The sequence below is a fragment of the Streptomyces sp. NPDC004647 genome (assembly GCF_040609575.1).
Classification (GTDB): domain Bacteria; phylum Actinomycetota; class Actinomycetes; order Streptomycetales; family Streptomycetaceae; genus Streptomyces.
Window position 1 is genome coordinate 1 of sequence record NZ_JBEXKU010000058.1, and the last position, 49,610, is coordinate 49,610.

Genomic DNA, 49,610 nt, shown 5'->3' on the forward strand with positions numbered 1-49,610 from the left:
CCGCGCATCACGCACCCGGCCGGGTCCGACGAGGTACTACCTCCGGTCCTCTGCACGAGCTCACCCGAGCCCGGCGGACCGGTCCGTCAGCCGAAGAACCTGTGCAGGATCTCCTTAGCCGTCGGGGTGGAGGGGGTGGGGAGGGGCGTGCCGTCGTAGCAGGAGTCGGTTCCGTCGGCCTTCTTGGCGCACTCGCGGATCTGGCCGATGATCGTGCCGTCCGCGCTGAGGGTGAGGACCGCGGTCTGCGCCGGGTTGATGGGGTCGACCGTGCCGCTCGTCCATGTGCGGCCGGTGAACCGGGAGCCGAAGCTGCTCTTCACCGGCCGCTGGAGGCGGTGGGGGGACTCGATCCGCAGCTCGGCCGTCACGTTGGCGGGCGTCAGGCAGGAGACGTCCCAGGTGGCGGTGGTCGTCGCCGACCTTGTTGCGGCGTCCACGGCCACGTCGATGTCCGCGGAGCGCACGGTGCAGTCCGGCAGGGCGGCCCGGCCGGGAGCCTGGGCAGCCGCCGTCGGCGTGACGATCATTCCTCCGAGGAGGGCCGCGGCGAGCAGAGCGGTTCGAGAGAGGTGGGGGCGCATTGGTAATTCTCCCAACGAGTCCGATTGAACGTCCCGGTATGTCCGGAACGGTGGGAGTTTTGCCCATTCAATGGCCGCTGTGTGTGAGCCGCGCGGACGGTCACCCCGGAATTCGCCCCTTCACCCGCCGCGGGCATACCGGTTGAACGCCCCGAAGCGCTGGGGCACATCATCGGAGTGGCACGGTTCCGGCTGTGGCGCTCTGTCGTCCGGCACGGTCGGAAACCCCCGCTGAACTCGCCCTTTCCTGCCTCGAGCCAGGGAGTGCCCTCCCGGCCGGCGCGCGAACAGCACGCCCGCGCCGGACCCTTCGGGCCGGACCGCCGACTCCCGGGGCGAGCAGTCATCCTTTCGTCCCGGGGCCGGCGACGCCGCTGTGGGGCGCCGCCGGCCGGTGGGCTACGAGAGACAGCCCCTACGCGCGCGGTGCCAGGCGCAACGTCAGGATCTGGAACGGCCGCAGGGCCAGCTGCACACTCCCGTCCGCCGATACCTCGTACGCGGGTGCGTCGGCCGACGGGCGCTCCAGAAGGTCCGTCCCGGTCACGGACGCGACCGGGAATCCCGCCGTGAGCACTGCTCCGGCCCGCCCACCGCCCGACTCGTACAGCCGTACGACCAGATCGCCGCTGCGGTCCTCCGCCAGCTTGACTGCCTCCACGACCACTTGGTCGTTGTCCACCGACACCAGCGGCTCCACGGTCCCGGACCCCGGCACGGACCGCTCCGGCAGATTGATCCAGTGGCCCTCGCGGACCGCGTCGGTCACCGTGGCGCCGGGCGCGAGCGCGAAGCGCAGCCGGTGACCGCCCTGGTCGGTCTCCGGGTCCGGGTAGCGGGGCGCGCGCAGCAGGGACAGCCGCACGGTCGTGGTCTGGCCGCCGTCCTCGCGGATGTCCCGGGTGACGTCATGGCCGTATGTCGAGTCGTTGACCAGCGCCGCCCCCCAGCCCGGCTCCTCGATCCGGATCCAGCGGTGGGCACAGATCTCGAACTTCGCCGCCTCCCACGAGGTGTTGGTGTGGGTGGCACGGAAGACGTGCCCGAACTGCGTCTCCGCGGCGGACCGGTCGGCCTTCACATCCAGCGGGAACGCCGCCTTCAGGAACCTCTCCGTCTCGTGCCAGTCGATCTCGGTGTCCATGTCCAGTACCTTCGCGCCGGAGCGCAGGGTGAGGCGCTGCACCACCGAGGACGCGCCGAAGGACCGGGCCACCCGCAGCACGGCCTGCTCCTCGTCCGCCTCCTCGACGGCCAGCTCCTCCAGCTCCACCAGGTCGGTGACGTTGTGCCGGTAGAACTCGTCGATGTCCCAGGCGTCCCACATGTTGGGGAAGTCCGGGTGGATCTGCAGCAGGTTCGCGGCAAGTCCGGGGGCGACGGCCTCGCGCCGGGCGCCGAGGTCGTACGCCGAGACGACCAGCCCGCGCCCGTCGATCTCGATCCGCAGCAGGCCGTTCGCCAGCACATGGCCGCCGCCCTCGCGGTCCGTGACGGTGACCGGCTCGCCCGTACGGCCCGGTTGCACAGCCGCACCGCCGGCCGGCACCCCGCGCCGGGCGTGCGGAGACGCGTTGAAGACGAGCGTGCCGTCGCCATCCCCCGCCAGCGCCGTCTGCGCGGCCGCCGTGATGGTCTCCAGCTCCTCGCGCACGCGCGCGTACGTCTCGCGCGCCTCCCGGTGCACCCAGGCGATCGACGAGCCCGGCAGGATGTCGTGGAACTGGTGCAGCAGCACGGTCTTCCAGATCCGCTCCAGGTCCTCGTACGGGTACGAGTAGCCGGGCACCCGGACGGCGGCCGTAGCCGCCCACAGCTCGGCCTCGCGCAGCAGGGACTCGCTGCGCCGGTTCCCCTGCTTGGTCTTGGCCTGCGAGGTGTAGGTCCCGCGGTGCAGCTCCAGATACAGCTCGCCCGCCCAGACAGGGGCGTCCGGGTACTCCGCGTGCGCCCCCTCGAAGAAGGCCGACGGCTTCTCGATGGTCACCCTCGGCGAGCCCTCCAGGTCCCCCAGGCGCCGGGCCCGCGCCAGCATTTCGCGGGTGGGGCCGCCACCGCCGTCGCCCCAGCCGAACGGCGCCAGGGAGCGTGAACCGCACCCCTTCTCCTGGTAGTTGCGGGCGGCGTGCGCCATCTCCCGGCCGCTCAGATCGGAGTTGTAGGTGTCCACCGGCGGAAAGTGTGTGAAGACACGGGTCCCGTCGATGCCCTCCCACCAGAAGGTGTGGTGCGGGAACTTGTTCGTCCGGCTCCAGGAGATCTTCTGGGTCAGGAACCAGGTCGACCCCGACAGCTTCACGATCTGCGGCATCGCGGCGGTGTAGCCGAAGGAGTCCGGCAGCCACACCTCCTTGGTCTCGATCCCGAACTCGTCGAGGAAGAACTTCTTCCCGTACAGGAACTGCCGGGCCATGGCCTCCCCGCCGACCATGTTGGTGTCGGACTCCACCCACATGCCGCCGACCGGTATGAACTGCCCGTCCGCGACCTTCTTCTTGACCTTGGCGTAGACCTCCGGCCGGTGTTCCTTGATCCAGGCCAGCTGCTGCGCCTGCGACATCGCGAAGATGAACTCCGGGTGGTCCTCCATCAGGTTGACCATGTTGGAGGAGGTGCGCGCCACCTTGCGGACCGTCTCGCGCAGCGGCCACAGCCACGCCGAGTCGATGTGCGCGTGCCCGACCGCGCTGATCCGGTGAGCGGAGGCGTTGGCGGGCGAGGCCAGCGCCCCGGCCAACTGCTCACGCGCGCGTGCCGCCGTACCCGGGATGTCGGTCAGGTCCAGCGCGTCCAGCGCGCTCTCGACCGCCCGCAGCAGCTCCCAGCGGCGCGCGTCGCCCTCGGAAAGCTCCAGCATCAGCCCGCCCAGGACTTCCAGGTCCTGGACCAGTTCCCACACCTCCGGCTCGAAGACGGCGAGATCCATCCGGGCGATCCGGTAGAGCGGCTCGTCGCTCGCGGTGAGCCGGTCGCCCTCGTACGTGGGGGCGTGGTCGGCCAGGACCGGGTTCGAGGCCGCCTCGATGTACAGCAGTACCTCCTCTCCGCCCTGCACGCGGTCGCCGATACGGACCCAGTCGTTGCGCGGGTTGAGCGCCTTCACCGCTTCCCCGTCGGGTCGGTAGACCAGCCCCTCGCACTGGAAGCCGGGCATCTGCCGGTCGAATCCCAGATCGAGTACGGCCTCGACGGCGCGGCCCGCCCAAGCCTCCGGGACCCGGCCGCTGACCTTGAACCAGGTGGTGCCCCAGGCCGGGCCCCAACGGTCGCCCGCTGCCGAGGGTTCGTAGGAGGCGGACAGCCCGTCGGCGACCGATACCGGTTCGCCCGGCGCGTCCCACCGCTCGACCGCCAGGGGCTCAGGGGTGCTGTAAACGGCAGGCTGGATGCGCTCGTTGAGGACACGGTGCAGACGGTGTTCGACGATGCTGCGGTCGTCATGCATGACGGCGGCTCCGATGGTCCGAGATGTCCCGGGGGGACGGTGCGGGTGGGGGTGCCTTGTCTGCGGTCTACCACCGATGCGCGGCGGTTATCGCTGCCGAGGAGTCGAACAGTCCGCCGACACCCCGCCGGCCGGAGCCGCGGGTCAGGACTTGACCGAGCGGTAGTAGCGGCGTGCGCCCTCGTGCAGCGTCAGCGGATCGGTGAAGATCGCCGTCCGCAGGTCCACCAGCTGCGCCGCGTGCACCTGGCTGCCGATCCTGTCCCGGCTGTCGATCACCGTGCGTGTGATGCCCTCGGTGAGCCCGGGCTCCATGCGGTCCGTGGTGACCAGGAGATTGCTCACGGCGAGCGTCTTCACCGCCTTGCCGTTCTGCACCCCGGGATACGCGTCCGCAGGCATCCCGGCGGCCCGGTAGTAGCGGGTGGCGGCGCCCTGCGCGTGCAGCTTGTCGACGAGGTCACCGAGCTGTACCAGCCGGATGCCGAAGTCGTCGGCGAGATCGGTGACGGCCCCGGTCGGCAGCCCGCCGGACCAGAAGAAGGCGTCGATCTTCCCCTCGCGCAGCAGATCGGGCATCTTGTCGATGCCCACCCGGACCGGCTCGATGTCCTTCCGGGGGTCGAGCCCGGCGGCCTTGAGCAGCCGGCCCGTTATCAGGCTGACCCCGGAGCCCTGCTGACCTATGGCGACGCGCTTCCCGCGCAGCTCGGCAGCGCTGTCCACGCCCGTACCGGCGGGGACCACGAGCTGCATGTAGTCGTCGTACAAGCGGGCACAGGCGCGCAGCCGGTCCGCGTCCTTGCCGCCCCGGTCGCGGTAGGTCGCGACGGCGTCCGATGTGGCGATGGTGAAGCCCGCCTCGCCGGAGACCAGCCGCTCGATGTTCTGGACGGACCCCTCGCTGTACTGCAGCCGCATATCGACACCGGGGAGGTCCTTGGCCAGATGCCGCTTCAGCAGCTCCCCGTAGCGGGAGTAGACCCCGGTGGGCACCCCCGTCGTGAAGGACACCGTGCCCTGCGTCGGCGCGGTCTGCCCGAACGGCAGCAGCCACCACAGCAGCAGCGCCAGCGCGACGGCGGCCGCGACCGCGGCCTGCACGGCGCGGCGCCTGCCGATACGGGGGAGAGCCGGGACCATGGGCGCGATCCTGCCAGCTCACTGCCACTGAGGACCAGGGATCGCCCCTGACCGACGCGACGGCGGCGGGCCTGACGTTCAGCCGCATGGATTCTGCGACGGGGGCGGCGGAAGTGAACTGCAGCCGCTGCGCTGAGCGTAACCGTCCGCCTGTGCTGCGACCGCCGGCCGGGCGGTCGCAGCACAGCCGTACAGCGGCCCCGGGCGAGGCGGAGGACGTGGTGGCGGGGTAGCCACGGTGTTTCCCCCGCGGTATCGCGGTCAGGACCGGACGCGGTGACGCCGGAGAACCCTAGCCGTGCGGCCTCGGACCTTGGGCGGGCTGCGGCTGCGGCGGCTGGCGGCGGGCGGCGAAGCCTCGGCCCCATGCGTCCCGACCGTGCCTGTGCCCTCGACGCCGCCCCGCGCCAGCCACATCCTGTGCGTCCCGGGGGCGGATCCTGCCGAGAGACTCCGGGGGCGGGAGTCGCCCGAGGTACCGCCTACCCTTGTCGCATGGGCAGCAGCGACCGGAGTCAGGCAGTGGGCGTCAATCGAAGCTATGAGATCCGCACCTACGGGTGCCAGATGAACGTCCACGACTCCGAGCGGCTCTCCGGGCTCCTGGAGGACGCCGGCTATGTCCGGTCGCCCGAAGGCAACGCCGAGGGCGACGCCGACATCGTCGTCTTCAACACCTGCGCGGTGCGGGAGAACGCCGACAACCGGCTGTACGGCAATCTCGGCCGGCTCGCCCCGATGAAGGCGAAGCGGCCCGGGATGCAGATCGCCGTCGGCGGCTGCCTCGCCCAGAAGGACCGCGACACCATCGTGAAGCGGGCGCCGTGGGTCGATGTCGTCTTCGGCACGCACAACATCGGGAGCCTTCCGGTGCTGCTGGAGCGGGCACGCATCCAGGAGGAGGCGCAGGTCGAGATCGCCGAGTCGCTGGAGGCGTTTCCCTCGACGCTGCCGACGCGGCGCGAGTCGGCGTACGCGGCGTGGGTCTCCATTTCCGTCGGCTGCAACAACACCTGCACCTTCTGCATCGTGCCCGCGCTGCGCGGCAAGGAGAAGGACCGGCGGCCGGGCGACATCCTGGCCGAGGTGGAGACGCTGGTCGCCGAGGGAGTCACGGAGATCACGCTGCTCGGGCAGAACGTCAACGCGTACGGCTCCGACATCGGCGACCGGGAAGCGTTCTCGAAGCTGCTGCGGGCGTGCGGCGCCGTCGAGGGACTGGAACGGGTCCGCTTCACCTCGCCGCACCCCCGCGACTTCACCGATGACGTGATCGCGGCGATGGCCGAGACGCCGAACGTCATGCCGCAGCTGCACATGCCGCTGCAGTCGGGCTCGGACACGGTCCTGAAGGCGATGCGACGCTCGTACCGGCAGGACCGCTACCTGGGAATCATCGAGAAGGTGCGGGCCGCGATGCCCGACGCCGCCATCTCCACCGACATCATCGTGGGCTTCCCCGGCGAGACCGAGGAGGACTTCGAGCAGACGATGCACGTGGTGCGCGCGGCACGCTTCGCGCAGGCCTTCACCTTCCAGTACTCCAAGCGCCCCGGGACACCGGCGGCGGACATGGACGGGCAGATTCCGAAAAAGGTCGTGCAGGCGCGTTACGAGCGGCTGGTGGCCCTCCAGGAGGAGATCAGCTGGTCCGAGAACAAGAAGCAGATCGGGCGGACGCTGGAGGTGCTCGTCGCGGAGGGCGAGGGCCGTAAGGACGGGGCGACCCACCGGCTCTCGGGCCGCGCTCCCGACAACCGCCTGGTGCACTTCACCAAGCCGGAGGAGCCGGTCCGGCCGGGCGATGTGGTGGCGGTCGAGATCACTTACGCCGCCCCGCACCACCTGCTGGCCGAGGGCCCGGCGAAGGGCGTCCGGCGTACGCCCGCGGGCGACGCCTGGGAGCGCCGGAACGCGGCCCCCGAGGCGCCTTCCGGCGTGATGCTGGGCCTGCCGACCGTCGGCGTGCCCGCCCCCGTACCGGCCTCCGGGCCGGGCTGCGGCTGCGACTGACCTCGCAGGCCGGGACCGCTCCGCGCCCCAGCTCCGCGCCCCAGCCGGCGCCCGTTCATCCCCGGGTCTCCGTGTGCGGCGCAGGTGCCGGGTCCCCCAGGGCGGAGGTTCCGGACCGGCAGCGGCTCTGCCTGCCGGCGCGGACTCCCGGCCGGAGAACGGCGAGGAGCCGCATCCCGGCGCGCGTAGGGTTTCGGCATGCTTGTCGCCGCCGCCGTAGCTCCTTCCGCGCCGCTCCTCGTCCCCGATGTGGCCGCCGGTGCCGCACCGGAGCTGGACGCACTCCGCACCGCCTGCTCCGCCGCAGTCTCCGTACTCGCTGCCGCCCGCCCCGACCGCCTGGTCGTGATCGGCCCGGCCGACGAGGACGGCCGCGGCCCGCACCTCCAGGGCGCGACAGGCTCGTTCCGCGGCTTCGGAGTCGACCGGGAGGTCCGACTGGGGGCCGGTGTCGACACCCCGGGGCGGCAGCTGCCGCCCTCCTTGGCCGTCGGCGCCTGGTTGCTCGAGTGGACCGGCTGGGCGGCGGCCCCCGTCGAAGGCTTCGGGGTCGGCGAGCCGCTCGCCGCCGACCGCTGTGCCCAGGTGGGCCGTGAGCTGGCCGCAGGCCGTGAGCGGACCGCGCTCCTGGTGATGGGCGACGGCAGCGCCTGCCGGACCCTGAAGGCACCCGGCTACCTCGACGAGCGGGCCGCAGGCTTCGACGCCCAGGCGGCGCGGGCGCTGGGAGCGGCGGATACCGCGGCCCTGCTGGCGCTCGACGAGAAGCTGGCCCGCGAGCTGCAGGCCGCAGGGCGCGCGCCCTGGCAGGTCCTCGCGGGAGCAGGCGAAGGCGTCGGGCTGGGCGGCGAGCTGCTGTACGACGAAGCCCCGTACGGCGTGGGCTACTCCGTCGCCACCTGGTCCTAGACGCGCCGACGGCCGCGAAGCGCGGGGCTTCGCGGCCGTACACCGTGCCGAGGTCAGGTGCCGCTGCCTTCGTCCTTTCCGGACTGACGGCGAAGGGTGTCCTTGGCCTTGTCCGTGCCGGCGTCGATCCGGCCGCTGTGTTCGCCCTTGGTCTTCTCGTCGGCCATGGACGAGGTCTTGTCCATGCCCTGCTCGATCTTGTCCCCCTGCTCTCGCGCAGGGCCCCGGGCCTTGTCCCTGTGGAGCTTGGCCTTGATCGTGTCCATCATTCCCATGGGGCACCTTCCCTGGTCGGCGGACTACTTCCGGACGCCTTCCCCGGCCTCGCTGTCGGCGGCTTCCTCCGCGGACTGCTGCTTCGGGATCTCGACCGCATCCGCGGTCCCGGGCGACTCCGCGGCCCCGGTCTCCTCGACGGCTGCCGCTTCCGCGGATTCCGCCGTCAGAGTGGCGGGAGCCGCCGCCTCGGTTGACGCCGCGGACGAATGACGGCGAAACCTTGCAAACACGCCCATATCAACTCCATACCCTACTCGTGTGAGCGAAATCCCGCGCAGCCCGGAGCGTCCCATTGCGTCGCCCGGCTGCACCGGTCCGTAAACCGGCGCGCGGAACCTCGCAACACGAAACGAACCGGAGGGTGGGCCGTCACGTCACTCATTCGAGGAGAGGTCCCCACGTTTGCAAGACTGTGCCGGTGAGAAGCACAACTCCCGCGCCCCGGGTCATCGCCGTCGTCGGGCCCACCGCGGCCGGAAAGTCCGATCTGGGTGTTGCCCTGGCCCGGCACTTCGGCGGTGAGGTCGTCAACGCCGACTCGATGCAGCTGTACCGGGGCATGGACATCGGCACGGCCAAGCTGACCCCGGCCGAGCGCCAGGGCGTACCGCACCGGCTGCTGGACATCTGGGACGTCACGGAAGCCGCGAGCGTCGCCGAGTACCAGCGGCTCGCACGGGCGGAGATCGACCGGCTGCTGGCGGAGGGACGCACGCCGGTCCTGGTGGGCGGCTCCGGCCTGTATGTGCGGGGGGCCATCGACGCGCTGGAGTTCCCCGGTACCGATCCGGAAGTACGCGCGCGCCTGGAAGCCGAGTTGAAGGCCGATGGCTCGCCGGCACTGCACGCCCGGCTCGCCGCCGCGGACCCGGAGGCAGGGCGGGCGATCCTGTCCAGCAACGGTCGGCGGATCGTACGGGCGCTCGAGGTCATCGAGATCACCGGCCGTCCCTTCACGGCCAACCTCCCTGGTCACGATGCGGTTTACGACACCGTGCAGATCGGGGTGGACGTCGGACGGCCGGAACTGGACGCACGGATCGCCGCGCGCGTCGACGGAATGTGGAACGCAGGGCTCCTCGACGAGGTACGGGCTCTGGAAGCCGTCGGCCTCCGCGAGGGGCGTACGGCGTCGCGCGCCCTCGGCTACCAGCAGGTGCTCGCCTTTCTGGCGGGGGAGTGCACCGAGGAGGAGTCGCGCGCCGAGACGGTTCGCGCCACCAAACGCTTCGCGCGCCGTCAGGACTCGTGGTTCCGCCGCGACCCGCGGGTGCACTGGCTGAGCGGGGCGGCCGACCACCGCGCGGAACTTGTGGGGCGGTCGTTGACGTTGGTGGAACGAGCGGTCACAGCCTGATCACGTGATGGCATCGGGACGCTCCGCGCGTCTTCCGGGCCTCGAAGAGCGTGTCATCATCGACCTTCGATCGAGCCGTGAAGTCGGAGTTGGGAGGGCGCGTGGCTATGGAGGCCGGCCCTCGCGACAAACCGCATCAGCCGCAGGACGAGCAGCCGGACGAACTCACGCCGGACGGTCCGGAGAACGAGACCGCGGGCGGCGAGTCCTTCCGTGAGCTGCGTCCGCCGCGGCGGCTGCGGATCTGGCAGATCGCCCCGATCGTGGGCCTCGCGGCCGCCGGATCGCTGATGTTCGCCTTTCCGCTCGCCTTCGAATTCGGCGACGGCGGAGCGGTCGTTGCGATGCTCGGCCTGCTGATCAGCTGCTGCGCGGCGGGCTGGGGCATGATGGCCGGCCGCCGCGTCGGCCTCACCTGGCCGGGCCTCCCGCCCCGCGGCTCCGGTGCACGCACCGACTGGCGCGTCATCGCCCTCTACGTCCTGGTCCTCGGCACCCTCGCGGCCCTTGCGATCTGGCGCGTGGCCCGCCTTCGCTGACGCTCGCCACGACCGGGCTCCGCATGCGGGGGACCGGCGGTACAGGCGTGAGGCAACGTGCTTCGGGCAGAGCGGACGCCTGTCGGGGCTCCGCCCGTCCTCCCCGTCACCCCCCGCTCGCAGCCGACCCGCACCGTAAGTGAGCCGGCGGGCCGCCGCCGGCCTGGGCCGTGGAAGGGCCCGTCGACGGCTCTCCCACGCGAAGCGACCGCCCGGCGAGCGGACCCGTAGGATCGGGGTGTGAGCTCCACGTATATCCCCTTCCTCAAGGGGCACGGCACCGAGAACGACTTCGTGATCGTTCCCGACCCCGACAACGGCCTCGGCATTTCCGCCGCCGCCGTCGCAAAGCTGTGCGACCGGCGCGCCGGGATCGGCGGGGACGGGCTACTGCATGTCGTGCGGTCCGCCGCGCATCCGGAGGCCGCCGGGATGGCCGGCGAGGCCGAATGGTTCATGGACTACCGCAACAGCGACGGCAGCATCGCCGAGATGTGCGGCAACGGGGTCCGCGTCTTCGCGCGCTATCTGCAGCGCGCGGGTCTGGTGGCCGAGGGCGATCTCGCGATCGCCACCCGGGCCGGGGTGCGCCGGGTGCACATCGCCAAGGCGAGCGCGGGCGGCGGGATCACCGTCGGTATGGGGACAGCGATCCTCCCCGACGGCGAGGTCACGGTTGCCGTCGGGGAGCGCAGCTGGCCCGCGCGCCATGTCAACATGGGCAATCCGCACGCCGTCGCCTTCGTCGAGGACCTGGCGCACGCGGGCAACCTGCTCACCGCCCCGCCCGTGCAGCCCGCATCCGCCTACCCGGACGGAACGAACGTCGAGTTCGTCGTCGACCGCGGTCCCGCCCATGTCGCGATGCGCGTTCACGAGCGCGGCTCCGGTGAGACCCGTTCCTGCGGAACCGGCGCCTGCGCCGTCATGGTTGCCGCCGCGCGCCGCGACGGCGTCGACCCCGGCGTCACCGGACGTCCCGTCACGTACACCGTGGATCTCCCCGGCGGACGTCTGATGATCTCCGAACACCCCGACGGCAGCATCGAGATGACCGGTCCGGCCGTGATCGTGGCCGAAGGCGTCATCGACTCCGATTGGATGGCAAGCACCACCCGTTGAATCTTCGCTCGAATGGGTGATCCGTTTCACGCTGGGCGAGAGCTGGTCAGCCGCGCGTGGTGGGCTCGGTAGCATCAAGCACCGGCCTGGGCGTCGGGCATCGGCCCTGTAGAGACAGCCCCTGCCGGTCGACGCCGCCGGAGGTGCCCATGAGCGCAGAGGCCACCAACCCTGGTCCTCCCGTCCGCAGGCGCGGGCGCCCCCGCATCGACCTGCGCAGACTCGGCCGCGCGGCGCTGTTGGGGCCCGCTCAGCGGGACCGTCTTCCGGACGCCATCGACCATGTGGCGAAGGTGCATCGCGCCCACCATCCGGGTGCAGACCTCGACCCGTTGCGCCGGGCGTACGTCCTCGCCGAGTCCTCGCACCGCGGCCAGATGCGCAAGAGCGGTGAGCCGTACATCACCCATCCGCTCGCTGTGACGCTGATCCTCGCCGAACTGGGTGCCGAGACCACGACCCTGACGGCTTCTCTGCTGCACGACACCGTCGAGGACACCGACGTGACGCTCGACCAGGTGCGGGAGGAGTTCGGCGAGGAGGTCCGCTATCTCGTCGACGGCGTCACCAAGCTGGAGAAGGTCGACTACGGCGCCGCGGCCGAGCCCGAGACCTTCCGCAAGATGCTCGTCGCCACCGGCAACGACGTCCGGGTGATGTCCATCAAGCTCGCCGACCGGCTGCACAATATGCGCACCCTCGGCGTGATGCGCCCCGAGAAGCAGGCCAGGATCGCCAAGGTCACGAGGGATGTGCTGATCCCGCTGGCCGAGCGGCTCGGCGTACAGGCGCTGAAGTCCGAGCTCGAGGATCTGGTCTTCGCGATTCTGCACCCCGAGGAGTACGCGCTCACCCGCGACCTCGTGTCGGACCACGCGAGCCGGCCCGACCCCCTGGACGCGGTCGCCGAGCAGGTCCGTTCGGTTCTGCGGGAGGCGGACATCGGCGCCGAAGTCCTGGTCAGGCCACGGCACTTCGTCTCCGTACACCGGGTGCGACTCAAACGCGGCGAACTCGGCGACGCCGGCTTCGGCCGGATCCTGGTGCTGGTCACCGAGGACGCCGACTGCTACGCCGTCCTCGGTGAGCTGCACACCTGTCTCACCCCGGTCATCTCCGAGTTCAAGGACTTCATCGCCCGCCCGAAGTTCAATCTGTATCAGTCCCTGCACACTGCGGTGGTGGCCCGGCCGGGCGGCGAGGTCGCCGAAGTCCTCATCCGTACGCACCAGATGCACCTGGTGGCGGAGGCGGGTGTGGTCGCGCTCGGCAATCCGTACGCCCCGCCCGCGGAGGGCGCCGAGACGGGTGCGCCCGGTGAGACCGCGGACGGCGAGCGCGCCGACCCGACCCGCCCCGGCTGGCTGTCCCGGCTGCTGGCTTGGCAGCAGGCCACTCCCGACCCCGACGCTTTCTGGACCTCGCTGCGCGACGACCTCGCCCAGGACGCGGAGATCACGGTCTTCCGGGCGGACGGCGAAGGCGGCGCGGTGGGGCTTCCGCCGGGCGCCAGCTGCGTCGACGCGGCGTACGCGCTGCACGGCGAAGCCGCGCACAGCTGCATCGGTGCCCGGGTCAACGGCCGCCTCGCCACCCTCGCCACGGTCCTGGGCGACGGCGACACGCTGCAGCTCCTGATGGCACAGGACCCGGCTGCCGGACCCTCCCCCGACTGGCTCGAGTACGCCCGTACGCCCGCCGCTCGCCTGGCGATCACCCGCTGGCTGGCCGCCCACCCCGAGGCGCAGAAGGCCGCCGCCGACCCCGCGTCCCCGTCGGAACACGGCAGCGCGCCTGCCGAAGCCGGGGCCCGGGAGGCGGGACAGGCCGCACCGGTCGCCGCCGTCGCGGATCTGCCGGGGGCACCCGTACGGCTCGCGGGCTGCTGCACCCCCGTGCCGCCCGACGCGGTCACCGGCTTCGCTGTCCGGGGCGGCGCCGTGACCGTGCACCGCACCCAGTGCCCAGCCGTCGCCCGGATGACGGTGGCCGGGCGGTCCACGGTGGGGGTCCGCTGGCGTGGGCGGGGGGACGGCGGCAGCGCCGACTGCCGGGTCACGCTCACCGCGGAGGCCCTCGGCCGGCCGCATCTGCTCGCCGACCTCACCGAGGCCATCGCGCTGGAAGGCGCCGCCATCGTCTCCGCCGCGGTCGAGCCGCCCCACCAGCAGCGGGTACGCCACACCTACACACTCCAACTCCCCGACGCCGCAGGGCTTCCCGCGCTGATGCGCGCCATGCTCAAGGTGCCGGGGGTGTACGACGTCAGCCGCGCACAGCGGCCGGCCACCGCGGTGCCGCGGGTCACGACCTGAGGGCCCGACCGGAACTGTCCGTTCGGGTGGGTGCAGCGCGCGGCTCCGCCGGAGGCCTGCGGTCAGCTGATAGCAGTAGTGCATGATCCGACCCCCACAGCGCAGAGCGGTCCTCGCTGCCGTCGCCATGGCCACCCTCGTTGCGGCCGGGGTGCCGACACCCGCTCCGCTGGGGGTCGGCGACCGGCTGTTCCCGCATCTGGGAAACCCGGGGTACGACGTGCTGTCGTACGACATCGCGTTCCACTACTCCGGCGACAACCGCAAGCCTCTGCGGACGGTTTCGGCGATCGACGCCCGCGCCACGGCTTCGCTGGAGTCCTTCAATCTCGATTTCGCGCGCGGCACGGTCTCGTCCGTGGACGTCAACGGCAAGCCGGCGCGCTTCAAGACGGTCGGCGAGGACCTCGCCATCACGCCGGCCGAGCCGGTCCCGAGTGGCGCCCCGCTCCGTATCAACGTCGCCCACACCAGCCAGACCGACGCCGGGGACGTTGGCGGCTGGGTGCGGACTCGGGACGGCCTGGCGATGGCCAACCAGGCCGATGCCGCGCACCGCGTCTTCCCCAGCAACGACCACCCGTCCGACAAGGCCCGCTTCACCTTCCGGGTCACCGCGCCGAAGGACCTCACCGTCGTCGCGGGCGGGCTGCCGCTGTCCCGGCACAACGGTGCCCGGACCACCACCTGGGCCTACCGCACTGCCCATCCCATGGCGACGGAACTGGCGCAGGTCTCCATCGGCCGGTCCGCGGTGGTGAAACGCCGTGGACCGCACGGCCTGCCCGTACGGGACGTGGTGCCCGCGGCGGACCGCCGACTGCTGGCGAAGTGGCTGGCCAAGACCCCCGGACATATCTCCTGGATGGAGCGGCGGGTCGGACCGTACCCCTTTGAGACCTACGGTGTGCTGATCGCCGATGCCCAGACCGGCTTCGAGCTGGAGACACAGACGCTCTCGCTCTTCGAGCGCAAGCTGTTCACGGACATGCGGTTCATGGACTGGGCGGTCGAATCGGTCATGGTGCACGAGCTGGCCCATCAGTGGTTCGGCAACAGCGTGGCCCCGGAAAGCTGGTCGGACCTCTGGATCAACGAAGGCCACGCCACCTGGTACGAGGCGCTGTACATGGAAGAAGCTGCCAAGAAGGCCAAGGAGCCGCTGGCGGCGGACATGACGCTCGCCGAGCGGATGCGCCAGGCGTACACCTGGTCCGACCGCTGGCGCGCCGAGGGCGGACCGCCCGCCGCCCCCAAGCCGCCGACCACCGGACAGAAGATCGGCATCTTCCGGCCCGTCGTCTACGACGGCAGTGCGCTGGTGCTGTACGCGCTGCGGCAGCGGATCGGTGCGACGGCCTTCGACCGGCTGGAGCGGGCATGGGTCTCCCGGAACCGCGACGGCAACGCCTCGACCGCCGACTTCATCGCGCTCGCCTCGGAGGTCTCCGGACAGGACCAGACCGCCTTCCTGCGGTCGTGGCTGTACGACGCCCGGACTCCGGCGATGCCGGGGCATCCGGACTGGCGGGCCGCCCGGCCCAGTAAGCGGCCTGCTGAACGGCCTGCCGGCCGGCCCTCTGCGCGGCACGGGGCCGGGCCGGTACACGGGAAGTCACACGGACACGGCTAGCCCACGTCACACTCCGTGACCCCGACGGGAGCGGATCTCCGTGCGCAGGGACAACCGTGCGCAGGGACAACCGTGCGCACGGACAACCTGCGCCCACGGAACGAACCTGCGCACGGAGAGCTCACGTGACGTGACCGTGTGCCCGGAAAACCCACGTGACGGCCGAGCCGGGCCGTGCGACCATTTTGAGGTCGGCAGCGGGCCCGGCCGGCCCGGGGAATCCTGGGGGCCACGCGCACGTTGTTCCGATGAGTGTTCCCATCCGTGTTTCCCATCGACCTAAGGATCAAATGACCGACTCTTCTTCCCCTTCGCAGGACGCCCAGCGCTTCTCGGCAAGCCTTCGGGCCGGTTCTCTGATGGAAGAGGACGTCGCCTGGAGCCACGAGATCGACGGAGAGCGAGACGGCGATCAGCTGGACCGCTCCGAGCGGGCGGCGCTGCGCCGCGTCGGAGGCCTTTCCACAGAGCTCGAGGACGTCACCGAGGTCGAGTACCGCCAGCTGCGCCTGGAGCGCGTGGTGCTGGTGGGGGTCTGGACGTCAGGCACGGTGCAGGACGCGGAGAACTCTCTCGCGGAGCTGGCAGCGCTGGCCGAGACCGCGGGCGCCGTGGTGCTCGACGGGGTGATCCAGCGCCGGGACAAACCGGACCCTGCCACGTACATCGGTTCCGGCAAGGCCGAGGAGCTCCGGGAGATCGTGCTGGACACCGGGGCGGACACCGTTGTGTGCGACGGTGAGCTCACCCCGGGCCAGCTCATCCACCTCGAGGATGTCGTCAAGGTCAAGGTGGTCGACCGCACCGCCCTGATCCTCGACATCTTCGCCCAGCACGCCAAGTCCCGGGAGGGCAAGGCGCAGGTCTCGCTGGCGCAGATGCAGTACATGCTGCCGCGGCTGCGCGGCTGGGGTCAGTCGCTGTCCCGGCAGATGGGTGGCGGTGGCTCCGGGTCGTCGGGCGGCGGCATGGCAACCCGTGGCCCCGGTGAGACCAAGATCGAGACGGACCGGCGGCGGATCCGCGAGAAGATGGCGAAGATGCGCCGGGAGATCGCGGACATGAAGACCGGCCGTGACATCAAGCGGCAGGAGCGCCGGCGCAACAAGGTGCCCTCGGTCGCCATCGCCGGATACACCAACGCCGGGAAGTCCTCGCTGCTCAACCGGCTGACGGGTGCGGGCGTGCTGGTGGAGAACGCACTGTTCGCCACCCTCGATCCGACCGTGCGCCGAGCCGAGACGCCCAGCGGGCGGCTCTACACCCTCGCCGACACCGTCGGGTTCGTGCGGCATCTGCCGCACCACCTGGTCGAGGCCTTCCGCTCCACCATGGAGGAGGTCGGCGACTCCGACCTGATTCTGCATGTGGTGGACGGGTCTCACCCGGTGCCGGAGGAGCAACTGGCCGCGGTGCGTGAAGTGATCCGCGAGGTGGGCGCGGTCGAGGTGCCCGAAATCGTGGTGATCAACAAGGCGGACGCCGCCGATCCGCTCGTCCTCCAGCGGCTGCTGCGCATCGAGAAGCGGGCGATCGCGGTGTCGGCCCGTTCGGGGCAGGGCATCGAGGAATTGCTCGGGCTGATCGACGACGAGCTGCCGAGGCCGCAGGTCGAGATCGAGGCGCTGGTGCCGTATACGCAGGGACAGCTGGTCTCGCGGACGCACGCCGACGGCGAGGTGATCTCCGAGGAGCACACCCCGGAGGGCACGCTGCTCAAGGCGCGGGTCCACGCCGAGCTTGCGGCCGAGCTGCAGCCGTACGTACTGGCCGGGCTGCTCTGACCGGCTGACCGGCTGGACCGAAGCCCGCCCGTCACATTAAGAAAGCCCTTCGCAGGCAAGCCCTCAGCAGGCAGGGGGAAGGCCCGGTCCCACACGTGGGACCGGGCCTTCCCCCTTGCCCACTGCTACTGGCCGGCGAACTTCTCGCTGACCGCGGTGTACATGTTCTTCGCCTCGGTCCCCAGGTGCGGACCGGCCAGCCAGGTGGCCGTGACCGGACCGATGGACGTGTTGGAGACCAGCGCAGGCTTGCCGTCGGCGCCGTTGGCGAACCAGCCGCCTCCCGACGAACCGCCCGTCATGGTGCAGCCGATGCGGTACATCGTCGGCAGTGATTCGGTCAGCGACAGCCGTCCCGGCCTGTCCACGCAGGAGAACATCTTCGTGCCGTCGAACGGCGGTGCGGCCGGGTATCCCCAGGCGCCCATGTTGTCGATGTTCTTCACCTGAGGAGCGTTGAATTCGACCGGCAGCGCCGCGCCGACCGTCTCCTCCAGGGACTTGCCCTCGCTGCCATTCTCGGGCTTCACATGCAGCACGGCGAAGTCGTGCGGAGCGCCGTTCCCGCCCGTGGCGGAACCCTGGGAGATCCACTGCTTGGAGGTGGAGGCCCAGTCGGCCCACCACATCCCGTAGGGGGCGACCTGCTCGCGCGGCGGATTGTTCTCCAACCGGTCGGCCGGCAGCGCGCTGTTGTTGAAGGACGGGACGAAGGCGATGTTCCGGTACCAGCCGCCGTCCTTCCCCGCGTGCACGCAGTGACCGGCTGTCCAGACCATGTTGGACTTGCCCGGGTTCGCAGGGTCCTTCACGACTGTCGCGGAGCAGACCATCGAACCCTCGGGGCCGTCGAAGAAGACCTTGCCGACGGGGGCGGCGTTGTCGTGGTACGGGGTCCTGACCGCCTCGGCCTGGACGGGCGCCGGTTCCGGGTCGCTGATGCCCTGGTCACCGGAGACATCCGCGGGAACCGTCTTGTGCGGCTCCTCCGCCTCCTTCATACGCCCGGGCTTCCAGAGGTCGTCGATGACCGGGTTGATGAAGTCCCCCGCCTCGCGCAGCCAGTCGTCCTTCTGCCAGTTCTTCCACTCCCCGTTCTTCCACTTGTCCAGGTCGAGGCCCAGCTCCTTCAGACGGGATCCGAAGTCGTCGGGCAGAGCGACGTCGTCCGTGCCTTGCTGGTCCGCGGAGGCGCCGGGCCTCTCGTCCGCGCTGTCGTCCGCCGCGCCGCACGCGGTCGCGGTCACCGCGAGCACGGCGACGAGCGCGGCTGCGGCGAGAGCAGGCCGTCGTATCGATGGCATGGGTGGGACTCCCCCTGGATGTGGTCGAAAACCGGTGATGGACTTGTCATGAACCCCGACGCGAGGCACAAGGCTTCACTATGCCCGTGCCGTTGGGGACGGCCGCGGTCGGGGCTGTGGTTCCCGGTGCCCCGCGAGCGCCAATGATCTTCTCGTCCGCCCGTGATCCGCCGCTCGCGGCGTCGTTGGTATACGTACGGGGAGCAGCCGATCAGCGTTCAGCGGGAGGACCGAAAAGCCGTGGCCCTGACCGAGTCTCCGCCGATGGCGCCGTGCGCTGTGGATACAGCGGAAGCAGCGGAGTTCGCGCAGGACGGCATTCTGCGGCGGCAGTCGCTCCGGGAATCCGCAGCCCGTACCTATGCGCGCTCGCTGCCCATCGTGCCCGTCCGCGCCCGTGGGCTGACCATCGAAGGCGCCGACGGGCAGCGCTATCTCGACTGCCTTTCCGGAGCCGGGTCGTTGGCTCTGGGCCACAACCATCCGGTCGTGCTGGAGGCCATCAGGGCCGTCCTCGACTCCGGCGCCCCTCTGCAGGTCCTGGATCTGGCGACACCGGTCAAGGATGCCTTCGTCTCGGAGCTGTTCCGGACGCTGCCCAGGGAACTCGCCGACCGGGGGCGGGTGCAGTTCTGCGGGCCGGCCGGCGCGGACGCCGTGGAGGCCGCCCTCAAGCTCGTACGCACCGCGACCGGGCGCCGCGGACTGCTGTCGTTCTCCGGGGCGTATCACGGAATGACCGAAGGAGCGCTCGAGGCATCCGGAGGCGCTCAGGACGTGCGGGTGGTGCGCTTGCCGTATCCCTACAACTACCGCTGTCCGTTCGGGATCGGCGGTGAGCGGGGCGCTGAACTGTCCGCGCGATGGACCGCGTCCCTGCTCGACGATCCGAAGAGCGGGGTGCAGCCTCCCGCGGGGATGATCCTCGAACCGGTGCAGGGCGAGGGGGGCGTGATCCCGGCCCCGGACAGCTGGCTGCGCCGGATGCGCGAACTCACCGCCGTGCGCGGCATTCCGCTCATCGCTGACGAGGTTCAGACCGGTGTAGGGCGGACGGGGGCCTTCTGGGCGGTCGAGCACAGTGGGATCGTGCCCGATGTGATGGTGCTGTCGAAGGCCGTAGGGGGAAGCCTGCCACTCGCGGTCGTGGTCTACCGCGACGAGTTGGACACCTGGCAACCCGGCGCCCATGCCGGCACGTTCCGCGGCAATCAGCTGGCCATGGCCGCAGGCGCCGCCACGCTGGCGTACGTGCGGGAGAACGGGCTCGCGGAGCGGGCGGCGGCACTCGGCAACCGGATGCTGGCCCAGCTGCGGCAGCTCGCGGAGCAGCAGCCGTGCATCGGGGAGGTACGTGGCCGGGGGCTGATGATCGGTGTCGAACTCGTCGACGCCGAGGCTGACGGCGACGCGTCCGGCGGTGGGCGCCCGGCGGCGCCCGAACTCGCTGCAGCGGTACAGCGGCAGTGCCTGAGCCGCGGTCTGATCGTCGAACTCGGCGGTCGCCATGGCAGCGTGGTCAGGCTCCTTCCACCGCTGACGATCACCGACGAACAGACCGAGGTCGTACTCGACCGGCTGAGCGATGCGATCGTCACCGCGGCCCGTGCTCCCGTGCGCGAACAGGCCCGGGGCGGCGCCGACGCGCGGGTGCCAAGAGGGCCGTCGCCGAACGTCCACCGGTGACGACGGGCCGGCCGGGCATCCGGCTGCCGCGGCACCGGTCCGCCGTGTTGCCCACACCGGGCCGCGGTGACCGGATAGGTCCGCTCTGTCCGACGCAGGCACCCCACGCTCAGCCAACCGACGAAGGAGGGAGGCGCCTCCTCGGCGGCTCACCGCCCGGATCAGCGCCAACAGAACATGAACGCACGCTCGGGCCACGAGGCCACCGTCACCACCACCGACCTCACCGTGCCCCGTCAGGTCGCCTCCGCCGGGGCGATCCCGGCCACCCCGGACCCGCTCGACCAGCCCGACCCGCACACGGCGGCCGACGCGGCGGCCATCGAGAACCTGCTGCGCTGCTGGACGCGGGAGAACAGCACGCCACAGCCGAGCAGTGATGCCCTGCGCATCCCGCTGGACGCCAGCGGCACCGCGCTCCTGGTCCCCGTTCGCTACTGGTCGGCCACCGGCTGGCACCGTTTCGCAGCGCCCGTCCTGGAGAGTGCGCCGTCGCAGGCGCCCGCCCTCGACGCCGTCACGGTCGCCGCTCTGCTCGGCCGGGAGGCGGCACACGGAGTCGACGGTCCCGCAGGTAGGGAGAGTGCCGAACTCGTGGGGCGGGTCGCCGACTCCGTGCACCGCACCGCCGAGTTCATCACCGACCGGAGGGCCCATCCGGGAATCCCGCTCACCGGTGATCTGTTCCTGGACGCCGAACAGTCGCTCCTTCTCGGCCACCCGCTCCACCCCACTCCCAAGAGCCGCGAAGGGCTCTCCGACGCCGAAGCCCGCGCCTACTCGCCCGAGTTGCGCGCTTCCTTCCCCCTGCACTGGATGGCCGTCGACCGGTCCGTCCTGGCCACGGAATCCGCCTGGACCGAGCGCGGCCGTCCGGTGACCGCCGAGCAGCTCGGAACCGAGCTGGCCGGAAGCGGCCTCGTACTGCCCCGGAGCACCGTGCCGCTGCCCCTCCACCCCTGGCAGGCCCGAGAGATCCGCCACCGCCCGGCGATCGCCGAACTTCTCGACGCGGGGCTGCTGCACGACCTCGGGCCGCACGGCGAAGCCTGGCACCCCACCTCCTCCGTACGCACCGTGCACCGGCCCGGCGCGGCCGCCATGCTCAAGCTCTCGCTGGGCCTGCGCATCACCAACTCCCGTCGTGAGAACCTCCGCAAGGAACTGCAGCGCGGCGTCGAGGTGCACCGGCTGCTGCGCAGCGGGCTCGCCGAGCAGTGGCAGAGCGTTCACCCCTGCTTCGACATCGTCCGTGACCCGGCCTGGCTCGCCGTCACGGCACCGGACGGAGAGCCGCTTCCCGGCCTCGACGTGGTGATCAGGCACAACCCCTTCGCCGCCGGCGACGACGCCGTGTGCATCGCCGGACTCACCTCGCCGCGGCCCTGGCCCAGGACGGACTCCGGCGGAGTCCCGGTGATGCGCTCCCGGCTCGCCGACCTCGTCGCACGGCTCTCCGCCCGTACGGGCCGCCCCCACGGCGCGGTATCCACCGAGTGGTTCCTGCGCTACCTCGAGACCGTGGTCCGCCCCGTCCTGTGGCTCGACGGCCAAGCCGGTGTCGCGCTCGAGGCCCATCAGCAGAACACCCTCGTGCTCCTCGACGCCGACGGCTGGCCGGTGGGTGGCCGCTACCGAGACAACCAGGGGTACTACTTCCGCGAGTCCCGCCGGGCGGAACTCGACCGGCGGCTGCCCGGCATCGGGAACGAGAGCGACACCTTCGTGTCCGACGCTGTCGCCGACGAGCGCTTCGCCTATTACCTCGGTATCAACAACGTGCTCGGGCTGATCGGAGCATTCGGCGCTCAGTTGCTCGCCGACGAGCGCGTCCTCATCGCCGCGTTCCGGCGCTTCCTGGGAGAGGCCGCAGCAGCCTCGGCCAAGATCGGTTCTTCTCTCCCCGCCCTGCTTCTCGAGTCCGCCACCCTGCGCTGCAAGGCGAACCTCCTCACCCGCCTGCACGGCCTCGACGAGCTGGTCGGACCGGTCGACACCCAGTCCGTCTACGTCACCATCCCCAACCCCCTTGTCGTGTCCGCGGCATGAGATCCGAGTCCCATGGGCACCACGAGATTCACGAGGCTCACCAGAAACCCGGGAGGAGACTGTCGCCGTGCCGTCCACCGAACCGAGCACCAGCTCCAGCACCGACGACACCCTCGATCTGCGGTTGCCGGACGAATTGGCCGCGCTGATCGCCCAGGAATGTGCCGCCCTGGCCCGCGCGGCCGGCCCTCCGGGAGCCGTCCCACCTCGACGACCGACGGGTCCCGACCTTCTCGACGACATTGCCGCATGGGCTCCGGCCCCTACTCGTTCGGGACCCTTCGAGCTGGTTCCCGTCCGCATCGACCGCGACCTTCCGCTCATCACCCGCTGGATGAACGACCCCGCGGTCGCTGCGTTCTGGGAGCTCGACGGACCCGACGAGATCGCCGCCGCCCACCTACGTGCCCAACTCGGGGGCGACGGCCGTAGTGTGCCGTGCCTCGGTGTCCTGGACGGCACTCCCATGAGTTTTTGGGAGGTGTACCGTGCCGATCTCGACCTGCTTGCCCGCCACTACCCGGCGCGGCCCCATGACACCGGTCTCCATCTGCTCATCGGAGACGTCGCCGACCGCGGTCGCGGGTTCGGCACCTCGCTGCTCCGCACCGTCTCCGACCTCGTCCTCGACAACCGCCCCTCCTGCGGCCGGGTCGTGGCGGAGCCCGATCTGCGCAACACCCCCTCCGTAGCAGCATTCCTCGGTGCCGGATTCCGCTTCTCCTCCGAGATTGATCTCCCCGACAAACGGGCAGCCCTCATGATTCGCGACCGCACTCTTCGCCACCTCCAGTGATCCGTCCGTCCATGCCCGCTGTTCCGCACTGCTTTCAATACACCGCTCGGCCCGTTCCCGTTCCCGTCCGAGGAGCCCAGACCCTTGCGCCCGTCACAGCAGCGTTACGCCGCCTGGCATCGAGCAGCCCGCCGCCTGCTCGCCAAGTTGCTCGCCGAGTTCGCGTACGAAGAGGTGATCACACCTGAGTCCGACGGCGCGGACCCGCTCGCCTACCGGCTCCCCGTGACCGCGGACACCACCTACCGCTTCCGCGCCCACCGCGGCTCGTACGGACACTGGCGCGTGGACCCCGACTCGATCACCCCGTCCGGGGACCCATTGGAGTTCGTCGCCCTCGCCCACGACACCGTCCTCGGCCTGACCGGCGACACGACGGGCCACCTCGTCCGCGAGCTCACCGCCACCCTCGCCGCCGACACCCGGCTCGACAGCGCGGCGGCGAGTGTCGCGGAGCTCGCCGACCTCGAGTACGGCGACCTCGAAGGGCATCAGACCGGCCACCCGTGGATCGTCGTCAACAAGGGCCGGCTCGGCTTCTCCGCCACCGATACCGCCCGCTGGGCGCCCGAGGCCCGCTGTCCGCAGCGGCTTCCCTGGCTGGCCGTCCACCGCGATCTCTCGCAGTACCGGGGCGTCCCTGCGCTCGCCGACCCCGACCGGCTCTACCACGAGGAACTCACTCCCCGGACGCGCGCCGCCTTCGCCGCCGCCGTCGCCGACCAAGGCCGAGACCCCGCCGACTACCTCTGGCTGCCCGTCCACCCCTGGCAGTGGGACGAGAGCATCGCACCGCTCTTCGCGCCCCAGGTGGCTGACGGAACGATCATTCTGCTCCCCGAGGACGAGGATCTCCGGCTGCCCCAGCAGTCCATCCGCACCTTCCTCAACACGAGCCGCCCCCGCGGCCGCACCGTCAAACTCCCCCTGTCCATCCTGAACACCCTGGTGTGGCGCGGTCTGCCCACCGAGCGCACGGTGGCCGCGCCCGCCGTCACCGGCTGGGTGCACGCTCTCCGCGACGCCGACCCCTTCCTCCGCGACGAGACCCGGGTCGTCCTGCTCGGCGAGACCGCCTCCGTCACCGTCGAGCACCCCCTCTACGACCGGCTGCCCGGCGTCCCCTACCAGTACAAGGAACTCCTCGGCTGCATCTGGCGCGAACCCGTCACGGCCCACCTCGACGGCGGTGAACGAGCCCGCACCCTTGCCGCTCTCCTCCTCACCGATGCGGAGGGCCGGTCCTTCACCGCCGAACTCGTCCACCGCTCCGGCCTCGAGCCGACCGTCTGGCTCCGCCGACTCTTCGCCGCGCTGCTGCCTCCGCTGCTGCACTTCCTCTACCAGTACGGCACCGTCTTCTCGCCGCACGGCGAGAACGCCATCGTCGTCTTCGACGATCAGGAAGTGCCGGTCCGCCTTGCGATAAAAGACTTCGTCGACGACGTGAACATCAGCGCCGAGCCGCTTCCCGAGCACGACACGATGCCCGAGGACGTACGGGCGGTCCTGCTCACCGAGCCGCCGGCCTTCCTCACCCAGTTCATCCACTCCGGCCTCTTCGTCGGGGTCTTCCGCTATCTCGCCCCGCTGTACGAGGAGCACCTGGGGGTGGCCGAGACCGAGTTCTGGTCACTCGTACGGGCCGAGATCCTCCGGCACCAGGCACGCTTCCCCGAACTCAAGCCCCGCTTCGAGAGCTTCGATCTGCTGACGCCCCGCATCGAGCGGCTGTGCCTGAACCGCAACCGGCTGCATCTCGACGGATACCGCGACCGCTCCGACCGGCCGCACGCCGCTGTGCACGGCACCGTCCCGAACCCTCTTCATCAGCTGTGACGGCAGGCGATGTCAGTGCGGCGCCGTAGGGTGGTGACGCTATGACGAAGCCCTCCCTCCCCGACCTGCTGCACGCCGCCGTCACCGCCGTAGGCGGCACCGAGCGCCCTGGCCAGGTCACCATGGCCGAAGCTGTCGCCGAGGCAGTCGACGACGGATCTCATCTGCTGGTCCAGGCGGGCACCGGCACCGGCAAGTCCCTCGGCTATCTGGTGCCCGCGCTCGCCCACGGCGAGCGGGTGGTCGTCGCGACCGCGACGCTCGCGTTGCAGCGGCAGCTCGTCGAGCGCGACCTGCCGCGTACGGTCGAGGCGCTCTACCCCCTGCTGCGCCGCCGCCCCGAGTTCGCCATGCTCAAGGGACGGTCCAACTATCTGTGCCTGCACCGTCTGCACGAGGGGGTGCCGCAGGACGAGGAGGACGGGCTCTTCGACCCCTTCGAAGCGGCGACGCCGACCAGCAAGCTCGGCAAGGACCTGCTGCGGATGCGCGACTGGGCCGATGAGACGGAGACGGGGGACCGGGACGATCTCACACCGGGTGTCTCCGACCGGGCCTGGTCGCAGATCTCCGTCTCCTCGCGCGAGTGCCTGGGCGCGTCGAAGTGCGCCTACGGCGCTGAGTGCTTCGCCGAGGCCGCGCGGGAGCGGGCCAAGCTCGCCGACGTGGTGGTCACCAACCACGCTCTGCTCGCGATCGACGCCATCGAGGGCGCTCCAGTGCTGCCCAGCCATGAGGTGCTGGTCATCGACGAGGCTCATGAGCTGGTCTCCCGGGTCACCGGCGCCGCCACCGGCGAGCTCACCCCGGGGTCCGTCAACCGTGCCGTACGGCGCGCCGCCAAGCTGGTCAACGAGAAGGCTGCGGATGCCCTGCAGACCGCGTCCGAGACCTTTGAGCGGCTGATGGAGCTTGCTCTGCCCGGACGCCTGGAGGAGATCCCCGAGGACCTCGGATACGCGCTGGCGGCCCTACGTGACGCGGCCCGTACGGTGATCACGGCGCTCGGGAACACCCGGGACAAGTCGGTGCAGGACGAGGACGTGGTGCGTAAGCAGGCCCTCGCCTCGATCGAGAACGTCCACGCGGTCGCGGAACGCATCGCGTCCGCCTCGGAGTACGACGTCGTCTGGTACGAGCGGCACGACCGCTTCGGTGCCTCACTGCGCGTCGCCCCGCTGTCGGTGTCCGGGTTGCTCCGCGAGAAGCTCTTCGCCGACCGCTCGGTGGTGCTCACCTCGGCGACGCTCAAGCTGGGCGGCGACTTCAACGGCGTGGCCGCCTCGCTCGGCCTGTCACCGGAGGGGGCGGCCGGCGAGGCCCGGGACGGAGCCGCTGACGCCGAGAGCCCGCAGTGGAAGGGCCTCGACGCCGGCTCGCCCTTCGACTACCCGAAGCAGGGGATTCTCTACGTCGCCAAGCACCTGGCCCAGCCGGGCCGCGAGGGAAGCCGTACCGACATGCTAGATGAGCTGGCCGAGCTCGTGGAGGCAGCGGGGGGCCGCACGCTCGGTCTCTTCTCGTCGATGCGAGCCGCTCAGGGGGCGGCGGAGGCTCTTCGGGAACGGCTCGGCATGCCCATCCTGCTGCAGGGCGAGGAGACGCTGGGCGAGCTGATCCGTACCTTCGCGGCAGACGCCCGTACATGTCTGTTCGGCACGCTGTCGCTGTGGCAGGGCGTCGACGTGCCGGGCGCGAACTGCCAGCTGGTGGTCATGGACCGGATCCCGTTCCCGCGGCCGGACGACCCCCTGATGAGCGCGCGGCAGAAGGCCGTGGAGGAGGGCGGCGGGAACGGCTTCATGGCCGTTGCGGCGACGCATGCTGCGCTGTTGATGGCGCAGGGCGCCGGCCGGCTGGTACGGGCTTCGGGAGACCGCGGAGTGGTGGCCGTACTCGACCCCCGGCTGGCCACCGCCCGCTACGGCAGCTTCCTACGCGCCTCCATGCCGGACTTCTGGTACACGACGGACCGCAACCAGGCGCGCCGCTCCCTGGCCGCGATCGACACCGCTGCCCGCACGGCCGAGCCCTAGCCCTGGCCCGGTGATCGGCCGCCACGCGCGGGAACGCAGCAGGGCCCCGGAACCGGCGCAGTGGTCCCGGGGCCCGGTCGTGAGGGGTGTGTCAGACCCGCCGGAGCACCGCCACCACCTTGCCGAGGATCGTCGCCTCGTCGCCGGGGATCGGCTGGTACGAGGAGTTGTGCGGCAGCAGCCACACATGGCCGTCCTCGCGCTTGAAGCGCTTCACCGTGGCCTCGCCGTCGAGCATGGCGGCCACGATGTCGCCGTTCTCGGCAACGGGCTGGCGGCGCACCGTCACCCAGTCGCCGTCGCAGATCGCGGCTTCGATCATCGAGTCGCCGACGACCTTCAGAACGAACAGCTCACCGTCACCGACCAGTTGGCGGGGGAGCGGGAAAACGTCCTCGACCGATTCCTCGGCGAGGATCGGGCCACCGGCGGCGATACGGCCCACGAGCGGTACGTACGACGCCGCGGGCTTGCCGGTCGTGTCGGTGGGCTGGCTGGTCGGCCCGTCGGAGCCGCGGACCTCGTACGCCCGGGGGCGGTGCGGGTCCCGGCGCAGGAAGCCCTTGCGCTCCAGCGCCATGAGCTGATGCGCGACGGACGAAGTGCTCGAGAGCCCTACCGCCTGACCGATCTCGCGCATGGACGGTGGGTAACCGCGTCGCTGCACCGAGTCGCGGATGACTTCGATGACACGACGCTGCCGGTCCGTGAGCCCCGAGCTGTCCGCCCGGATTCCTGGAGGTCGGCCGGGCAGCGAGCGCACAGGCTTCTGCCCCTCCGGCTCCGGGTCCGCGTCATTCATCGGAAGCGTCCGGTCTGCTCGGTGCTGGGAGCGGTCCTGGGCTGTGATGGTGGCGCTGTCTGCGGTGGTGGTCACGTCGGCCCCTCTCGAGATGTTCTCCCTAGTGGGACAACGGTAGTTGGTTTCGAAAGGTTGCGCCAAACACACGTTCGAGTGAAAATTCGCAGATCGGCTGGCGTGGTCAGGTGGCCAGGTGTATAGGCGGAAAGTCGATTCCACGCATTACGGTACCGTCCGCCCGGAAAGTGACGGCCGGGTCCGGCGGGGGTGGAGCGTCACCGCGCTGCCGCCCAGTCTGGCACTCCCGCCCCGCCACGGGGCGGTCGGGCCGCCTCCCGTACGCTCATGGACGCCGCCGCGACGCGACACGCGGTCGATGCGCTTGACGGCCGACCACCAGATCTAGTGGTTTGATTGGCGGCGGCCACCTACAAGTTGTGGTCCCTGGACATCCATGGCCGCGGTTATCGCCTATGCTTGAGGCTGCTTCCCGAGGCCCGTCCGGGCCCGGCGAAGCCGTGTAGCCGTGCTGTGCCGGAAGACATTTCAAAGGGTCGAGGAGGGTGGAGGAAAATGCACTGCCCCTTCTGCAGACACCCCGACAGTCGCGTCGTGGACAGCCGTACCACCGATGACGGAACCGCGATCCGTCGGCGCCGTCAGTGCCCCGACTGCTCCCGCCGCTTCACCACCGTGGAGACGGCGTCACTCATCGTGATCAAGCGGAGCGGGGTCACCGAGCCCTTCAGTCGCGACAAGGTCATCTCGGGGGTGCGCAAGGCGTGCCAGGGCCGGCCGGTCACCGAGGACGCCCTCGCCAAGCTCGGCCAGCGGGTCGAGGAGGCGGTGCGGGCCACCGGCAGCGCCGAGCTGTCCACCCATGACGTCGGGCTCGCCATACTCGGCCCGCTCCAGGAGCTCGACCTCGTCGCGTACCTGCGGTTCGCGTCCGTGTACCGGGCGTTCGACTCGCTCGAGGACTTCGAGGCCGCCGTCGCGGAGCTGCGCGAGCAGCTGCCCCAGTCGGACGCCGACGGCCGCGCCAAGGACCCGGAGGTCCCCGCCGCGGCGAGCGCGGCCGACTAGCGGCGCACACCAGACCTGCCCGGAGCGCGCGAGCGTGCGGGCACCAGAGAGACATCGTGCCCAGGGAAGAAATGGGCACATCAGGGCGTTTTTGCCCGTACAGGGAGGCGGCATGACAGAGACGACGAGCGGCCCGGCACGAGGCTCCCGCGCCAAGGGCAGCAAGGTGAGCAAGGGGCTGCGCATCGAGCGCATCCACACCACCCCGGGCGTGCACCCGTACGACGAGGTGGTCTGGGAGCGCCGTGACGTCGTCATGACCAACTGGCGCGACGGCTCGGTCAACTTCGAGCAGCGTGGCGTCGAGTTCCCCGACTTCTGGTCGGTGAACGCGGTCAACATCGTCACCAGCAAGTACTTCCGCGGCGCGGTGGGCTCGCCCGACCGTGAGTCCAGCCTGAAGCAGCTCATCGACCGTGTGGTCCGGACGTACCGCAAGGGCGGAGAGGATCACGGCTACTTCGCTTCCCCGGCGGACGCCGAGATCTTCGAGCAGGAGATGACCCACGCGCTGCTGCACCAGGTGTTCAGCTTCAACTCGCCGGTGTGGTTCAACGTCGGCACGAAGCAGCCGCAGCAGGTCTCCGCCTGCTTCATCCTCTCGGTCGACGACTCCATGGACTCGATCCTGGACTGGTACAAGGAAGAGGGGATGATCTTCAAGGGCGGCTCCGGCGCCGGCCTGAACCTCTCCCGTATCCGCTCCTCCAAGGAACTGCTGTCCTCCGGCGGCAATGCATCCGGTCCGGTCTCCTTCATGCGTGGCGCCGACGCGTCGGCCGGAACGATCAAGTCCGGTGGCGCGACCCGCCGCGCGGCCAAGATGGTCGTCCTCGATGTGGACCACCCCGACGTCGAGGCCTTCATCGAGACCAAGGTGAAGGAGGAGGAGAAGATCCGCGCCCTGCGTGACGCGGGCTTCGACATGGACCTGGGCGGCGACGACATCACGTCCGTCCAGTACCAGAACGCCAACAACTCCGTCCGTGTGAACGACGAGTTCATGAAGGCGGTGGAGGGCGGCTCGAAGTTCGGCCTGCGCGGCCGGATGACCGGCGAGGTCATCGAGGAGGTCGACGCCAAGGGTCTCTTCCGGAAGCTGGCCGAGGCCGCCTGGGCCTGCGCCGACCCGGGGATTCAGTACGACGACACCATCAACCACTGGCACACCTCGCCGGAGTCGGGTCGGATCACCGCCTCGAACCCGTGCAGCGAGTACATGCACCTGGACAACTCCTCGTGCAACCTCGCCTCGCTGAACCTCATGAAGTTCCTGCGTGACGATGACCAGGGCAACCAGTCGTTCGACGCCGAGAGCTTCGCCAAGGTCGTCGAGCTGGTCATCACCGCGATGGACATCTCCATCTGCTTCGCGGACTTCCCGACCCAGAAGATCGGCGAGACCACGCGCGCGTTCCGCCAGCTGGGCATCGGCTACGCCAACCTCGGCGCCCTGCTGATGGCCACCGGCCACGCCTATGACTCGGACGGCGGACGCTCCCTCGCGGGCGCCATCACCTCGCTGATGACCGGCACTTCGTACAAGCGCTCGGCCGAGCTCGCCGCGGTCGTGGGCCCGTACGATGGTTACGCCCGGAACGCCGACGCCCACAAGCGCGTCATGAAGCAGCACGCCGACGCCAACGCTACGGCGAAGCGCATGGACGACCTGGACACCCCGGTCTGGGCCGCGGCCACCGAGTCCTGGCAGGACGTAATCCGCCTCGGCGAGAAGAACGGATTCCGCAACGCCCAGGCGTCCGTGCTGGCGCCGACGGGCACCATCGGCCTGATGATGGACTGCGACACCACCGGAGTCGAGCCGGACCTGGCCCTGGTCAAGTTCAAGAAGCTCGTCGGCGGCGGCTCGATGCAGATCGTGAACAACACGGTCCCGAAGGCGCTGAAGCGCCTCGGCTACCAGCCGGAGCAGGTCGAGGCGATCGTCGCCCACATCGCCGAGCACGGCAATGTGATCGACGCCCCGAGCCTCAGGCCGGAGCACTACGAGGTCTTCGACTGCGCCATGGGCGAGCGCTCCATCTCGCCGAAGGGCCACGTGCGCATGATGGCGGCGGCCCAGCCGTTCCTGTCCGGCGCGATCTCCAAGACGGTGAACATGCCGGAGTCGGCAAGCGTCGAGGAGATCGAGGAGATCTACTTCGAGGGCTGGAAGCTCGGTCTCAAGGCGCTCGCGATCTACCGCGACAACTGCAAGGTCGGCCAGCCCCTCTCGGCCAAGAAGAAGGAAGCCAAGGCGGAGGAGCAGCCCGAGCCGGCGGCGCAGAAGATCGTCGAGTACCGGCCGGTCCGCAACCGACTGCCGAAGGGCCGTCCCGGCATCACCACCTCCTTCACGGTGGGCGGCGCCGAGGGTTACATGACCGCCAACTCCTACCCGGACGACGGGCTCGGCGAGGTCTTCCTGAAGATGTCCAAGCAGGGCTCGACCCTCGCGGGCATGATGGACGCCTTCTCCATCGCCGTCTCGGTGGGACTGCAGTACGGCGTCCCGCTGGAGACATACGTCTCGAAGTTCACCAACATGCGCTTCGAGCCGGCCGGTATGACGGACGACCCCGATGTGCGGATGGCCCAGTCGATCGTCGACTACATCTTCCGCCGTCTGGCGCTGGACTTCCTGCCGTTCGAGACGCGGTCGGCGCTCGGTATCCACTCGGCCCAGGAGCGGCAGCGTCACCTGGAGACCGGTTCGTACGAGTCGGGCGACGACGAGCTGGACGTGGAAGGGCTCGCCCAGTCCGCACCGCGTCATGTCGAGCCCCCGAAGGCCTCGACGACCTCCCCGGCCCCGGAGGTGACGGCCGCGATTCCCGCTCCCAAGGAGGCGCACAGCTCCACTGAACTGGTGGAGATGCAGCTCGGACTGAACGCCGACGCTCCGCTGTGCTTCTCGTGCGGCACCAAGATGCGCCGCGCGGGCAGCTGCTACCTGTGCGAGGGCTGCGGCTCGACCAGCGGCTGCAGCTGATTCAGGGCGCCGTCCAGGCGTGAATCTCCTGGTCAGGGCGGTGGAGTTGGTTACTCGGCTCCACCGCCCTCGGCATCCGTAGCGCTGGACTCTTGCGTCTGGCGGCAGTGTTGCGGGGTGTGCCCGGTCAGGGCACGCCCCCGCAGTGTTGCACTGATCCTGAGAAGTCCGGGGCCGTGACGGGCGCCCGTCTGTCCGACGGGTCCGATACGGTCCCACGGGCCCGATCATCGCGAGAGCCGGCCGCGTCAGGTCAGGAGAATTTGCCGCCCATCATCCCCGTGAAGGCGGCCGGGTCGGCATCGAAGCCGCGGATCACCGAGCGGAAACCCCATTCTCCCGAGTCGTCCCGCACGAACTCCGCGACGGTCGCGGCCGTGGACCCGGAGACACTGGCGAAGTCGTTCTCCGCCAGCTCGGTGTGGCCCTCAAGAATCCGGACGCCGGTGTTCACTACGTCGCCGAATGTCTTCTCTCCCCCACGCTGCTGGATGACCACACCCACGACCACGCGCGTGTACGTGCGCGCCAGCCGATCGAGCTCCAGCGTCATGACCTCGTCGAAGCCGAAGCCTTGACCGGTCCGGCTGTCCCTGTTGAGGGTGATGGTGCCGTCAGGCGATCGCTTGTCGAAGTGCACGAGGTACGTGGGCTCACCGTACGGGTCGTCCGCCGAGTACGTGGCAGCGACGATGTCGAGATCGTTGTCCGGCACACCAGAGGGGCTGGGGTCCCACCTGAGCGTCACCTCGACCTTCTCGATCCCTTTGTTGAGACTGCTCACCGGACTTCCCTTCCTCGGAACTGGGCTGACGTGGGACCTGTCCGCGTTCTGCCGACGTGGTTCTGCCGACGTGTCAGTGGCCGGTGATCGGCCAGGGTGATCGCAAGCCGGCCGCGGACCGGCATCAAGCACCTGGTGGAACGGGTTCTCAACAAGGTCGTGTTCATAACTGTCGGACACCGCACGTCAGTTACCCATGTTGCCACGCTCTTCGTCCCACGCCACGTGGTGAAGTGCCCTTCCTTGTCCGCTCGCTGCACACCACCTCTGGTGGGACGGGAGGGGGCCGGCCGGTGGTCGGGCCTCCCCTTCCGCGGTTCCAGTCCGTCACAGCGTGATGCGGAGCACTCCCGGGGCCGTACGATGGCGCGGTGCTGGTCAAGTGGATTCGCTGCACCGTGGTGGACCGCCGCGGCTTCGAGCGGGGGCAGCGAAAATGGGCGGGGCTGCTCGGCGAGCCGGGATTCCGGGGACAGGGCGGGGGCTGGAGTCGTGCGCGCCCGAACGTCGCCCACCTCTTCGGTTTCTGGGAGAGCCGGGCGTTCTACGACTCCTTCATGGCGCGGTCGCACGACCGGCTCGCGGCTGCGCAGTCCGGGACGTTCAAGGACGCCCAGATACGCCTGTTCGACTACCGGTTCGATGTCAAGGTCGGTTTCCAGCCGGTCTTCTCGGACGCGGACGTCGCGCGCGTGGCCCATTGCTGCGTCCGCAGCGATCGGGTGGAGCACTTCACCCTGATGCAGGAGAAGGTGTGGAACCCGGCGATGGCAGGGTCGCCCGGGATGCTGCGGGGGGTGTTCGGGGAGGCGCCGGGGAGCGAGTTCCTGGTGCTGTCGCTGTGGGATTCGGCGGCGGAGCACGGCAAATACCGTGCGGAGCGAGTGGAACGGCTGGCGCTGCGGGCACAGATCGAGGCCGATATCTCCGCGCTCGCCGGCGATGTCGTCGCACTCGAACCTTCCTGGGCGGTGTGAAGCCGCCTCGCCCGGGACGCCGTCGGCGATCTCGCCCCAACCGGCCGGTGACCCCGCCGCAACCGGTCGACGCGTAACTCATGCTGCGGCCGGAGTTCCGGGAATCGCGTGGTGAGCCCGTCGAGACGGGATGAGGGCAGGAGGAAGCCGGGATGAGGCGAGCCCCCGGCCTGCGATTTATGGTGGCGGCATGGCACGCCCCCGGAACATCGTCCTTCTCCGCCACGGAGAGTCGGAGGGCAACGCCGATGACTCGGTCTACGAGCGGGTGCCGGATCACGCGCTGCCGCTGACGGAGGCCGGCCGGCGACAGGCGGTGGAGGCCGGAGAGCGGCTGCGCGCCCTGTTCGGCGACGAGCGGGTCAGTGCCTATGTGTCGCCGTACCGGCGCACGCACCAGACGTTCCGGGCGCTCGGCCTCGATCCTGCCCGGGTCCGTATCCGGGAGGAGCCCCGGCTGCGGGAGCAGGACTGGGGGAACTGGCAGGACGCCGAGGACGTGCGGTTGCAGAAGGCGTACCGGAATGCGTATGGACACTTCTTCTACCGATTTGCGCAGGGTGAGTCGGGCGCGGACGTCTACGACCGTGTGGGTGCGTTCCTGGAGAGCCTCTACCGGAGCTTCGAGGACCCCGGCCATCCCCCCAATGTGCTCCTGGTCACCCATGGCCTGACCATGAGGCTGTTCTGTATGCGCTGGTTCCACTGGCGGGTGGCGGAATTCGAGTCGCTGTCCAACCCCGGGAACGCCGAGACCCGGATCCTGGTCCTCGGCGAGAACGGCCGGTACCGCTTGGACCGGCCATTCGAGCATTGGTGTACGCCCGAGTCGTACGACGCCACCGGTTAGAGTGCAGTGCGATGACCGCTGATCCCACCCTCATGCAACGCTGCGATCGGGCCCTCGCCAGCCTGCGCGGGCTGGCCGTGGGCGATGCCCTGGGCTCCCAGTTCTTCGTGCCTGCGAACTACCCGGCACTGAAGCGGCGTGAGCTGCCGCCCGGCATCTGGCAGTGGACGGACGACACCGAGATGGCCTGCTCCGTGCTGGCCGTCCTGATCGACCACGGCCGCATCGACCAGGACGCGCTCGCCCTCTCCTTCGCCGCGCACCATGATTTCGACCGCGGCTACGGCCCTGCCGTGAACCGCATGCTCCGGCTGGTCCGGGAGGGCGGCGACTGGCGTGAACTCGCTTCCGCGCTGTTCAACGGGCAGGGGTCGTGGGGCAATGGTGCCGCGATGAGAATCGCTCCGCTGGGCGCCTGGTACGCGGGCGACGCGGAGCAGGCCACGCATCAGGCCGAGATCTCCGCTTACACCACGCATCAGCACCGCGAGGCGGTGGCCGGGACCATGGCTGTCGCCGCCGCAGCGGCCCTGGTGGCCGATCCGGACGGCAGTGCGGGGCCGGAGGCCCTGCTGGCGAGGGTGATCGAGCTCGTCCCGCGCAGCGCCGTACAGGCAGGGCTGCGGCGCGCCCGCGACATGCTCGACTACGGCGACGCGGGTACGGTCGCCGCGGTTCTCGGCTGCGGCCGTCGTACCAGTGCGCATGACACGGTGCCCTTCACGCTCTGGGCCGCCGCCCGGCACCTCGGGGACTACACACAGGCGTTCTGGACCACCGCGCAGGTGGGCGGCGACGTGGACACCACCTGCGCCATCGTGGGCGGCGTCGTCGCGGCCGCGGAGGCAGGGGCTCCGCCTCGCGACTGGCAGGAACGGACCGAGCCGCTCCCCGGCTGGACCCCCGCCGTGAGCGGCTGAGGACATCTCGTACGGCAGGCTGTCTGTCACGGTCATGCCACAGCTGGGGTCATAGCGGCGACGGGGGACCGGATTCCCGCCGGGTGCGCCTACTCTACGGCCACGCAGCCGTGTCGATCTTGACCGGTTTGTGCCGACAAGACACCGGGCCGCCTGCGCTGAGGCGCTGCTGGGCAGGGCCCGGTCGGGAGGGGGTCCCGTGCCCGATTCGCCGTCCGCAGCTCCGGAGCCTGAGGAGCGAGTGGAACCGCAAGACCGGTCCGCGGCTGCAGAAGCCGAGGAAGCAGAAGTACCGGAAGGTGGGATACCCGAGACTCGGGTCAGACCGGCCCAGCTCCGGAAGCCCCCCGCCCCGCCGCCGCGAAGTTATGCGCACCAGCTGCCTGCTCCGCCAGAACCACCGGCGTGGTTGGTCGCCGTACAGCCCGGCCCGCCGACGGGGATCCTCCCCGCCACGCTCTGGGCAGCACTGGCCACTGCCGTCCTGAGCGGGCTGCTGCTGGGCGAGGGCATCGGCATCAACCTGCTGCTCGTGGCCGTACCGGCCGTGCTGGCCGCGGCCTTCGCCGCCCGAGCGGCAGGCCGGAGGATCCGCCCGTGGACCATGGCGTGGGCCGTCGGCGGCTCGGCCCTCCTCGCAGTCCCGGCACTGCGCGACGCCGGCTGGCCGACGTTCCTCGCGAGCGCCACGGCGCTCGCACTCGGCTCGCTGGCTCTGCACGGCGGTCGCACCTGGCGGGGGACGCTTCTCGGCTCGATCGGTGTAGTCGGCGCATTCGTTCCGGGCACCCGGTGGGCCTGGCAAGGCATACGCGAGCGCGCCGACGGCAGCCGGGACCGCTGGGTGCCGATCTTCCGTACCGCCGGCGCGGCCATCGCCCTGCTCGTTGTCTTCGGCGCGCTCTTCGCGGGTGCCGATGCGGCCTTCGCCGATCTGATCAATGGCCTGGCGCCGGACGTGAGCGTCGGGGACAGCCCCGCCCGCGTCTTCTTCTTCCTTCTGGGGCTGTTCGGAGCGCTCGCGGTGGCCCGCACCGCCGCTGCACCGATGCGCTGGGACCGGATCGAGGGCACTCCGGGCCGCCCGCGCGCCCGACTGGAGTGGGCACTGCCGCTGGTCGTTCTCAATGCCCTCTTCGCCGCCTTCATCGCCGTGCAACTGGCCGTGCTCCTGGGCGGATACGACAAGGTGCTCAGCGAGACGGGGCTGTCGTACGCGCAATACGCTCGCCAGGGCTTCTGGCAGCTGCTCTGGGCAACCCTCCTCACGCTGGTCGTCATCGCCCTGGCGCTCCGCTGGGCTCCGCGCGGGGCCCAGCGCGACCGCACCCTCGTCCGCGGCGTGCTCGGCACGCTCAGCGCCCTCACGCTGGTGGTCGTCGTCTCGGCACTCCGCCGTATGGATCTGTACGTCGACGCCTATGGCCTGACGCGGCTGCGTGTCTCGGTGGTCGGAGTCGAGATGTGGCTCGGCCTCGTCATCGCGCTGATCATGGTGGCCGGCGTCGTCGGCGGCCGGTGGCTGCCGCGAGCGGTGGTGGGGAGCGCGGCGGCAGCCGTACTGGCCTTCGGACTGCTCTCCCCGGACGGACTCGTCGCCGAACAGAATGTCCAGCGGTACGAGCGCGACGGCAAGATCGACCTCGCGTATCTCGAGCAGCTCTCGGCGGACGCGGTGCCCGCCCTCGACCGGCTGCCCAAGCACCTGCGTGCCTGCGCCCTGAGGGGGATCGAAGACGACCTGGGACCGGACGACGAGCCCTGGTACGCCACGAGCATCGGCGAAGCACGGGCGCGCAGGATTCTGACGGAACGACCCGTTCCGGCGATCACTGCCCCCTGTGGAACCGCCTCGCGGTACGACGAATTGCGCGACTCCGGCTGAGAGCGTCCAGCACCCTCTTCCGGCCCCACCCCGCAGGAGCTCGCGCAGGGGCGGGGACGGAAGGCGGCGCCGGCGGACCGGCGCGACGGCTGCGGCGCAGGCTGTGGTCGTGCCTTCCGTGAGCACTCCGTGTCCCCAAAAGCGCGGACGGCGCAGGGCATTTGTCGACTGAAGACCTCTGCTGCGGGGGAAAGGCTGCCGCGTACGAGCGCCGGGTCTGCACAGGAGAGCCTCGCCGAATGCCGTGGCTGCTCCGTCCGGAGTCCGGCTGATACCCGCCTGCCGCGGACCGGCCCGGGCGGCGTAACCTGATGGGGCCATGCCGTACGAACCGCCTACTCACAGCGTCGAGCGCTCACTGCGCGCCACGACCGGCGCCAAACTTGTCGCCGGTGTCGACGAAGTCGGGCGCGGGGCCTGGGCCGGGCCGGTCACGGTGTGCGCCGCCATCACCGGTCTGCGCCGCCCGCCGGACGGGCTGACCGATTCCAAGCTGCTCGCCCCCAAGCGCCGTACCGAGCTGGCCGGAGTGCTGGAAACCTGGGTCACCGCCCATGCCCTGGGGCACTCCTCGCCGCAGGAGATCGACCGGATGGGGATGACGGCGGCCCTGCGCCTCGCCGCCGTGCGGGCGCTGGAAGCCCTCCCGGTCCGGCCCGACGCCGTGATCCTGGACGGCAAGCACAACTACCTGGGGGCACCCTGGCGGGTCCGCACGGTCATCAAGGGCGACCAGTCGTGCGTCGCGGTCGCCGCGGCCTCGGTGATCGCCAAGGTGCGCCGGGATGCCATGATGGCCGAACTCGGCCTCGAATGCCCCGACTTCGGATTTGTCGCGAACGCGGGGTATCCGTCGCCCGTACACCGCGCCGCTCTGGAAGAACTGGGACCGACCGACCACCATCGGATGTCCTGGGCCTACTGGGACGCGCTGCCGCGCTGGCAGCATCTCAAGCGGGAGCGGAGCTGGGTGGGAGAGCCGTCCCTGGGATCCGGAGGGCAGCTCGGCTTCGACTTCTGAGCGGCTATCCCGCAACTACCCCGCCCCGCTGGTGCGGATCGCACCGGTGTTTGATAGACATCAGCTCATGCCTCTCATCCCCGAGGAGCCTCAGATTCACGAGAGTGTCCCGGGTCCCCGCTCTGTTCCGGCCGCCGGCCGTACTGCGCAGACCCCCCGCCCTGTCCCTGGCCCCGGGCCGCGCCCTGCTCCGATACGGCCGGGGCGCCCCGGACCGCAGCGCGGTCCTGCCACCACACCGGCCCAGCGCGACTCCCGCGACGCGGCCAAGTCCCCGCCATCCGCATCGTCTCCGCAGATCCAGCTGATCCCCGCATCCGCGGAGGGGGCGCTCGACGCCGCCGAGGAGGCAGTGGACCTGCTGCTGGACTCCGGCCGCGCTCCGCACGACATCCTGGTACTGACCACGGGCGAAGAGCACCCGTGGGCGGCGCACGAGATGTCCTTCGGTGAGACGTCCTACTGGGCTCAGCACGACGCCTGTGAGGATGTCTTCTACGCGCAGGCCGCGGCGGCCGGGCGCGCGGCGAGCCGCCCTGTGGTGGTCGTCGCGGTGAACGGTGGCGCGGACGATGCCGCCGCCCAGGCCCTGCCGGCTGCTCTGGCCAGGGCAGGGGCGTTGCTGATCGTCTGCGGCGACCCGCAGCGGATCAACGCGCTCGTCGGCGCCGGAGTCTGACCGCCGGTACCGCTCGCCGGGCTGTCCCTCAGCGGGGCCGCCCGGCGCTTCGGGACGGGCGGATTCGGCACGGTGATGGCTTGACGTCCGGCGCCACCGCGGCCGTCAGCGGGCGGCCGTGTGGCGCTGGACTTCGAAGGACCGGCCCGCGGCATGACGCGGGCCCGGGACACCGTCGTCCCAGGGAGACGTCCCGGTCCGGTCCGCCTCGGGGCTGGACGCGGAGTGCGGCCGGCGGCCGGAACGCCCCTCGCCCAGCACCTGCCAACCGGCTCGTGTCAGCGTCATGTACGCGCCGCAGCGCAGACCGTGCAGGGTGCAGGCATCTCGCAGTCCCCACATCCAGGCGCCGTCCTCCTCCGTCCAACGGGCATCGCCGTCACGGCAGTAGAGAAGTATCGCGGTACGGACGGGGGCCCGGCGCCGTAGATCGTGAGGGATGATCCGGCGCAGTTGCACCAACAGGGCGTTCCGGAACACCCAGCCGTCGGCCGCGCTCGCCCGGCGGCTGAAGGAAGCGCTCGCGGCAACCCGCTCGTCGGTGTCGAGTACGGCGACGACAGCGGTCGAAAGCGTCGGCAGGTGGCGGGTGTGCAGGTCGGTGACGACGTCGCGCGGGTTGCGCAGCAGCGGGATTCCCGCTTCTGCCCACTCCGCGGGCTCGAGCATCCGGCCGAGCCGGGCTGCCGGGGCATCTGCGGACAACGATGCCGACGGGGGCGGTGCGAAGCCGGAGGTCATGGTCCTCCCTTCGTCTGCACGCACGGGTGCCGGGCAGGGATCGTCTGACGCGCCGGGGCACTGCCCTTCCGCGCCTCGGATGGGCAGGGACGGGGTGTGCTGCCAATTCTTGCGGTCGTACGGGCGTGCGGCAATGAGCAGTCGGGACCGGGGACCCGTATCAGCCGGTCTGTCGCCAATATCCCTGCCCGTGCGTTCCGCTGCTCATCCCTGTACGGCGAGTACCAGCGGCAACACCCCTTGGGCCCCTGCCCGTCGGAGCAGCCGCGCGGCCACGGCGAGAGTCCAGCCGGTGTCGGCGAAGTCGTCCACCAGCAGAACCGGACCGCCCGCCGCGGCCAACACCTCGGCCAGCTCGGGCGGTACGGTCAGCGCGCCGTCCAGAGCGCGGAGCCGCTGGGCACTGTTGGAACGCGGTACCCGGGTGTCGGCCCCACCGTCCGCGTACGACACCGCTCCGAGGAGCGGCATTCTGCCGACCGCCGCGATGCGCTCGCCCAGCGTCCCGATCAGCTGCGGCCGAGTCCGCGATGCCATGGTGACGACCCCCACCGGCCGGGCGGGGGCATCCGGTGCGCCGGACGCCCAACCTCCGGGCCCCTTCGCCCAGTCGGCGAGGACGGTCACCACCGCGTCGGCCACGTCGTCGGGCACCGGCCCGTCCTTGCCCTGCCCGGAGAGCATCGGCCGCAGCCGGTTTCCCCATCCGATGTCGGACAGCCGCCCCAGAGCCCGGCCGGACGCGGCCTGCTCGGCGGCCGCGATACGGCCCTTGAGGTCCACGCCGACGGCGGCCAGCCCAGTGGGCCACATCCGTCGCGGCTCCACTTCCACGCCGGGCCGCCCGAGCTCGCCCCGAGCCGCATCCAGGGAGCTTGCGGAGACATCCGGGGTGAAGCGTGCGCCTGCGCAGTTGTCGCAGCGTCCGCACGGCACCGCCTCCTCGTCGTCCAGTTGCCGCCGCAGGAACTCCATCCGGCAGCCGTCCGTGGCGGCGTAGTCACGCATCGCCTGCTGCTCCGTCTCGCGCTGCCGGGCCACCCAGGCGTACCGCTCGGCGTCGTACGCCCACGGCCGGCCCGTGGCAGTCCAGCCGCCGCGTACGCGGTGCACCGCACCGTCCACGTCCAGGACCTTGAGCATCGTCTCCAGCCGTGACCGGCGCAGATCGACCTGGGGTTCGAGCGCGGGCAGCGACACGGGCCGTCCCGCCTGTGTCAGTACGTCCAGAGTGCGGCGCACCTGCTCCTCGGCCGGGAAGGCGAGCGAGGCGAAATACCGCCAGATCGCCTCGTCCTCCCGGCCGGGGAGCAGCAGCACCTCGGCGTGCTCCACCCCACGTCCGGCACGCCCCACCTGCTGGTAGTAGGCGATGGGGGAGGAGGGGGAGCCGAGGTGCACGACGAAGCCGAGATCGGGCTTGTCGAAGCCCATGCCGAGCGCAGAGGTGGCGATCAGCGCCTTCACCCGGTTCGCGAGCAGATCCGCCTCGGCCTCCCGCCGGTCGGCGTCCTCGCTCTTCCCGGTGTACGAGGCCACGGTGTGCCCGCGCTGCCGGAGGAACGCCGTCACTTCCTCGGCCGCCGCAACGGTCAGTGTGTAGATGATCCCCGAGCCCGGGAGGACCTCGAGGTGGTCCGCGAGCCAGGCCAGCCGGTGGGCCGCGTCGGGCAGTCGCAGCACCCCCAGACTCAGGCTCTCGCGGTCCAGCGGACCGCGTAGGACGAGAGTCTCGGCAGCCCCCTCGCCGGTGCCGAGCTGTTCGGCGACATCGGCCGTCACGCGCGCGTTGGCGGTGGCGGTCGTGGCGAGCACCGGCACGCCCGGAGGCAGGTCGGCGAGCATGGTGCGCAGCCTGCGGTAGTCCGGGCGGAAGTCATGTCCCCAGTCGGAGATGCAGTGCGCCTCGTCGACCACGAGCAACCCGGTGCTCGCAGCCAGCTTCGGCAGCACCTGGTCGCGGAAGTCCGGGTTGTTCAACCGCTCCGGGCTCACCAGCAGGACGTCCACCTCGCCCGCGGCCACCTCCGCCTGGACGGTGTCCCACTCCTCGGTGTTCGCGGAGTTGATGGTCCGCGCGCGGATGCCCGCACGCTCGGCGGCGCCGATCTGGTTCCGCATGAGCGAGAGGAGCGGGGACACGATCACCGTGGGACCGCTGCCGCGTGCCCGCAGCAGGGCTGTGGCCACGAAATATACCGCCGACTTGCCCCATCCGGTGCGCTGCACGACCAGGGCCCGGCGATGGTCCGCGACGAGGGCCTCGATCGCCCGCCACTGGTCCTCGCGCAGGCTCGCATCCCCGCCCGGGGCCCCGACGAGGCGGGCGAGTACGGCATCGGCCGACGAACGCAGCTCTTCGTTGCTCATGCCCCCATGCAACCCGATGGCACGGACAATGCGCGAACGAGGATGCCCGGCCTGTGGAAAACCTGCTGTCCACAGGTGAAGTACGACAAGATGCGGGAGTTATCCACAGGGCTTTCCGAGTCGCTGCCCGAGCGGCACTGTCGTGGCATGACCGAGCACATCGACCCCTCGCAGCCGTCCACCGAAGACCAGATCACCCTGCGCAGCCCGGCGGAACTCGCCGACGCGCTGCCGTATTTGATGGGATTTCACCCCGACGACAGTGTCGTTCTCGTCGCTCTGCACGGCGGCCGCGGCCGGTTCGGCGGGCGCCTCCGGCTGGGAATTCCGAGCAGCCCGGAGGAGTGGCCGGATGTCGCCGGCCAGCTTGCCGAGTGCCTGGTGACCGGCAGCGAGAAGCGTGGCAGTCGGCCCGAGGGCGTCATCGTCTTCCTCTGTCAGGACCCTCACGGCGGGGAGAGCGGGCAGGACGTGATGGAGCGGCTGCGGCCGCTGGCACAGCGTCTCCGCACGGCATGCGGAGAGCTGGACGTGCCCGTACTCGAGGCGCTGTGCATCTCCGATCGCCGGTTCTGGTCGTACTGCTGTCCCGATGTGCGCTGCTGCCCCGCGGAGGGCGCCCAGCTCGCACTGCCCGGCACGTCCGTGATGGCGGCTGCCGCCACGTACGCCGGGATCCAGGTGCGTGGCTCGCTCCGTGAGATGGAAGCCAGGCTGGCGCCCCTCACCTCGCCGGCCATGGCAGCGCAGGAAGGTGCGCTGGACGCGGCCACCGCCGAACTCGTCCCGCGGATCCTCGGGGGAGTGGGCCGGGAGACCGTCTGCGGGGAAACACTCGATCTCGTCAAGCGGCTCCTGGTCCGGTTCGCCGACGTGCCGGCATCGGGCAGTCCCCGCGCCACCGATGTCCTCGATGACGCCCTGGTCACCGATGAGGAAGCGGCCGCGATCATCCTCGGACTGCAGGACCGTACGACCCGCGACCGGGCCGCGGAATGGATGGAGGGGCCCGAGGCCGAACCCGCCCTGCGGGTATGGCGGGCGATGGCTCGCCGCTGCGTGGGGGTGTACGGCGACCACGCCGCGCCTCCGCTCACTCTGGCCGGCTGGGTGGCCTGGTCCAGCGGGGACGAGCCCGCGGCGCGGGTGGCACTGGGCATGGCACTGCGGGCCGACCCCGACTACCTGTTCGCCAAGCTGCTCCACCAGGGAGCGAACGAAGGGCTCGACCCGGAGCTGCTCCGGCGCTGCCTCCGCCAGGAACGGACCGGCCGCGCCGAGGACCGGCGGGAGCGGCCCCCTGGGCAGGCCCCGGGCCGGCCACGCGGAGGGACCCGGCCCGTACGTTCCGCGGGCCGCAGCCGCAGCCGCAGCCGTAACCGCAACCGCGCCCGTCGCCGCACCGGGCCGCGCGGAGCCAGGAGCGGCGGATGAGGCGGCCCGGCGGTACGGGGCTCCGAGGCTCGCCCGGGAGCGGCACAGCTGATCACTTCGCACGCCGGGGTGCGCCCGTGGGGCCGGCCACCCTCGCCGGCCCCACCACGCCCACCACGCCCGCCGGCCTCGTGGTCGTGGAGGCAGTGCGCACAGCGCAGGTTCGCGCACTGCGGGTCATCCGCACGAACGCTGCGGAATCACCACTGTCCCCGGGACGGATCGGCGACCCGCCACGATCACGGCCGGGGATGCGACCGCGGGACCCCAGTTGGCGTAGTGACGGAACGCGACACTTGAAGTGGCTGCCGAACGACCTGATTATCGTCAGGCAGACGACTATGATCGCTGCATGTCCCCCTACGACCCGTCGGCCTTCCCGCCTTTCGCTGTCACCGTCGACCTGGTCGTGCTCACCGTGCGCCGGCACGCGTTGTGTGCGCTGGTCGTACGCCGCGGTGAGCCGCCGTTCCAGGGCCGCTGGGCGCTGCCGGGCGGTTTCGTACGGTCCGACGAGGACCTCTCGTCCGCCGCTGCCCGCGAGCTGGCCGAGGAGACCGGGCTGCTGGCGCACGATCCCTCCAGTCCGGTGGCGGTCAACGGGGCGCACCTCGAACAGCTCGCCACGTACGGCGATCCCAAGCGCGATCCCCGGATGCGGGTGGTCAGCGTGGCGCACCTGGTGCTCGCCCCCGATCTGCCCGCCCCCCGCCCGGGCGGTGATGCGCACAGTGTGCGGTGGGCTCCCGTGGAGGATCTCCTCGGTCAGGAAGGCGGATTCGGCCGTGACGGGGAGCAGGTCGCACCCCTGGCGTTCGACCATGCCCGGATTCTCGCGGACGGCGTGGAGCGCGCCCGTTCCAAGATTGAGTACTCCTCTCTGGCCACCGCCTTCTGCTCCCAGGAATTCACCGTCGGCGAGCTGCGCCGGGTCTATGAGGCGGTCTGGGGGGTGGCTCTCGATCCACGCAACTTCCATCGCAAGGTGACCGGCACTCCGGGCTTCCTGGTGCCGACCGGCGGTACGACGACCCGTCAGGGCGGTCGCCCCGCCCAGCTGTTCCGCGCGGGCGGGGCGACGCTCCTCAACCCGCCGATGCTCCGTCCCGAGGTCTGAGGGACAGCGAGCATCGTGGCCGGGTGGCGGGCCTGGTGACACGGTCGGCGGCCACACCCCGTGCGCTGCGCGGAAAATAGGACATATAGCGTTATCTTGCTTCGGTACGTCCCGGCAGCCGCCGAGCGGTCTCCCGTCCTGCGAGAGAAGCGATGATCCAGGCCATCGGACTGACCAGCGCCCCACGGCGCAGCAACCCGCCCGCCGTCGACGACCTGACCTTCGAGGCCCGCCCGGGCCTCGTCACCGTCCTGCTCGGCGCCCCCGGAGCGGGCAAAACAACGGCGCTGCGGCTCATGCTGCAACTTCAGCCAGGCCGCGGGGTCACCCTCTTCCGAGGCCGTCCCGTACACCGGATCCCGCATCCTGCCCGCGAGGTCGGCGTGATGCTCGGAGACGTCCCCGGCCACCCCGCCCGCAGCGCCCGCAGCCATCTGCGCATGCTCGCCGCCGCCGCCGGAGTTCCCGCCGAGCGCTCCGAGGACGTTCTGGAACTCGTCGGCCTCCGTGGCCTGGCCGAGCAGCGGCTCGGATCGTTCTCTCGCGGTATGGACCGCAGGCTCGGCCTGGCGGCCGCCCTGATCGGCGACCCGCACACCCTCGTCCTCGACGAACCCGCCCACGGTCTTTCCCCCCGCGAGGCGTCCTCGCTGTACGGGCTGCTCCACGCTCATGCCGACGAGGGCGGCGCCGTCCTGGTCACCGCCAGCGACCCGATGGAGGCCGCCCGCCTCGGCGACCGGGTCGTCACTCTGGACGAGGGCCGTCTCGTCGCCGACCAGAGAGCAGCCGACTTCGCCCGGACGCGCCTGCGGCCACGCGTCGCCGTCCGCTCCCCGCACGCGGCCCGGCTTGCCGCCCGCCTCACCGACGAAAAGCAGGCGAACGGCCCGGCCGTTGAGGTCGTACGGGAAGGCGGCAGCCGCATCTGTGTCTACGGCAGCAGCTGCGCCGCCGTTGGTGAGACCGCCTTCCGGAACGGCATCCTCGTCCATCAGTTGGCCGACGAGATCGGCGACATGGGGCCGGTTCCCTCGCTCGAGGGGCCTGACGGCGGTCCCCCCGGACCCGCCGCGTCCCCCGACGCCCCTCCCGGGCAGTCCGGTACGGCTGCCCCTCCTGGCCGGCCCAGACGGGCCGCCGCACCCGCATCCCCCGAATCCGACGCGCCGATCCCACAGCGCGCGCAGCCCGGCCCGGCCTGGCCGCTGCGCTACGAACTGCGCCGGGCCGGCGGCGTATGGACCGGCTGGCTGACCGCGGCAGCCGCTCTCGCCGCCTCATTCCTCGCCTCAGTGCTGATGGCCCTCGCCAGTGATGCCCCGGCCGCCCGGCTGCTGGCCGGCTGGCCCACCGAACTGCCACTCCCCCCAGCCGCGTTCGGGGCCGGCCTGCTCGGAGCTCTCGCGTTCGGGCAGGAGTTCCGCTACCCGGCCCTCGCGCACGCCCATGCCCCGGTCCCACGACGGCTCGGACTGCTGGTCGCCAAGCTCGTCGTCTGCACTGCCGTGGCAACCGTCCTCGCCGTGCTCTCCGTGGGCGTCAACGCCGCGGCTCTGCAACTCGTCTTCGGGGGCGACACCGCCCGTCTCCCCGCCGACTGGCCTGTAGCGGCCATGGGATGGGCCGCGCTCGTCATCGGCTGCGCCTGGGCCGGTCTGCTCGCCGCGGGGCTCTTCTGCTCCACCTCGATGGGTCTGGCCGCGGTCCTGGCGGTTCCGGTGCTTGTGGTCCCGGCCGTACAGACGTTGCTCTCCAGCCCCGCGGCCCACCGGCTCGGCGGGCTGCCGGAGCGACTCAGGTCAGTAGCCCCGCTGCAATGGCCGTCCTGGGTCGAGGACTGGATCCACGGCACGTTGCGGCTCGGTACCCAACCAGTCGGCCAGGCTCTGGCGTTGTCGCTCTTCGCCCTGCTCTGCGCCTACATGGTCGCGGCATTGCGTGGCAGAGCACGCTGGTGGTCGTAACCACCGCATAGCGCATGAACTGCCCGCAACCCAACGGAGATAGCCCGTTTGTTTCCGATTGGGCGTCAATTATGAGGTGATGGGCGATCACCCTTTCGTGTGCTTTTCACCAAAGACCTCAAGGGGGCCGGGAGCGTCGCCGACAAAGGATGCGTGAGTACCCTTGCGCACACCATGATGACCGCGGCTCGCCCCGTCGACTCCGGACTCCCCGGTCCGGGCGAGCTTGACCGCTACCCCTACGGCGAAAACCAGGGCGCCAACCGCACCGGAACACCCTCCTGGGACAGTGCCGATACGGAGATGGGCAGAGTCGGCCGACGTGCAGCCGGCAGCCGTGGCCGCGGGCTGCACGGCCAACTCGTCCAGCAGCTCGGCCAGATGATCGTCTCCGGCGACCTCGGCGCCGACCGCCCGCTCGTCCCCGAGGAGATCGGCCAGCGCTTCGAGGTCTCCCGGACCGTCGTCCGTGAGTCGCTGCGCGTCCTCGAAGCCAAAGGACTGGTCAGCGCGCGGCCCAACGTCGGCACCAGGGTCCGGCCGGTGAGCGACTGGAACCTGCTCGACCCCGACATCATCGAGTGGAGGGCGTACGGGCCGCAGCGCGACGACCAGCGCCGTGAACTGTTCGAGCTCCGCTGGACCATCGAGCCACTCGCCGCCCGGCTCGCCGCCGGCCACGGACGGGAGGACGTGCAGCAGCGGCTCGCCGACATGGCGGAGATCATGGGGCACGCGCTGGCGCAGGGCGACTCCCTCACCTTCTCGCGGGCGGACACCGAGTTCCACGCCCTGCTGCTGCAGCTCGCGGGCAACCGGATGCTGGACCACCTCTCGGGGATCGTCTCCTCCGCCCTCCAGGTCTCCGGCGGACCGGCCACCGGCTGCGACCGCCCCACGGAAGCCTCCGTCGCACACCACGCGCGGATCGTCGAGGCGCTCGGCGCCGGTGACGCTCCCGCCGCGGAGGCGGCCATGCGCCAGCTACTGACGGTCCACCCCGAGGTGGAGCGCGTTGTGCCCGCGCCGCGTGAGCACTGACCGCGAAGCGGATGCTGTGCCGCCGGACGCCGGACCGGATCTCCGCCGGACCCGGACCAAGGCCCGGGTCCGGCGGCGGCCAGGATGGGCGTTGATGGGCTCGGCCGCGCAGAGAAAGCGTCCACAGCGGGTCTGGGCCGGTATGCCGGTGAATTGCACCAGTGCAGCCGGTTACCGCCTGTTTGGGGTCACTGCGTGGTGTGACTCGGGCCACGTGGATTGGGCGTAACACTCTTCGGGGAAGCGCGATGACCTAAGAGGTGGCAGTCGCTGAGGGAATACGAGCGTCGTTCGCGACGCTGTGTAGCTCTGCGATTCCATCTGCGCCGTCGGTCCATCCCCTCCGACGGTCGTCGGCTCCGGTCCCCTGTGGACGGGGTCGGAAGCCGTTCCATCGTTCCGAGAGGTTGTTCGTGTCGGCCAGCACATCCCGTACGCTCCCGCCGGAGATCGCCGAATCCGAGTCTGTCATGGCGCTCATCGAGCGGGGAAAGGCTGAGGGGCAGATCGCCGGCGACGACGTGCGTCGGGCCTTCGAGGCTGACCAGATTCCGCCAACCCAGTGGAAGAATGTTCTGCGCAGCCTCAACCAGGTCCTCGACGAGGAGGGTGTGACGCTGATGGTCAGTGCCGCAGAGGCGCCCAAGCGCACCCGCAAGAGCGTCGCAGCGAAGAGCCCGGCGAAGCGCACCGCCACCAAGACCGTCGCTGCCAAGACGGTCGCGGAGAAGAAGGCCACCACCTCCGTCGAGGCCGCCCCCGCGGCCGACGCCGCGGAGGATGTCGCCGACGAGGCCGCGGCAGTGCCCGCCAAGAAGGCGGCAGCCAAGAAGACCGCCGCCAAGAAGACGGTCGCGAAGAAGACCACGGCCAAGAAGACGGCGGCGAAGAAGACCGCCGCCAAGAAGGACTCCGACGAGCTGCTCGAGGGCGAAGAGGCCAGCGAGGAGACCCCGGCGGCGGGCAAGGCCGGAGCCGAAGGCGGAGAGGCCGAGCCCGAGAGCCAGGGCTTCGTCCTGTCCGACGACGACGAGGACGACGCACCGGCGCAGCAGGTCGCCGCGGCCGGCGCCACGGCCGACCCTGTGAAGGACTACCTCAAGCAGATCGGCAAGGTCCCGCTGCTCAACGCCGAGCAGGAAGTCGAGCTCGCCAAGCGCATCGAGGCGGGCCTGTTCGCCGAGGACAAGCTGTCCAACGCGGACAAGCTCGCTCCGAAGCTCAGGCGCGAGCTGGAGATCATCGCCGAGGACGGCCGCCGCGCCAAGAACCACCTGCTCGAGGCGAACCTCCGCCTGGTGGTCTCCCTGGCCAAGCGTTACACCGGCCGCGGCATGCTCTTCCTGGACCTCATTCAGGAGGGCAACCTCGGTCTGATCCGTGCGGTGGAGAAGTTCGACTACACCAAGGGCTACAAGTTCTCCACGTATGCCACCTGGTGGATCCGTCAGGCGATCACCCGGGCGATGGCCGACCAGGCCCGCACCATCCGTATTCCGGTGCACATGGTCGAGGTCATCAACAAGCTCGCGCGCGTGCAGCGTCAGATGCTCCAGGACCTGGGCCGTGAGCCAACCCCGGAGGAGCTGGCCAAGGAGCTCGACATGACCCCCGAAAAGGTCATCGAGGTCCAGAAGTACGGTCGTGAGCCGATCTCCCTGCACACCCCGCTGGGCGAGGACGGCGACAGCGAGTTCGGTGACCTCATCGAGGACTCCGAGGCCGTCGTGCCCGCCGACGCGGTCAGCTTCACGCTGCTGCAGGAGCAACTGCACTCGGTCCTCGACACGCTCAGTGAGCGCGAGGCGGGTGTGGTCTCCATGCGCTTCGGCCTGACCGACGGCCAGCCCAAGACGCTGGACGAGATCGGCAAGGTCTACGGGGTGACGCGCGAGCGCATCCGCCAGATCGAGTCCAAGACCATGTCGAAGCTCCGCCACCCCTCCCGGTCCCAGGTGCTGCGCGACTACCTCGACTGATAGGGAACAGCGCAGGTCAGAACCATCGGCCGACCCGGCCGGCGGGAGCCTCCTTGAGCCCCGGGCCCGGATCGGGTCGGCCAGGCCCGTCCGGTCGGCTCTGCTCGGCCCCGGCCCATGCGGTCCTGCCCG

At 70.6% G+C, this 49,610-nt stretch carries 36 protein-coding genes; 26 read left to right on the forward strand and 10 right to left on the reverse strand.

Annotation, left to right across the window (positions count from 1 at the left end; all coding sequences use genetic code 11):
* Window positions 1–86 precede the first annotated feature (86 nt).
* The 3 genes from ABZW18_RS23845 to ABZW18_RS23855 form a co-directional block, all read right to left on the reverse strand.
* Window positions 87–584: a hypothetical protein gene (locus ABZW18_RS23845; RefSeq protein WP_356190679.1), complete on the reverse strand. Its 498-nt coding sequence runs from the start codon at window positions 582–584 to the stop codon at window positions 87–89.
* Between the two features lie 415 nt (window positions 585–999).
* A complete protein-coding gene (locus ABZW18_RS23850) occupies window positions 1,000–4,029 on the reverse strand; it encodes a glycoside hydrolase family 38 C-terminal domain-containing protein (RefSeq protein ID WP_356190681.1) in 3,030 nt (1,009 codons plus the stop codon).
* Between the two features lie 144 nt (window positions 4,030–4,173).
* On the reverse strand, window positions 4,174–5,172 hold the full coding sequence (locus ABZW18_RS23855) for a TAXI family TRAP transporter solute-binding subunit (protein WP_356190683.1): 999 nt from the start codon (window positions 5,170–5,172) through the stop codon (window positions 4,174–4,176).
* 495 nt (window positions 5,173–5,667) lie between these two features.
* Between ABZW18_RS23855 and miaB the strand changes: the two genes are divergently transcribed.
* Both miaB and ABZW18_RS23865 read left to right on the forward strand, forming a co-directional pair.
* Entirely contained in the window at window positions 5,668–7,185 is a 1,518-nt protein-coding gene (gene miaB, locus ABZW18_RS23860) for a tRNA (N6-isopentenyl adenosine(37)-C2)-methylthiotransferase MiaB (RefSeq protein ID WP_356190686.1), read from the forward strand.
* A 198-nt stretch (window positions 7,186–7,383) separates the two neighbouring features.
* Window positions 7,384–8,094, forward strand: coding sequence for a hypothetical protein (locus ABZW18_RS23865; protein ID WP_356190689.1), 711 nt, complete (start codon window positions 7,384–7,386; stop codon window positions 8,092–8,094).
* Window positions 8,095–8,147: 53 nt separating this feature from the next.
* Here ABZW18_RS23865 and ABZW18_RS23870 read toward each other — a convergent pair whose 3' ends face one another.
* Window positions 8,148–8,363, reverse strand: a complete 216-nt coding sequence (locus ABZW18_RS23870; RefSeq protein ID WP_356190691.1) for an antitoxin — start codon at window positions 8,361–8,363, stop codon at window positions 8,148–8,150.
* Window positions 8,364–8,393: 30 nt separating this feature from the next.
* On the reverse strand, window positions 8,394–8,609 hold the full coding sequence (locus tag ABZW18_RS23875) for a gliding motility protein (RefSeq protein WP_356190693.1): 216 nt from the start codon (window positions 8,607–8,609) through the stop codon (window positions 8,394–8,396).
* 182 nt (window positions 8,610–8,791) lie between these two features.
* On the opposite strand from ABZW18_RS23875, the gene miaA reads away from it, so the two are divergent.
* From miaA to hflX, 6 genes are all read left to right on the forward strand, one after another.
* Window positions 8,792–9,730, forward strand: coding sequence for a tRNA (adenosine(37)-N6)-dimethylallyltransferase MiaA (gene miaA, locus ABZW18_RS23880; RefSeq protein WP_356190695.1), 939 nt, complete (start codon window positions 8,792–8,794; stop codon window positions 9,728–9,730).
* A 107-nt stretch (window positions 9,731–9,837) separates the two neighbouring features.
* A complete protein-coding gene (locus ABZW18_RS23885; protein ID WP_356190762.1) occupies window positions 9,838–10,269 on the forward strand; it encodes a hypothetical protein in 432 nt (143 codons plus the stop codon).
* 240 nt (window positions 10,270–10,509) lie between these two features.
* Complete coding sequence (gene dapF, locus ABZW18_RS23890; RefSeq protein WP_356190697.1) at window positions 10,510–11,391, forward strand: diaminopimelate epimerase; 882 nt, start codon at window positions 10,510–10,512, stop codon at window positions 11,389–11,391.
* 149 nt (window positions 11,392–11,540) lie between these two features.
* Entirely contained in the window at window positions 11,541–13,706 is a 2,166-nt protein-coding gene (locus ABZW18_RS23895) for an HD domain-containing protein (RefSeq protein WP_356190700.1), read from the forward strand.
* An 82-nt stretch (window positions 13,707–13,788) separates the two neighbouring features.
* Window positions 13,789–15,339: a M1 family metallopeptidase gene (locus tag ABZW18_RS23900; RefSeq protein ID WP_356190703.1), complete on the forward strand. Its 1,551-nt coding sequence runs from the start codon at window positions 13,789–13,791 to the stop codon at window positions 15,337–15,339.
* A gap of 290 nt (window positions 15,340–15,629) precedes the next feature.
* Window positions 15,630–17,123, forward strand: a complete 1,494-nt coding sequence (hflX, locus tag ABZW18_RS23905; protein WP_356190706.1) for a GTPase HflX — start codon at window positions 15,630–15,632, stop codon at window positions 17,121–17,123.
* 125 nt (window positions 17,124–17,248) lie between these two features.
* Here hflX and ABZW18_RS23910 read toward each other — a convergent pair whose 3' ends face one another.
* Window positions 17,249–18,427, reverse strand: a complete 1,179-nt coding sequence (locus ABZW18_RS23910; RefSeq protein WP_356190708.1) for a hypothetical protein — start codon at window positions 18,425–18,427, stop codon at window positions 17,249–17,251.
* Window positions 18,428–18,706: 279 nt separating this feature from the next.
* Between ABZW18_RS23910 and ABZW18_RS23915 the strand changes: the two genes are divergently transcribed.
* The 5 genes from ABZW18_RS23915 (at window position 18,707) to ABZW18_RS23935 (ending at window position 26,833) form a co-directional block, all read left to right on the forward strand.
* A complete protein-coding gene (locus ABZW18_RS23915; protein ID WP_356190711.1) occupies window positions 18,707–20,113 on the forward strand; it encodes a diaminobutyrate--2-oxoglutarate transaminase family protein in 1,407 nt (468 codons plus the stop codon).
* A gap of 177 nt (window positions 20,114–20,290) precedes the next feature.
* The gene (locus ABZW18_RS23920) at window positions 20,291–22,162 is read left to right on the forward strand and encodes an IucA/IucC family protein (RefSeq protein WP_356190713.1); all 1,872 of its coding nucleotides are present in this window, start codon (window positions 20,291–20,293) and stop codon (window positions 22,160–22,162) included.
* 67 nt (window positions 22,163–22,229) lie between these two features.
* Window positions 22,230–22,958, forward strand: a complete 729-nt coding sequence (locus tag ABZW18_RS23925; protein WP_356190716.1) for a GNAT family N-acetyltransferase — start codon at window positions 22,230–22,232, stop codon at window positions 22,956–22,958.
* A gap of 84 nt (window positions 22,959–23,042) precedes the next feature.
* Window positions 23,043–24,797 carry an IucA/IucC family siderophore biosynthesis protein gene (locus tag ABZW18_RS23930; RefSeq protein ID WP_356190718.1) on the forward strand — a complete coding sequence of 585 codons (1,755 nt, stop codon included), beginning with the start codon at window positions 23,043–23,045 and terminating at the stop codon, window positions 24,795–24,797.
* Between the two features lie 41 nt (window positions 24,798–24,838).
* Window positions 24,839–26,833, forward strand: coding sequence for an ATP-dependent DNA helicase (locus tag ABZW18_RS23935; RefSeq protein WP_356190720.1), 1,995 nt, complete (start codon window positions 24,839–24,841; stop codon window positions 26,831–26,833).
* A gap of 91 nt (window positions 26,834–26,924) precedes the next feature.
* Here ABZW18_RS23935 and lexA read toward each other — a convergent pair whose 3' ends face one another.
* On the reverse strand, window positions 26,925–27,710 hold the full coding sequence (gene lexA / locus ABZW18_RS23940; protein WP_356190723.1) for a transcriptional repressor LexA: 786 nt from the start codon (window positions 27,708–27,710) through the stop codon (window positions 26,925–26,927).
* A gap of 498 nt (window positions 27,711–28,208) precedes the next feature.
* Here lexA and nrdR point away from each other — a divergent pair, with 498 nt between their 5' ends.
* On the forward strand, window positions 28,209–28,721 hold the full coding sequence (gene nrdR, locus ABZW18_RS23945) for a transcriptional regulator NrdR (protein ID WP_356190726.1): 513 nt from the start codon (window positions 28,209–28,211) through the stop codon (window positions 28,719–28,721).
* Window positions 28,722–28,833: 112 nt separating this feature from the next.
* Entirely contained in the window at window positions 28,834–31,713 is a 2,880-nt protein-coding gene (locus ABZW18_RS23950; RefSeq protein WP_356190729.1) for a vitamin B12-dependent ribonucleotide reductase, read from the forward strand.
* A gap of 253 nt (window positions 31,714–31,966) precedes the next feature.
* Here ABZW18_RS23950 and ABZW18_RS23955 read toward each other — a convergent pair whose 3' ends face one another.
* Window positions 31,967–32,497 carry a TerD family protein gene (locus ABZW18_RS23955; protein ID WP_356190732.1) on the reverse strand — a complete coding sequence of 177 codons (531 nt, stop codon included), beginning with the start codon at window positions 32,495–32,497 and terminating at the stop codon, window positions 31,967–31,969.
* Between the two features lie 371 nt (window positions 32,498–32,868).
* On the opposite strand from ABZW18_RS23955, the gene ABZW18_RS23960 reads away from it, so the two are divergent.
* From ABZW18_RS23960 to ABZW18_RS23985, 6 genes are all read left to right on the forward strand, one after another.
* Window positions 32,869–33,474 carry a YdbC family protein gene (locus tag ABZW18_RS23960; RefSeq protein WP_356190734.1) on the forward strand — a complete coding sequence of 202 codons (606 nt, stop codon included), beginning with the start codon at window positions 32,869–32,871 and terminating at the stop codon, window positions 33,472–33,474.
* A 190-nt stretch (window positions 33,475–33,664) separates the two neighbouring features.
* On the forward strand, window positions 33,665–34,324 hold the full coding sequence (locus tag ABZW18_RS23965) for a histidine phosphatase family protein (RefSeq protein WP_356190736.1): 660 nt from the start codon (window positions 33,665–33,667) through the stop codon (window positions 34,322–34,324).
* A gap of 11 nt (window positions 34,325–34,335) precedes the next feature.
* Entirely contained in the window at window positions 34,336–35,244 is a 909-nt protein-coding gene (locus ABZW18_RS23970; RefSeq protein ID WP_356190738.1) for an ADP-ribosylglycohydrolase family protein, read from the forward strand.
* A 409-nt stretch (window positions 35,245–35,653) separates the two neighbouring features.
* Window positions 35,654–37,129, forward strand: a complete 1,476-nt coding sequence (locus ABZW18_RS23975) for a DUF4173 domain-containing protein (RefSeq protein ID WP_356190740.1) — start codon at window positions 35,654–35,656, stop codon at window positions 37,127–37,129.
* Between the two features lie 319 nt (window positions 37,130–37,448).
* Window positions 37,449–38,150 carry a ribonuclease HII gene (locus ABZW18_RS23980; protein WP_356190742.1) on the forward strand — a complete coding sequence of 234 codons (702 nt, stop codon included), beginning with the start codon at window positions 37,449–37,451 and terminating at the stop codon, window positions 38,148–38,150.
* A 67-nt stretch (window positions 38,151–38,217) separates the two neighbouring features.
* Complete coding sequence (locus tag ABZW18_RS23985; protein WP_356190744.1) at window positions 38,218–38,829, forward strand: hypothetical protein; 612 nt, start codon at window positions 38,218–38,220, stop codon at window positions 38,827–38,829.
* Between the two features lie 105 nt (window positions 38,830–38,934).
* Here ABZW18_RS23985 and ABZW18_RS23990 read toward each other — a convergent pair whose 3' ends face one another.
* Both ABZW18_RS23990 and ABZW18_RS23995 read right to left on the reverse strand, forming a co-directional pair.
* Window positions 38,935–39,570, reverse strand: coding sequence for a hypothetical protein (locus tag ABZW18_RS23990; RefSeq protein ID WP_356190746.1), 636 nt, complete (start codon window positions 39,568–39,570; stop codon window positions 38,935–38,937).
* Window positions 39,571–39,774: 204 nt separating this feature from the next.
* Complete coding sequence (locus ABZW18_RS23995) at window positions 39,775–41,940, reverse strand: RecQ family ATP-dependent DNA helicase (protein WP_356190748.1); 2,166 nt, start codon at window positions 41,938–41,940, stop codon at window positions 39,775–39,777.
* A 147-nt stretch (window positions 41,941–42,087) separates the two neighbouring features.
* Between ABZW18_RS23995 and ABZW18_RS24000 the strand changes: the two genes are divergently transcribed.
* From ABZW18_RS24000 to ABZW18_RS24020, 5 genes are all read left to right on the forward strand, one after another.
* The gene (locus ABZW18_RS24000) at window positions 42,088–43,374 is read left to right on the forward strand and encodes a DUF4192 domain-containing protein (protein ID WP_356190751.1); all 1,287 of its coding nucleotides are present in this window, start codon (window positions 42,088–42,090) and stop codon (window positions 43,372–43,374) included.
* A 352-nt stretch (window positions 43,375–43,726) separates the two neighbouring features.
* Entirely contained in the window at window positions 43,727–44,491 is a 765-nt protein-coding gene (locus tag ABZW18_RS24005) for an NUDIX domain-containing protein (RefSeq protein ID WP_356190754.1), read from the forward strand.
* 152 nt (window positions 44,492–44,643) lie between these two features.
* On the forward strand, window positions 44,644–46,458 hold the full coding sequence (locus ABZW18_RS24010) for an ABC transporter ATP-binding protein (protein WP_356190756.1): 1,815 nt from the start codon (window positions 44,644–44,646) through the stop codon (window positions 46,456–46,458).
* Window positions 46,459–46,611: 153 nt separating this feature from the next.
* Window positions 46,612–47,499, forward strand: a complete 888-nt coding sequence (locus ABZW18_RS24015) for an FCD domain-containing protein (protein ID WP_356190759.1) — start codon at window positions 46,612–46,614, stop codon at window positions 47,497–47,499.
* 413 nt (window positions 47,500–47,912) lie between these two features.
* The gene (locus ABZW18_RS24020) at window positions 47,913–49,478 is read left to right on the forward strand and encodes an RNA polymerase sigma factor (protein WP_356190761.1); all 1,566 of its coding nucleotides are present in this window, start codon (window positions 47,913–47,915) and stop codon (window positions 49,476–49,478) included.
* Window positions 49,479–49,610: the final 132 nt, after the last annotated feature.

Bases quoted from the DNA above. Each gene is read 5' to 3' on its own strand.
- ABZW18_RS23845 (WP_356190679.1), bottom strand. From the start codon at position 584: ATGCGCCCCCACCTCTCTCGAACCGCTCTGCTCGCCGCGGCCCTCCTC.
- ABZW18_RS23875 (WP_356190693.1), bottom strand. From the start codon at position 8,609: ATGGGCGTGTTTGCAAGGTTTCGCCGTCATTCGTCCGCGGCGTCAACC.
- ABZW18_RS24000 (WP_356190751.1), top strand. From the start codon at position 42,088: ATGACCGAGCACATCGACCCCTCGCAGCCGTCCACCGAAGACCAGATC.
- ABZW18_RS23920 (WP_356190713.1), top strand. From the start codon at position 20,291: ATGAACGCACGCTCGGGCCACGAGGCCACCGTCACCACCACCGACCTC.
- miaB (WP_356190686.1), top strand. From the start codon at position 5,668: ATGGGCAGCAGCGACCGGAGTCAGGCAGTGGGCGTCAATCGAAGCTAT.
- ABZW18_RS23870 (WP_356190691.1), bottom strand. From the start codon at position 8,363: ATGATGGACACGATCAAGGCCAAGCTCCACAGGGACAAGGCCCGGGGC.
- ABZW18_RS23965 (WP_356190736.1), top strand. From the start codon at position 33,665: ATGGCACGCCCCCGGAACATCGTCCTTCTCCGCCACGGAGAGTCGGAG.
- ABZW18_RS23995 (WP_356190748.1), bottom strand. From the start codon at position 41,940: ATGAGCAACGAAGAGCTGCGTTCGTCGGCCGATGCCGTACTCGCCCGC.
- ABZW18_RS23865 (WP_356190689.1), top strand. From the start codon at position 7,384: ATGCTTGTCGCCGCCGCCGTAGCTCCTTCCGCGCCGCTCCTCGTCCCC.
- ABZW18_RS23910 (WP_356190708.1), bottom strand. From the start codon at position 18,427: ATGCCATCGATACGACGGCCTGCTCTCGCCGCAGCCGCGCTCGTCGCC.
- ABZW18_RS23885 (WP_356190762.1), top strand. From the start codon at position 9,838: ATGGAGGCCGGCCCTCGCGACAAACCGCATCAGCCGCAGGACGAGCAG.
- ABZW18_RS23985 (WP_356190744.1), top strand. From the start codon at position 38,218: ATGCCTCTCATCCCCGAGGAGCCTCAGATTCACGAGAGTGTCCCGGGT.
- ABZW18_RS23895 (WP_356190700.1), top strand. From the start codon at position 11,541: ATGAGCGCAGAGGCCACCAACCCTGGTCCTCCCGTCCGCAGGCGCGGG.
- ABZW18_RS23900 (WP_356190703.1), top strand. From the start codon at position 13,789: ATGATCCGACCCCCACAGCGCAGAGCGGTCCTCGCTGCCGTCGCCATG.
- ABZW18_RS23950 (WP_356190729.1), top strand. From the start codon at position 28,834: ATGACAGAGACGACGAGCGGCCCGGCACGAGGCTCCCGCGCCAAGGGC.
- ABZW18_RS23970 (WP_356190738.1), top strand. From the start codon at position 34,336: ATGACCGCTGATCCCACCCTCATGCAACGCTGCGATCGGGCCCTCGCC.
- ABZW18_RS23850 (WP_356190681.1), bottom strand. From the start codon at position 4,029: ATGCATGACGACCGCAGCATCGTCGAACACCGTCTGCACCGTGTCCTC.
- ABZW18_RS23855 (WP_356190683.1), bottom strand. From the start codon at position 5,172: ATGGTCCCGGCTCTCCCCCGTATCGGCAGGCGCCGCGCCGTGCAGGCC.
- ABZW18_RS24010 (WP_356190756.1), top strand. From the start codon at position 44,644: ATGATCCAGGCCATCGGACTGACCAGCGCCCCACGGCGCAGCAACCCG.
- nrdR (WP_356190726.1), top strand. From the start codon at position 28,209: ATGCACTGCCCCTTCTGCAGACACCCCGACAGTCGCGTCGTGGACAGC.
- ABZW18_RS23935 (WP_356190720.1), top strand. From the start codon at position 24,839: ATGACGAAGCCCTCCCTCCCCGACCTGCTGCACGCCGCCGTCACCGCC.
- ABZW18_RS24005 (WP_356190754.1), top strand. From the start codon at position 43,727: ATGTCCCCCTACGACCCGTCGGCCTTCCCGCCTTTCGCTGTCACCGTC.
- hflX (WP_356190706.1), top strand. From the start codon at position 15,630: ATGACCGACTCTTCTTCCCCTTCGCAGGACGCCCAGCGCTTCTCGGCA.
- ABZW18_RS23980 (WP_356190742.1), top strand. From the start codon at position 37,449: ATGCCGTACGAACCGCCTACTCACAGCGTCGAGCGCTCACTGCGCGCC.
- ABZW18_RS23990 (WP_356190746.1), bottom strand. From the start codon at position 39,570: ATGACCTCCGGCTTCGCACCGCCCCCGTCGGCATCGTTGTCCGCAGAT.